Origin of the sequence: Kitasatospora sp. NPDC051984 (genome assembly GCF_044593455.1) — a bacterium.
Lineage (GTDB): Bacteria > Actinomycetota > Actinomycetes > Streptomycetales > Streptomycetaceae > Kitasatospora.
The window spans coordinates 418741-475237 of record NZ_JBIUCB010000005.1; the positions used below are offsets into that span (position 1 = coordinate 418741).

Below are 56497 nucleotides of genomic sequence, written 5' to 3' on the forward strand. Positions count from 1 at the left end.
GCGGCGGTCACCGGTGCGCAGCAGCCGCAGGACCAGCACGCCGATGCCCGTCCAGGCGAACAGGTCGAAGCTCGCCGTGGACAGCATGTGGCCGAGCGCCAGCACTATCGCCGAAACCGCCGCGCCTGCCGCCGCCAGCACCTGGCCGCCCCGGCGCGCCCCCAACTCCCGTGCGGCCAGAGCCGTCAGGACGATCGTGGCGGCGGCCAGCAGCACCGCGACCACCCGCAGACCCGCCGGGCTCTCGCCGAACAGCGCCGTCGACAGCCGGGCCAACAGCGGTGTCAGCGGCGGCTGGTCGACATAGCCCCAGGCCAAGTGCCGCCCGGCGGCCAGGAAGTAGAGCTCGTCCCGGTGGAAGCCGTACCGCCCCGTCAATGCCAGTTCGAGCGCCGCGACACCCGCCGCGACGGCGAGCACCGGCCCGAACGCGAATCGCGACAGCCTCGTGGGCGTGGCGACGCTGGTGGATCCATCCCCCCGAATGTCCATGCCGGGGAGTGTGACAGATGCGGCGGGCCGTGCCGCTTCATGAACGGTAAAAACCTGAACGATTGTTCGGCCACGGCCGTCCGGTTAGGCTCGGGCGCTGTGAACGGCACCCCGCACCCCAGTGACCCGCCCATCTCGTCCAGCGCGGACCTCAACCGGCCTGTTGCCGCGGACCTGGCCGCGCTCGCCGGGCTGGCCACCGAGACCCGGCGGCCCGAGCACGCGGGGATCGACCTGCTGCCGACGCTGGAGATCGCCCGGCTGATGAACGCCGAGGACCGCACCGTCCCGGACGCGGTCGCCGCCGAGCTGCCCGCGATCGCGGCCGCCATCGACGCGATCGCCGAACGGATGGGCCGCGGCGGCCGGTTGATCCACGCCGGCGCCGGAACGGCCGGCCGGCTCGGCGTTCTCGACGCCGCGGAATGCCCGCCGACCTTCAACACCGCGCCCGGCGAGATCGTCGCGCTGATCGCCGGCGGCCCCGCCGCCTTCACCGCCGCCGTCGAGAACGCCGAGGACGACCGCGCCGCCGCCGTCGCCGACCTCGACGCCCTGCAACTCACCGCCGCCGACACCGTGGTCGGCATCTCCGCCTCCGGCCGCACCCCGTACGCCGTCGCCGCCGTCGAGCACGCCCGCAGCCTCGGCGCGCTCACCGTCGGCCTCTCCGGCAACCGCGATTCCGCGCTGGGCACCGCCGCCGAGCACGGCATCGAGGTCGTCACCGGCCCCGAACTGCTCACCGGATCCACCCGGTTGAAGGCCGGCACGGCGCAGAAGCTGGTGCTCAACATGATCTCGACGATCACCATGATCCGGCTCGGCAAGACCTACGGAAACCTGATGGTCGACCTCCGCGCCACCAACGAGAAACTCCGCGACCGCAGCCGCCGCATCGTCGCCCTCGCCACCGACGCCGAAACGGCCGCCGTCGCCGCCGCACTGGACGCCACCGGCGGCAAGGTGAAGGACGCCATCCTGCTGCTGCTCGCGGATGTCGACGCCACCACCGCGGCCGCGCTGCTCACCGCGCACGGCGGACGCCTGCGCGAGGCCGTGCAGGCCGCCCTCAAGAACTGACGGGATCAGAGCTGCTGTTCGGCCCAGATGGTCTTGCCGCGCGGCGTGTGCCGGGTACCCCAGTTCCGGCACAGCTGCGCGACCAGCAGCAGACCGCGGCCGCCCTCGTCGTAGGTGCGGGCCCGGCGCAGGTGCGGGGCCGTGCTGCTGGCGTCCGACACCTCGCAGATCAGGGTCCCGCCGTCCCGGATCAGCCGCAGGCCGATCGGCGGCAGGCCGTAGCGGACCGCGTTGGTGACCAGCTCGCTGACCACCAACTCGGTGACGAACGCGGCCTCTTCGAGCCCCCAGTCGGTGAGCGTCATGGTGGCCAGTTTGCGGGCCCGCGCCACCTCCGCCGGGTCGCGCCGCAACTCCCAACCGGCGACGTCCTGTTCGTGCAGTGCCCGGGTGCGGGCCAGCAGCAGTGCGACGTCGTCGCTGGGCGCGGCCGAGCCCAGCGTCGCGTCCAGCACCCGGTTGCACAGCGCCTCCAGCGAACCTGTGGGCTCGGCGAGCGCCGACGCCAGCCCGTCCAGGCCCAGCGCCGGATCGCCGTGCAACTCCGAGGCCCGCAGCAGGCCGTCCGTGTACAGCGCCAGTACGCTGCCCTCCGGTACGGCCAACTCCATTGACTCGAACGGCAGTCCGCCGAGGCCGAGCGGCGGTCCCGGCGGCAGCTCCGGGAACGTCACCGCGCCGTCCGGGTCGACCAGTACCGGACCGGGATGGCCCGCCCGGGCCATCGTGAACGTCCGCCCCACCGGGTCGTACACCGCGTACAGGCAGGTCGCGCCCACGCTGCCGCCCGCCCAGGTGGTGGCGCTGTCCGGCAGTTCCTCCAGATCGATCCGCAGCACCAAGTCGTCGAGGTGGGTGAGGAGTTCGTCCGGCGGCATGTCGATGTCGGCGAGCGTCCGGACCGCCATCCGGAGCCGGCCCATCGCCGCCGACGCGGGCACCCCGTGCCCCACCACGTCACCCACCACCAGCGCCACCCGGGCGCCCGACAGCGCGATCACGTCGAACCAGTCGCCGCCCACGCCGTCCCGGCTGTTCACCGGCAGATAGTGGAACGCCACCTCCACCGCCGCCTGCCGGGGCGTCCGGGCGGGCAGCAGCGAACGCTGCAACGCGAGCGCGGTGTCCCGCTGCTGGGTGTATTGGCGGGCATTGTCCACGGACAGCGCGGCTCGCGCCGTCAACTCCGTGGCCAGCACCAGATCGTCGTCGTCGAACGCCTCCTGCGTACGGTGCCGCAGGAAGATCGCCACGCCCAGCGTCACCCCGCGTGCCGTCATCGGCACCAGCAGCGAGGAATGGATCCCGAACCTCTCCACCGACCGCAGCCGCCGCGGCTCCTGCTGCATCCACGCCTGCATCTTCTGATCCCGCATGTCCGTCCGCACCGGCCGGCCCGCGGACAGCACCTGCGCCATCGGCGACTCCGTGAGGATCACGTCGCGCGCCCCCATGGCCACCGCCGACTCCGGGCAGCCCGGTAGCACCGACTGCTGCGCCACCCGGTAGAACACCAGGCCCGCGCTGGACGGCGGACCGCTGCCGAACACCGTCTCCAGCAGGTCCACGCCGACGAAGTCTGCGAAGTCCTCCGTGCCGACATCCGCCAACTCCTGGGCGGTGCGCTGAACTTCGAGGGTCGAACCGATCCGCAGACCGGCCTCGCCGAGCAGTGCCAGGCGACGCCGGGCCAGATCCTCCGGGCCGGCCTTCCGCTCGGACACCTCGGTGATCGCGGCCGGCGGATCCGCCCCCAGCGGCTGCAACGGCTGCGCGGACACCACCCAGCTCTGCTCGCCGCTCGCGGTCAGCACCGGGACGATCGCCAGCTCCACCGCCACCGGATCGCGCTCCGCGCGGGTCAACCGGACCATGCCGGTGAACGGTTGGCGGCGAACCACCGCGCGCAGGACGGCGATCGGCGCGTCACCGGCGAGCAGATCGAACGCGGAACGCCCCAGTACCCGGTCGGCCGAGAACCCCGACATGCGCTCGGCCGCCGCCGACCATCCCGTGATCGAGCCGTCGCCGTCCACCGTCGCAGTAGCCGCACGGCCCGGTACCCGTGTCGCCATGTCCGCACATTCCCCTTCGGTGCAGCAACCCCCAGGCCATGCCTTCAGCATCGCCCCGCGACACAGACGCCTCAAACCGCCACGCCGAGCCGGAGCCGGGGCCGCGTGCTGTTGCGGGAGCTCGAACGCGGTGGTAGCGCCCGGCTTCGCAGGCCGGATGTGCGGCGTTGATCGGACGGTGTGATCAGCGGATCGGTCGGATGTGTGGACCCGGTACGCTGCCGCGCATGAACGGCGGTGGCGGAAGCGAACGGGAGGCCGAGGTGCTGGCCGCGCTCGCCGAACTGGACCGGATCGAACGCGCACGGAACCACCGGATCGGAATGCTGGACGCCCGGCGCACCCTCCGGGCCGTCGCCGAACGGGCCCGCACCGAGCACGGCTTCGAACTCGGCCTCGGCGGCCTGGTGGAGGGCCGCGACCTGGTGCTGCGGGCCTGGTCGGGGACGCTCCACACCACCCTGCACGACCTGCGGATCCCGCTCGGACTCGGCGTCGGCGGCCGGGTGGCGGCCGTCGGCAGCGCCGTCGTGGTCCGCGACTACTACCGCTCCAGCCGGATCACCCACGACTTCGACCAGCAGGTCGGCAGCGAAGCCGTCACCGGCATGATCGGCCTCCCGATCGGCACCGGCCCCGCCCGCGGCGTCCTCTACGGCGCCATCCGCGGCAGCGGCCAGATCGGCGACAGCGCCATCGACGGACTGACCCGACTCGCCCACCTCGCCACCCTCGCCGTGGACGTCGCCGACGGCGCCGCCACCCTCGCCGACGCCGCCGTCACCGGCGAACGCCGCCGGATCGCCGCCGAACTGCACGACGGCGTCGGCGCCATGCTGTTCGGCCTCGGCAGCTCCGTCCGCGACCTGCGCGCCGACACCGCCCAGCACCCCGAACTCGCCGACCGCCTGCGCCGCCTCGAACGCGAACTCGGCGACGCCGCCGCCACCCTGCGCGCCTCCGTCGCCCGCCTCCACCACGACCGGCCCGCCGGCCCCGACAGCACAGCCTCCGACGGCGACCGGCTTGCGGCGGACCTCGCCGAGACACTCCGCGACTTCGAACGACGCACCGGCACCCCCGCCACCTTCGTGCCCATCGGACCCGCCCCGCGCCTGGACGCCGCACGCGCCGCCCTGCTGCGCCGCACCGTCGCCGAGGGCCTGCTGAACGTCGAGAAACACGCCCGGGCCGACTCGGTCGCCGTCACCCTCACCCACGACCGCAACCGACTCGGCCTCGCCGTCATCGACGACGGACCCGGCCCGGAACCCAACGGGAAACCGCTTTCCCGCTGGGGTTCGGCCCCGCACGCACCCGCCACCGGCGCAGGCCTGCCCGCCCTGCGGGCCCAGTACGAACGCCTCGGCGGCACTGTCCACCTGCACAGCGACGAGGACGGCACCACCCTGCGCGGCGAACTCCCGCTCCCCGCCCCGCCGGCCTGATGGCGCGGCCCGACCGCCTGCCCCGCCGGCCTGACGGCCGGGCCTGATTGGACGCCCCGGCCGTTCCGGTCAGAGCAGCTGCTCCTGCTGCGCCCGCCGGATCGCCTCGACCCGGTTGCGGGCCCCGAGCTTCTGCATCGCCGTCTGCAGATACGTCTTCACGGTGTTCCGGGCCAGCCCGAGCTCCTCGGCGATCTCCGGGTTGGTACGGCCCGTCGCGGCCGACCGGATCACCTCGTACTCGCGCCGGCTGAGCGACAGCCGGAACAGCCGGGCCTGCAACTGGGCCGGGGCCGAACCGTTCAGGCGCGGGTCCATCACCCGCCCACCCGCCGCGGCCAGCCGCAGCTGGGCGACCAGGTCGGTGTCCGTGACGTCCTTCAGCAGGCAGCCGTGCGCACCGGCCGCAAGGGCAGCGGAAAGCGCATTCCGGTCCTCGAACGCAGTGAAGATCACCACCCGCGCATCCGGTGCGGCCGCCCGCAGCAGCGGCACGGTGCGCGAACCCGGCAGGTCCGGCAGCCGCAGATCCAGCAGCACCACGTCAGGGTGCAGCGTCGCGGCCAGCGCCACGCCCTCGCGCGCCGTCCGGGCCGAGCCGACCACGGACACGTCCTCGGCCCGCCGAATCAGCGCGGACACGCCGTCGCACACCACTGGATGGTCGTCGACCACCAGGACCCGTACGGTACGACCAGTGGAGCCATCCGCCATCCGAGCGAACTCTCCTCTCCAGGTGGGGGGACCGCAGGCTTGCGACCGGCGGAAATATTGGGTGCGACGGTAACTGAACGCAGAGGGGTCAGGCCATGGGCTCAGCCGAGAACGTCGATAACAATGAGCAACTGCCGTCCCGGCCGGGCGACGGTGCAACCACCGCGGCAGGCTCCGGGGCGCGGCTCGACCGCGCCGCGTCGGTGGCCAACTTCCGGGCCGCCCGCGAGGTGCTGTGGCAGCATGCCACCGACTACGACACCGCGTACCGCACCTTCCAATGGCCCGAGTTGGGCGAGTTCAACTGGGCGCTCGACCACTTCGACCCGATGGCGCGCGGCAACGACCGGGCCGCGCTGTGGGTGGTCGAGGCGGACGGCAGCGAGCGCATCCACAGCTTCGACCAGCTCGCCCGCCGCTCCGACCAGGTCGCCAACCACCTGCGCGCGCTCGGCCTCGGGCGAGGCGACCGAGTGCTGGTGATGCTCGGCAACGTCAGCGAACTGTGGGAGGTGATGCTCGGAGCGATCAAGCTCGGCGTGGTGCTGATCCCCGCCACCCTGCTGCTGTCCGCCGAGGACCTCGCCGACCGCCTGGAACGCGGCGAGGTGCGCGCCGTGATCGCCGCCGCCGAGGTCACCGACCGCTTCGCCGGCCTCCCCGGCGCCCCGCTGCGGATCGCCGTCGGCGCGACCGGTGGTGCGACCGGCGGTGCGACCGGCAGCAGCGCGACCGTCGGCGGCGAGCCCGTCGAGGGCTGGCACGACTACGCGGAGGTCGACAACGCCGCCGAGGAGTTCACCCCCGAGGGCGTCACGCTCGCCGACGACCCGCTGCTGCTGTACTTCACCTCCGGCACCACCTCGAAGCCGAAGCTGGTCGAGCACACCCACGCCTCGTATCCGGTCGGCCACCTGTCCACCATGTACTGGATCGGGCTGCGCCCCGGCGACATCCACCTCAACATCTCCTCGCCGGGCTGGGCCAAGCACGCCTGGAGCAACCTGTTCGCGCCGTGGAACGCCGAGGCCACCGTCCTGGTCTTCAACTACGGCCGGTTCGACGCCCAGCAGTTGCTCGAGGTGATCGCCCGCTGCCGGGTCACCACGCTGTGCGCCCCGCCCACCGTCTGGCGGATGCTGATCCAGGCCGACCTGGGCGCGCACCGCACCGAACTGCGCGAACTCGTCGGCGCCGGCGAACCGTTGAACCCCGAGGTGATCGAACAGGTCCGCGCCGCCTGGGGGTTGACCATCCGGGACGGCTTCGGCCAGACCGAGACCACCTGCCAGATCGGCAACAGCCCTGGCCAGCCCGTCCGCCCCGGCTCGATGGGACGGCCGCTGCCCGGCTACCGGGTCGCCCTCCTCGACGCGGACGGAAAGCCCGGCGAGGAAGGCGAGTTGAGCCTCGACCTGGCCCACCGCCCGCTCGGCCTGATGCGCGGCTACCGGGGCGACCCGGAGCGCACCGCCGACGCCATGCGCGACGGCCACTACCGCACCGGCGACGTCGCCGCGCGGGACGCCGACGGATACATCACGTACGTGGGCCGCGCCGACGACGTGTTCAAGGCCAGCGACTACCGGATCTCCCCGTTCGAGCTGGAGAGCGTCCTGATCGAACACCCCGCCGTCGCCGAGGCCGCCGTCGTCCCCTCGCCCGACCCGCTGCGCCTGGCCGTCCCCAAGGCGTACGTGGTGCTGGTCGACGGCCGCACCCCCAGCCCCGAACTCGCCCGCGACATCCTCGCGTTCACCCGCGAGAAGCTCAGCGCCTACAAGCGCATCCGCCGCCTCGAGTTCGCCGACCTGCCGAAGACCATCTCCGGCAAGATCCGCCGCGTCGAACTGCGCACCCACGAGGCCGACCGCACCGAGAACCGCAACCCGAACGAGTACTGGGACAGCGACTTCCCGGAGCTCCGCCAGGGCTGAGCACGCCTGCTCCGCCGAACGGGAAACCGCTTTCCGCGTGCCCTCGCCGACTTGTTGGCAGGGGCGTGCGGAAAGCGGTTTCCCGTTGGGTTGGGGGCCAAAGCGGAAAGCGGTTTCCCGTTGCGTCGGGGCGGAGCGGAAAGCGCTTGCCGACCGCCCCGCGCGGACCGGTAATATCCTCCCAACCTCCCGGGCGTAGCGCAGAGGCAGGCGCGCCGCGCATTCATCGCGGACCACGCCGGTTCGAATCCGGCCCCCGGGAGGCTCGGGCGTCGGGCCCGTAGCGCAGAGGCAGACGCGCCGCTTGGCCAAAGCGGAACACGCCGGTTCGAATCCGGTCGGGCCCGGCCTCGTTGACGCACCGCCACCCGGAGGACCCCCGATGAGCACGCCCGCGCCGGACGAGACGGTTGAGACGGACGAGACGGACGAGACGGTCGACCCCCACGGCCCCACCGAGGCGGAACTCGCCGCGCTCGACCGCACCATCCGGCAGCTTCGCGCCCTCCCCGCCGACCACCCGTCGCGACTGCGCGCCGAACGCGTCGCCGAGTCCTTCGTCCGCGACGGCCGCCAGCAGCGTCGCCGCGAACGCCGCACCGAGGCCGCCCTCGCCGACACCGAACTGACCGCCGCCACCGCCACCGGCGGCGCCGCCCGCCGCGAGGACGCCCCGCTGCCCACCGCCGCCGGGCACACCCCGATCGGTGAACTCGCCCGCCCCCAGCGCTGCTACGTCTGCAAGCAGTTCTACCGGCAGGTCGACGGCTTCTACCACCGCCTCTGCCCCGACTGCGCCACCGACCACACCGCCCGCCGCAGGCTCTGCACCGACCTGGCCGGGCGGCGCGTCCTGCTCACCGGCGGACGTGTCAAGATCGGCTTCCAGCTGGCTCTGATGATGCTGCGCGACGGCGCCGAGCTCATCGTCACCAGCCGCTTCCCGCACGACACCCTTCGCCGCTTCCAGGCCGCGCCGGGCAGCGACCGCTGGCTGCACCGGCTCCGGATCGTCGGCATCGACCTGCGCGACCCGCGCCAGGTCCTCGGCCTGTGCGAGCAACTGCGCGCCGAGGGGCGGCCGTTGGACATCCTGGTGAACAACGCCGCGCAGACTCTGCGCCGCCCGCCGGAGTCGTACGCGCTGCTCGCCGCCGGGGAGCGTGGCACGGTACCCGCGCAGGTCGGGCACGCGCCCGGATTCCGCCCGATGCCCGCCCTCGTCACCGCCTGGCCCGCCGCCGAACTGGTCTCCGTGGAAAGCGCGTTGGTGCTGCCCGGGGTCACCGCCACGGCGGTGGACGAGGCCGGGCTGCTGCCCGACACCGCCCCGCAGAACTCCTGGTCGGCGACGCTCGGCGGACTCGACCCGGCGGAGGTACTGGAGACCCAACTGGTCAACGCACTCGCCCCCGCACTGCTCTGCGACCGGCTGCTGCCGCTTCTGGAGGCATCCCCGCACCCCGCCCGCTACATCGTCAACGTGACGGCGGTGGAAGGCCGTTTCGCGGTCCGCAACAAGATGCCCGGCCACCCCCACACCAACATGGCCAAGGCCGCGCTCAACATGCTCACCCGCACCAGCGCCGCCGAACTCGCCGACCGCGGCGTCTACATGTGTGCGGTCGACACCGGCTGGATCACCGACGAGAACCCGGCGCCCAAGAAGTCCCGGCTGGCCGACCACGGCTTCCGCACCCCGTTGGACATCGTGGACGGCGCGGCCCGCGTCTACGACCCGATCGTGCGAGGCGAGGCAGGCGAGCCGTTCGTGGGCGTCTTCCTGAAGGACTATCGAGTGGCGGAGTGGTGAACGCAGCCCGTACCATCGCCGCGACGGGGCCGTAGCACAGAGGCAGGTGCGCCGGTCTCCAAAACTGGAAGACGTCGGTTCGAATCCGACCGGCCCCGTCACCTCGGGGAGGGGTCGTAGCACAGCGGCAGATGCGTCGGCTTGCCAAGCCGGAGGACGCCGGTTCGAATCCGGCCGGTCCCGCACCCGGAGGCAGCGCCCCGGCGCGATGGCCCGGCGCGACGGCCCGGAACGACCGAGTGAGTACGGCAAGGAGCGGAAGTGGTGCAGGAGTTCGCCGGAGTCCCGTCGGTCGTGCCCCGCCCGGTCGGCGAACTCGCCCCGCTGCTGGCCTGGTTGCGCACCGGCGCCGGCACCGACCGGCGGATCGACTTCCCGGCCGGCACCGCCCTGCCGGACGGCCGACTCGACCTGTGCAAGCAGCAACTCGGCCCACACGGCGCACAGTTGGTCGCCGACGCCCTCGCCGAAGCAGCCGAAGCGGCCGAAGCAGCCGGCGCAGCCCGGACGGCCCCCGACGGCGGTGAGGCCCCCGTCCGGCACCTGCTGCTCGGCACCGACGGCCTCGGCGACGACGGCGCGGCCGCTTTCGCCGAACGCGCCGCCGAAATACCCGTCCGCACCCTCTACTTGGGCTGCAACGGCATCACCGCCGCCGGTGCCTGCCGGATCGCCGACCGGCTGCGCGCCTCCACCCAGACCGTCCGCGCGCTCTGGCTCAAGCGCAACCCGCTCGGCATCCGGGCCGGCCAGGCTGCCGCCGAACTGATCGCGGCCGTCGAGCAGTTGCGCACCCTGGACCTGGTGCAGACCGGCCTGGACGCGGCCGGCCTGACCGTCCTCGTCGATGCCCTGCTGGCCGGCGGTCGGCACTTCGAACGGCTCTACTTCAGCGGAAACCCGCTCGGCCCGGCCGGAGCCGAACCACTGGCCCGGCTGATCGCCGCCGGCGCCACCGACGAGCTGTACGCCGCCGCGGCCGGCCTCGGCGACGACGGCGCGCACACCCTCGCGGCCGCGCTGCGCACCGCCCCGCACGGGCGGCTGCGCCGCCTCTCGCTGGCCAGCTCAGGTCTCGGGCCGGTCGCCGCAGCCGAGTTGACGGCCGCCGCGGCCGCCGCCGGAGTGGAACTGCTCGATCTGGGCCGGGTCCCGGCCGCCCACGTGCTGGGCGCCGCCGACAACCGGATCGACCTGGCCGCCGCCGACCGGATCGGGGCCGCGCTGGCCGCCGCCCCGCACCGCCTCGACCACCTGGTGCTTACGCACACCGGCCTCCGCAGCCGCGAGGCGCACCGCCTGCTCGACCACGCCGCGGTCGCCGCGTCCCCCACCCGCTACGTGCTGGGCAAGGGCATCGCGAGCAGCATCCGCAGCCGCCTGAACACCCTCAGCGCCACCGTCCCCGCGCCCGTCCCCGCCCCGGACGTGGCGGCGGTGCACAGCGTGCACCGCACCGCCGCGCCCGGAGCGGAACAGGGCTGAGCAGGCGTCAGCGCGCGGACATCCGCAGCGCGCCGTCCATCCGGATCGTCTCGCCGTTGAGGTAGTCGTGGTCGGCGACCATGGCCACCAGGCGGGCGTACTCCTCGGGGTGGGCGAGGCGCTGCGGGAAGGTGACGGTGGCGGCCAGGCCGGATCGGATCTCGTCGGAGAAGCCCGCCATCATCGGGGTGTCGACGATGCCGGGCGCGATGGTGACGACGCGGATGCCGAACTGGGCGAGGTCGCGGGCGGCGGTGATGGTCATCCCGGCGACGCCGGCCTTGGACGCGGCGTACGCGATCTGGCCGACCTGGCCCTCGAACGCCGCGATGGACGCGGTGTTGACGACCAGGCCGCGCTGGCCGGTCTCGTCCGGCTCCTGGCCGGACATCGCCTCGGCGGCGAGCCGCATCACGTTGAAGGTGCCGATCAGGTTGACGTTCAGCACGGTGCGGAACAGGTCCAGGTCGTGCGGGCCGCGGCGGCCGACGATCCGGGCGGACGGGGCGATGCCCGCGCAGTTGACGGCCAGGCGCAGCGAGTGGCCGTCGAAGGCGATCCGGGCCAGCGCGTCGCGGACGGGCTGTTCCTCGGTGACGTCCGCGCCGAGCAGGGTCACGCCCTCGGGCTGGGCGGGGGCGGACTCGACGGCCTTGGGCAGGTCCAGGCCGTAGACGTGGGCGCCGAGGCCGGCCAGGTGGGCGGCGGTGGCCGCGCCGAGGCCGGAGGCGGCACCCGTGACCAGGGCGGCGGTACCGGTGAGCTGCATGCTGGAAAGCCTTTCCGAACGGATGGTGACGAACCGACTGGGGGAGTGGGTCAGCGAGCGAACTGGCGGCTGATCACCAGGCGCTGGATCTGGTTGGTGCCCTCGAAGATCTGCATGATCTTCGCCTCGCGCATGTACCGCTCGACCGGGAAGTCCCGGGTGTAGCCGTAGCCGCCGAGCACCTGCACCGCGTCGGTGGTCACCTTCATCGCGGCGTCGGTGGCGATCAGCTTGGCCACGCTGGCCTGGCGGCTGAACGGGCGGCCGAGGTCGCGGCGGCGGGCCGCGTCCAGGTAGGTGGCGCGGGCGGAGTCCACGGCGGCGGCCATGTCGGCGAGCAGGAAGCCCAGGCCCTGGTGGTCGACGATCTTGCGGCCGAAGGTGGTGCGCTCGTTGGCGTACGCGACGGCGGTGTCCAGCGCGGCCTGGGCGAGGCCGGTGGCGCAGGCGGCGATGCCGAGGCGGCCCGAGTCGAGGGCGGAGAACGCGATGGACAGGCCCTGCCCCTCGGTGCCGATCAGGCGCTCCGGCCCGAGCAGCGCACCGTCCCAGTAGGCGGCCGTGGTCGGCACGCCGTTGAGGCCCATCTTCTCCTCCGGCGGGCCGAAGGTCAGGCCCTCGGCCTCGCCGGGCGCCAGGAAGCAGGAGATGCCGTGCGCGCCGGGCGCGGTGCGGGCGAACAGGGCGTAGAAGTCGGCCTTGCCGCCGTGGGTGATCCACGCCTTGGTGCCGGTGATCCGGTACCCGTCCTCGACGGGTTCCGCCTTGCAGGTCAGCGCGGCCGCGTCGGAGCCCGCCTGCGGCTCGGACAGGCTGTAGCCGCCGATCAGTTCACCGGCGAGCATCCGGGGCAGCCACTGCTCCTTCTGCTCCGGCGTGCCGAACGCGTTCAGCGGGTGGCAGGCCAGGGTGTGCACGCTGGTGGCGACCGCGACGGCCGCCCAGCGCGACGCCAGCTCCTCCAGCACCTGGAGGTACACCTCGTAGGGCTGCCCGCCGCCGCCGAACTCCTCCGAGTACGGCAGGCCGAGCAGGCCGGCCTGGCCGAGCAGCGCGAACAGGCCCTCCGGGTACAGCTCCTGCTTCTCGTGGGACTCGACCTTCGGGGCGAGTTCCTTGTCGGCGAGCTCGCGGGTCAGCGCGATCAGGTCGGCGGCTTCCTCGGTGGGAAGCAGGCGGTCCACGGCCATGTTCCGGCTCCAAGCGGTACGCAAAGCGGTACGTCAGTACCGGTGAGGGTAGCGCAGCAGAGCCCGCAGCGGGGGACCCGGGAACGGTGAACAGGGAAAAGTCCGAGAAGGGACGGGGAAAACGTGGGCACGGGGGGGCGCGGGGCCGGGCCCGGGTGCGCGCGGCGGCCGGATCTGCGGCGGCGGTGAGGCCGACTGTCATACTGGCCGGGTGATCGACAGCGCCGCCGCACCTCAGACCAGTGGACGGGGCGCCGCACGCCGCAGCGCCCTCTTCGAGGAACTCGTCGCACTCTTCGTCGCCGAGGGCTTCGCCCAGTTCACGCTGGACGACCTCGCCGCCCGGCTGCACTGCTCCAAGCGCACCCTGTACGGACTGGCCGGCTCCAAGGAACAACTGGTCCGGGCGGCCGTCGTGCACTTCTTCCGGAGCGCCACCGCCCGGGTGGAGGCCGCACTGGCCGCAGAGACCGACCCGGCCGCCCGGCTGGCCGCCTACCTGCGCGCCGTCTCCGCCGAACTCGCCCCCGGCTCGGCCCGGTTCTTCGACGACCTGGCAGCCTTCGAACCCGCCGCCGAGGTCTACGGCCGCAACACCCGCGCCGCCGCCCGGCAGATCCAGCGGCTGATCGACGACGGCGTCGCGGAAGGCGCCTTCCGCGAGACCCACGTGGCGTTCGCGGCGGACGTCATCAGCTCGGTGATGGTCCGCATCCAGCGGCGCCAGGTCGCCGAGGCCACCGGCCTCGCCGACGCCGAGGCGTACGGGCACCTGGCCGAGCTGCTGCTGCACGGCCTGCTGCGCTGAGAGTCCTCCCGCTCAACTCCCGCACGGCCTGCTGCGCTGAGAGTCCTCCCGCTCAACCTCAACTCCCGCGCGGTGGCTCCGCGGCGGACTCGACCGGCCCGGAATCGCAGACCGGGCACCGCCCGCCCTCCCGCACCTTGCCGCACTCCTCGCAGACCAGATTCAGCCAGCAGGCGGGCTCGCCGCCCTCGCTCTCGACGCGCTCCACGGGGTCCATGACCTCCAGTGTGCCGCCGACGTCCGGCAGGTGGGAGAACGAGGTTCGCGGGCGGCCGCGAAACTCCGTGCAGGGCAAGAGCGTTGGCCTCTATCTTTGGCGGATGATCGACAAGGAACTCGCTGTTCCACCTCCCACCGTCTTCATGCCCCGGCGCGGCAGGGTCTGGCGTCAGCCGGCCGCCGCTGCAGCCGTCTTCGTAGTGGCCGCGCTGGTCGTCGCGGCGCAGCTGACCCCGATCCTGGTACTCCTGGGGGCGATCGCCCTTCCGGTATCCGGGCTGCTCGCGGTGATCGGCCTGAACACCCTGATCCGACGGACGCCCCAACTGGTCATGGACGCCGACGGGTTGACGGTCCCGCAGCTGGGACGGATCCACTGGGACGAGATCGCGGGAGTCCGCCCCTCGACGGCAGGCACCCACGAGGTGATCCTGCTGACCGGCCACCCCGGCGCACCCTTCCCGCCCCGCCCCCCGATGCTCGGACGCCTGGCCGTCCGCACCAACCGCCGGACGGGCACGCGCGAGGCCGTCTTCACCGTTGCCGCGCTGCCGATGGACGCGAAGGCGCTCATCGCGGACATGCGCCGGTACCACCCCGGCCTGACGGTCCTGCCGTCCGAGGACTGACGGCGCCGCCGTCGCGATGGGCGAGCAGGCGGGCGGTCAGGCAGGGGAGCTGCGGGGATTGCCAAGATTTGGGCACGGAAGACCTCGCGGCCCGGGAGCCCGATCGCTAGGTTGTGCGCGTGATCGACAAGGAACCCGCTGTTCCACCCCCCACCGTCCACCTCCCCCGGCGAGGGAGGCTCGGGCGTCAACTGGTGCTTTTCGCCGCCATCTTCGTGGTGGCCGCACTGGTGGTCGTCGCCGCGCGGCCGACCCCGATCCTGGTGATGCTGGGGGTGATCACCCTTCTGCTCTCCGGGCTGCTCGTGGTGGTCGGGCTGAACGCGATGATCCGGCGGACGCCGCTACTGGTGCTGGACGCCGACGGGTTGGAGCCCCCGCAGCTGGGACGGATCCACTGGGACGAGATCGCGGCGGTGCGGGCCGCGATGCTCGGCAGGAACGAGGTGATCCTGCTGATCGGCCATCCCGGCGCACCCTTCCCGCCCCGCCCCTCGATGCTCGGACGCCTGGGCCTCCGCACCAACCGCTGGATGGGCCTGCGCGTGACCTTCTTCGTGGTCACCTCCCTGCCGATGGACGCGAAGGCGCTCATCGCGGACATGCGCCGGTACCACCCCGGCCTGACGGTCCTGCCGTCCGAGGACTGACGGCGCAGCCGTCGCGGTGGGCGAGCAGGCGGGCGGTCAGGCAGGGGAGCTGCGCGGATTGCCAAGATTTGGGGACGGAAGCCCTCGTGGCCCGAGGGCCCGATCGCTAGCTTGTGCGCATGATCAACGACGTACCGGCGGTCCTGCCACCCACCGTCCACCGTCTCCCGCCCGCCAGGCGCACCCTGGTCCTGTGTGCGCTGTTCGTCGCGGCGGGCCTGGTGCTCGTGGTGTCGGGCGAGTCGGTGACGGCCGGTGTGGTCAGCATTCTGTTCTTCGGGCTCGGCGGCGCGGCGATGCTGGCGGTGCGGATCCAGTGGGGCCCGGAACTGGTGCTGGACGCCGACGGGTTGGAGGGCCGCCAGCTGGGCCGGATCCACTGGGCGGAGATCCGGACGGCGCGGTGCAGGGTCGCGGGCAACAAGTGGATGGTCGAACTCACTGGCCACCCCGGTGCGCTCTTCCCGCCCCGGCCGTCGAAGTTCGGCGCCTGGGTGACCCGCGCCAACCGCAAGGCGGAGTTCGGCACGGTCCAGATCCACCAGGACGTCCTGCCCGTCAACGTGGCAGAGGTCCTCGGCCAAATGCTCCTGTACCACCCGGACTTGACGCCCCTGCCACTCGCGGAGAGGACGATCGAGACCGCTCTGCGCACCCGCGTCGCCAAACCTCGAAACCGCCCCGAGAAGGACCGGCCCGAACCCATGCCGCCCACCCCGCCGCCCCCGGCCGAACCCGCGGAACCGGCCGAACCTGCGGAACCGGCCGAACCGGCCGACGCCGACCGCCTGGTCGCGGCCTTCCCGCCCCAACTGGCCGACGACGTCCGCGCGGCGCTGGTCGTCCTGCCGCCCGCCGGGCACCTGACGTCCCACGGGTTCACCGTCCAGGTCTCCGGCCGGCCGGTGGCCGTCCCCGTCCGGATCTACCACGACGAGCCGTCCGCCGAGGCGGTGAACGCGCTGACCCCGCGGCAGCGGCAACTCCTGCACTGCCTCTACACCCGGCACCACGACGGCCGGATCCGCCAGCGCCACCTGGAACGGATCGTCGGCTCGACCGACCCGTGGGTCGCCCCGTTCGTCCTCCAACTGGCTGGCGAATACGTGCTGGTGATCCTGCGCCTGATCCACGACCACCTCACCGAACTCGCCGCGCCCGGCACCGAGGGCCGCCGCGTCTACGGGCGGTTCGTCGCCGACAACCCGGCGTACTTCGCGCTCACCGGGCAGCGCGTACTGAGCTACTGGAACGCCTACCACCGCGACGCGTACCCGGACTTCCGGACCTACCCGGGCAGCGCCCTCCTTGACCTGCTCCGCGCCGCCGCCGATGACGCCGCAGATGACGCCGCCGATGACGAGGAGCCGCCACGAGTGAACCGGGTGCACCAATGAGGCGCCGGGAAACCACCGTTACCGAATCTTGATCTTGATGGCGCGACGAACGGCCCGGATGCGGCGTGTATTCAGCACGTCGACGAACACCTTTCCATCCGGGGGACCACATGACCGAGGGACTCGGCTTCGACGAGTTCGCGGCCAGTCGGGCACGTCGCCTGTTCCATCTCGCGTACCTGATGTGCGGGGACTGGCACCAGGCACAGGATCTCGTGCAGACCGCACTGTCCAAGATGTACCCGGTCTGGGGGAGGCTGCGGCGCGCCGACGGGGACGCCGGAGTCGACGCCTACGCGCGGAAGGTGCTGCTGCGCTGCTACCTGTCGCACCGCCGGCTGCGCCGCTCCACCGAACTCGCCGTCGCGGAGTTCCCCGAGGAGCCGGTGGTCGGCGCCCGGGAGGGCAGTTCGGCCGCCCTGCGGATCACCCTGGTGGCCGCGCTGCGCCAACTGCCGCCCAGAAACCGGGCCGCAGTGGTCCTCCGGTACCTGGAGGACTACAGCCTGGAGGAGACGGCGGAGGCGATGGGCATCACCGTCAGCGCCGTGAAGAGCCTCAACTCCCGTTCGATGACCCGCCTGCGCGCGATTCTCGGCCCGGACCGCGCCCTGCTGCTCCAGGACTGACCCGGGGCCGACGCCCCACCCCTCGGCAACCACCTCCCGCCACTTCTGTGACATACACCTGCCAGACCGGAAGGCATCGGACATTGGACCTGGACCTGGAGCTCTCCCGGATGATGGAGACGAGCGTCAAGGAACTGAGCGTCCCGGTTGCCGTGATCGTCGCCGAGAGCAACCGCCGGGGCCGCCGGCGCAGACTGGCCCGGCGGCTGCGGGTGGCGGGCGCCGCGCTCACCGTCGTCGCGCTGGCCGCGGTCGGCGCGAACGTCGGACTGTCCACCGTGGCCTCGAACCTGCCCGCCCACAGCACCGGCCCGGCCGGCGTGGGCATGCCCTCGCCCACCACCTCGCCGAGCCCGTCCGACGTCGCCGCGGCGAGTTCCGGGACCGAGTCCGGGACCGAGTCCGGGACCGAGTCGGGTCCGATGCTGGAGATGCCCCCGGCGTCCACGCTCGGTCGGCCGCCGAGCAGCGGCACCTCGGCCCCCAAGAGTCTGCAGACGTTCACGCCCGAGGCGGTGTTCGAGGCGCTCGGCGCCATGCTTCCCACGGACTACCGGTTCCTCAAGGACGCCGTCGTCCACCCCGGCCCGCTTCCCAGCGGCACCGCCGGGGTGGTGATGAAGTTCGTCGACGGCACCGGCCGACCCGCCACCCTGGAAATGACGATGCGCCAGTCGCGGCTGGTCTTCCCGAAGAACGGGCACGCGCCCACCGACCCCGGCGACCTGCCGTTCCAGTGCGCGGAGAGCGTCCTGGGCAACGGAGCCCGCACCGTCATGGGCTGCGAGTACGGCTTCCTGCCCGACGGCACCTGGGAGATGGTGGAGAGCAACGACGCGGTGGCGCCGACCCTGTACAACTACCGGGTCCGGCTGTGGCGGATCGACGGCACCGTCCTCGAGTTCACCGAATACAGCGGGACCCGCGACTTCACCGGCGACGGGGAGACCTTCGCCCGCGGCGACCAGCCGATGAACGCCCGCACCACGCCGCCGATCCCGATGCCCATCTGGCGCGGCGTCGCCGAGAGCCAGGACTGGCGCTGGTTCACCCTCCCCAAGGACTGACACCCCGCCCCGGTTGCGGCGTCTCCCGGTCAGGGCCCGTGCCACCGCGTAGGGTTGGCGCGTGACCGAACAGACGCGCAACGTGGTGGGCGACCACGCCCGGGTGGACACCGTGGTGCAGGCGCAGCACGTCAGCACGGTGAACATCCACCAGGCGGCCGCCGTCGTCCACGCCCCGGCCTTCGAACTGCCGCCGGAGCGCGCCCACTTCGTCGACCGCACCGAGGAACAGGCCCGCATCGCCGAGCTCCCCGAGCCGGACGGCACCAACCAGGGCACCCCGCAGGTGGTGACGATCAGCGGCCTGGGCGGCATCGGCAAGACCGCCCTGTGCCTGCGCGTCGGCCACCGCCTCGCCGAGCGCCACCCGGACGGCGCGCACTACGTCGACCTGGACGAGTACCGCCGCGACGGCGCGGTCGACCTGGCCGCCGTCCTCGCCGACCTGCTCTCCGGCCTCGGCGTCGAACGCGCCTGGCTGGCAACGGACTTCCGCTCGCTGGCCCGCCAGTACTGGGCCCGCACCCGCGGCGGCCGCCGACTCCTGGTGATCGACAACGCCCGCACCGGCGCCGAGGTCCAGCCGCTGCTCCCCGCCTCCGTCGCCAGCCTGGTACTGGTCACCAGCCACGGCCCGCTGTACGACCTCGGCGACACCGCCCCGCTGGAGCTCGCCCTCGCGCCGCTCTCCACCGACCACACCGCCGAACTGCTGCGCCTGCTGTTCGGCGACAAGCGCTGGGCCGCCGCCGACCCCGCCACCGTGCACACCCTGGCCACCGCCTGCGCCGGACTCCCCAAGGCCGCCGAGGTGGCCGGCGAACTCGCCCGCCGCGTCCCGCACCGCACCCTCGCCGCGCTCGCCGAACGCCTCACCGCCGAACTCCACCAGCAGGGAAGCAGGCCCGTGGAAGCCGTCTGGGACGCCGCCTACGCCGAACTCGGCGACGACGCCGCCCAGTTGTACCGCACCCTGGCCGAGTGCCCCGGCCCGTTCGCCACCGAGTACACCGCCGCCGCGCTGCTCGGCCAGGGCCTGGCGGCCGCCGAGGACGCCCTCGCCGAACTCGTCGCCGCCGGACTGCTCGACTACCGGGCCGGCGGTTACCGCCGACACGCCCTGGTCCGCGGCCACGCCGACCGCCGGGCCCGGCAGGCCGACCCGGACGGCACCGAACGTGCCGACGCCCGCCGCCGCGTCCTGCACTGGCTGCGCCGCCAGAGCGCCCGCGCCGACCTGGTGATGGCCGGCGCCCGCCTCACCGTCGAAGCGGAGGTGCCGCCGCTGCCGGGCGTCCCCGACGCCGACCTCGGCACCGTCAAGTCCCAGGCGCTGCACTGGATGGAGGCCAACCGGCAGGCCCTGTACGGCGCCGTCGCGCTCGCCCACGACAGCGGCCGCGACCAGGACGCCGTGGCACTCGCCGAATCGCTGTGGACGCACTTCCTCGACCACCCCCGGCACGCCGACGCCATCGAGGCCTTCGCCGCGGCCGTGGCCGCCGCCGACCGCGCCGACCGGCTGCCCGCCCGGATCCGCACCCGCTGCCTGCTCGCCCGGCCGCTGTGGGAGACCGCCCGCTTCGAGGAGGCCGCCACCGCCCTCGACCGAGCCCGCGCCCTCGCCGACCTGCTCGGCGACGCCTCCGCCGACCGCCGACTCGCCGCCTCCGCCATCGACTTCCACGGCCAACTCGCCCTCGCCGAAGGCCAATGGGCCACCGAACACCGCGACGCCGACACCGCCCGCGCGCACTTCGCCACCGCCCGCGCCGACTTCGACGCGGCCCGCGCCATCCACCAGGAGATCGGCAACGCGTACGGCGCCGCGCTGCAGACCTACCAGTGCGCCAAGGCCGCTGCCGCCGCCGACCAGCCGGACGCCGCCGACCTGTTCGCCCGGGCGTACCAGGCGTTCACCGGCATGCCGGGCCGTCAACGCATCTCCGCCCGTGCCCGCTTCGGCCTCGGCCAGGCCCTGCTGCGGGCGGGCCAATTCCTCGACGCAGAGCCCCACTTGACCGCCGCACTCGCCGACGCCGAAGCCCGCCGCTCCACCTTCGACGAGGCCCGCATCCGCACCGACCTCGCCACCCTCGCCGAGCGCACCGGCCACCCCCAGGACGCCGCCCGCCACCGCGCCAGGGCCGCCGAACTGCGCGCCGCGCACGGCGGTGTACCGGACAGCGAGTAGGCCGCGGACCGGACCGCGATCGATCTGCGGGTTCTGCCCCCGCAGCGGGTCCCGGTCCGGTGGATCGTTCTGCGCGGCGTGAGTTCAACTGGCGGATTTGGAGCGGGAGTTCGTCAAGCCGTCGCTTGACGTGTGCGTGGCGCACTGGCTGGTCTCCGGCAGTCCGATTGGGCGAAGGCCCGTGGCGGACGGCAGCCCCGGCCGCGTCACCGCTCGAACGGATGCCCCGAAGTGCGGGCGCCGCCATGGCTTCTTACGTTTTGTTGAGGAGTCCCCATGCCCATCCGTACCCTCCGCGTGGCCGCCGCGTTCGCTGCCGCCTCCGTCCTGCCCATGGCCCTGAGCCTCGGTGCCCAGGGCGCCCCCGCACGCCCGCTGCCCGCCGACGGCCAGGGCGCCCCCGCACGCCCGCTGCCCGCCAAGGGCCAGGGCGCCCCCGCGAGCCCGCTGCCCGCCAAGGGCCAGAGCGTCTCCGTGAGCCCGCTGCCCGCCAAAGGCCAGACCGTCACCAGCTCGCCAACGCCCGGTATCGCCTCGAAGGGATACGGAACCGCGTTCACCCCGACCGTCAAGAACCCCGCGACGGCCACCCAGGCCGAACTCGCCGCAGCCGGCGTCGCGAAACCCCAGGGCCTCTCCGCCGGAGCTGCCGCTTCCTCGGTCAATGGCGCGATCACCCGCGACGAGGTCATCGCCCGCGCCCAGTCCTGGGTCGACCAGGGCGTCCCGTACAGCCAGACCAGCTACTGGACGGACTCCAACGGCACCTACCGCCAGGACTGTTCCGGATTCATCTCGATGGCCTGGCACCTCTCGACGGCCGGCACCAACTACGGCGACACGACCTGGACGCTGCCCAACTACGCTACACAGCTCGGAAGTTACGACGACCTGAAGCCCGGCGACATGCTGGACAACATCGACACCCACGTCGTGCTCTTCAAGGAATGGGCCGACTCGGGCCACACCGTCGCCACCGTGATGGAGGAAGCCCACAGCGGCACCAACGCGCGCATCTCCACCCGGACCCGCAGCGATCTCACCTCGGGCAACTTCAGGCCCTACCGCTACGACAACATCCTGGACAGCGCCCCTGCCCCCACGTCCCTGTCGCACTCCTCCTCGACGGTGGTGGACCAGAACGGCACGGTGCGGGTCTACCGTCGCGGGGCGGACAGCCACATCTACGAGAACCACCTGGACAAGGGCGGCCCGTGGTCGGGCTGGTGGGACATGGGCGGCAACGTGGCCGGTCAGCCGGCCGCGACGGTGGCCAAGGACGGGACGATCATCGTTGTCGGCGTGGGTGCCGACCACGTCCTCTACGAGGCCGACCTGCGTCCGTTCCAGGGCTGGAACAAGTGGATGAACCTCGGTGGCAGCAACCTGGACAACAACCCCGCCGCGGTCACCGACAACAACGGCACCGTCCGGGTGTACGCGCACGGTACCAACGGCCACCTGTACGAGAAGACCGTCGTCCCGGGTGAGCCGTGGTCGGTGACGTGGGACATGGGCGGCGACAACTACCTGACCGGCTCTCCCTCCGCCACTGTCGCGAAGGACAACACCGTCATCGTGGTCGCCGTCGGCGCCGACCACAGGCTCCACGAGAACGACCTCCGCCCGAACCAGAAGTGGAACGTCGGCATGGACCTCGGCGGCAGCAACCTGGACCACAACCCCGCCGCGATCACCGACAACAACGGCACCGTCCGGGTGTACGCGCACGGCACCAACGGTCACCTGTACGAGAAGACCGTCGTCCCGGGTGAGCCGTGGTCGGTGACGTGGGACATGGGTGGCAACTACAACCTGGTCGGCTCGCCCTCCGTCGCCATCGGCCAGGACAACACCGTCATCGTGGTCGCCCACGGTGCCGACCGAAAGCTCTACGAGAACGACCTCCGTCCGAACCAGCCCTGGAACATCGGCATGGACCTCGGCGGCGAAATCCTCGCCGGTTCGCCCTCCACGGTCACCGACACCGACGGCACGGTCCGGGTCTACTCCGGCGCCACCAACGGTAACGTCTTCGAGAAGTCCGTCGTCCCCGGCCAGCCCTGGTCCGTGATGTGGAGCCTGGGAGGCAGCTTCCCCGCCTGATCGCCGGTCACAGCTCCGCGTCGAGCTCCTCCGCGCGGGCCGGGCGGACGGTGAGGCGGGCGGTGAACGGGCCCAGCACGCAGTCGAGTTCGAAAGGGCCGTCGGCTGTCGGGTGGGCGCCGAGCCAGGCGTGGACGGCGGAGACGGCGGCGGTCGGGTCGATGCGGTGGATGCGCCCACCGGACCGGCCCGGGGCGAGCTGCACGGTGAACGGGCCGCGGTGGCGGTGCCGCAGCACGAAACGGTCGGCGGACAGGACGGCCGCGGCGGTCAGGCAGGCGGGGAGTTCGGCGAGCACGTGGGCGGTCCAGCCGGCCACCGTCCAGCGGCCGGAGCCCGGGCGCCGCCACAGCACGGCGGCGCTGCGCACCTGGGCCAGCGCGGCCACCGGGTGCTCGGCGGACAGGTGGTGGATCGGCAGCTCGGTCGCGGCCGGGAAGCGCTCCACCCGCACCCGCTGCCCGTCCACCTCGGCGCGCACCGCGAGCGCCGGCGCGGCCGACCGCGGCACCGACGGCAGGGGCAACGGCTGGGCCAGCACCGGCTGCCGCGGGGGCGTCAGGTCGAGCAGCCGGTACAGCTCGGTGCGCAGCAGGCCCAGCGCCTGCCCGGGTCGGTCGAACGCGTCGGCGGCCGGGCCGGGGGGAGCGGCGGCCGGGGTGAGGTCGCGGACGGTGTCCAGCCCGGTGAAGCGTGGTGCGGCGGCCAGCAGCCGGGCCATCGGGGTGCCGGCGATCAACTCCCGGCCGCCGTCGTAGGCGTTCAGCACCGGACGGCCGAGCGCGGCGGCGTACAGCGCGGTGGAGCCGTGGTCGGTGATCACCGCGTCGGCGGCGACCAGGACCGCCGCCCAGTCCTGGTGCGGGGACGGCAGCAGCAGACCGGCCCGCAGCTCGGGACGGAACTGCTCGGCGAGATCGAGCCGACTGCGCTCGCCGACCTCGTTGGGGTGCACCAGCAGCGCGACCCGGTACCGGTCCACCGGCAGGCCGAGCACCAACTCTCCCGGCAGATCAGGGCGTTGGACCAGCAGACTCTCCGGCCCCCAGGTGGAGAGCACCGCCAGCAAGGTCCGGTCGCCGAGGTCGAGCGCGGCCCGGTACGCCTCGCGGCGGGGGTCGGACTCCAGCATCCGGTCCAGCGTCGGATCGCCGACGACGACCGCGCGGGTGGCCGCCGGCGGGCAGAACTCGGCCAGCCGGGACAGCTGTTCGGCATGACCGAGACCGTGCAGATCGGCCCACGGCGCGCCGTCGGAGAGCAGGAACGCCGGGTCGAGGCCGGACGGCAGCTCGGGCGAACCCTCCTCGCGCAGCGCCTTGTTGAAGCCCGCGCCGTGCGGCAGCAGCGCCCGGGCCCGAGCGGACAGGCTGGCCAGCGCGCCCTTCGGGCTGGTGGTCAGGACCAGGTCGAACGGCCGGGCGGTGGCCTGCTCGAAGTCGATCACCCGGGCGCCGGAACGGTCCAGCGCTGCCAGCGCCTCCAGATCGAACCGGGAACCCGGCACCAGCGTGAACCAGCGGGAGATCCGCCCGTCGCCCTCGAACACCGGCAGTACGTCCAGCAGTCGGTGCAGTGCCACCGCCGAGCGGAACGCCAGCAGCACGGAGCGCCGCTGGTCCCCGCCGGTGTCACGCATGGGCCGATGGTATCCGTGCGCCCGCCGGGACGCCCTCCGGGACACGGCCGCTGATAGCCGGTCGGGCAGCGCGAGGCCCGGCCTGATCCGCCGTCGGAAAGGCTCGGGCCGGGACGGCGAAACGCCTGCCGCCGGTGCCCGATTGACGAGACATCGGGTACCGGCGGCGGGTGTTGTGAATGGTCAGACCGTGTTGGCGACCTGCAGGGCGGCCTCCACGCCGGAGGCGATCGCGCCGGCGATCCACGCGTGGTAGCGCGGCTGGCAGTGGTCGCCGGCGAAGAACAGCTTCCCTTCGACGGGCGTCGCCACGTGCGGGCCGAGGCTGAGCAGCTGCCCGGGCGTCTCGATGACGGCCTCGCCCAGCGCCCAGCGGTTGCGCAGCCAGGACTGCGAGACGTGCCGGTCGGTGACGTAGCGCCGGATCCGCTCGCCGTACAGGCCGGTCAGGTGCTCCAGCGCCTCGGTGTGCCGGTCGGCGGGGGTGAGGGCGTCGAAGCGCAGCGCGTCCTCCGCCCAGTTGTAGGCGGCCAGCACGACACCGCCGGGCGCGCCGCCGTCGCTGGGGTGGGAGGGGAAGTAGATGAACCGGCTGGCCTCGTCGGAGATGCAGCCGCCGCCGACCGCGGCCACCGCCGCGCCGTGCGGGGCGGGCTTGTAGTCGTTGCCGAGCTTGCTCTTCCAGGTGTTCTCGTCCCACTCCCACCAGCGCTCGGTGAACTCCAGCAGCACCTTGTGCGCGGTGTCGTGCTTGAGTTCGTTGATCGCGCGGCGCTTGCCGTAGGGGAGCAGCGGCTCGAAGTCGACGTGCCGCAGCGCCGCGAACGGCACCGCCAGCACCACCATGTCCGCCCGGTAGTCGGTGGACTTGCCGCCGATCGCGCCGTCGCAGGCCTCGTCCTCCGGGCCGCTCTCGGGCTCGGCCGTCACCGTCACGCCGTGCTCGTCGGTGCGGACCCGGGTGGCCACCTGGCCGCGCGCGATCGTCAGGCCCTTGGAGAGTGCCTCGGTGAGGGCGTCGGTGCCCGCGTTGAACTCGAAGTAGGTGACGGACGGGTTGATGTCGCCCGCGTCGAACACGGAGTGCAGGAAGCCGTAGGACAGCCGACTGGTCAGGTTCTCCAGCGTGCCGACCGCCTGGATCTGGGCGTCGCCCCAGCCCTCGCCCTCCTGCAGGTAGCGCAGCAGCGAGTAGCCGTCCATGTCGTACAGCAGCTCGGCCATGCCGGTGACGCGCTCGGCGATCGGCTTGTCCGTCCAGGTGCCGTCCTTGTTCTTGTCCATGGTGTAGCCGCGGGCGGTGTCGAGTGCCTTGTCGAAGGCCTTCGAGGTGGTCTGGTTGCTGTCCCAGCCGAAGCTCTTGTTGATCGGCGCCGGGTCCTGCGCGTACTGCTGCTTGGTGACGGTCTGCCCGTTGACGTGCAGGAAGCGGCTGCCGAGGCCCTTCGGCGCGACGTACGCGGGCGCTTCGCCGCTGGCGAACTCCTCGCCCGTCCACGACTTGTAGACCACCTTGGCGTCGTGCGAGACCTCGTCCGGCACCGGCGGGAGGTCCACCAGGTCGAACGGGCGGCGCGGCACCTTCAGGTGGTCGGCCAGCGCGAGGGTGAGCACGTGGCTGGACGGGATGCGCATCGCGCCGGCCTCCGCGTGCAGCCGGGAGTCCTGCCACACCTCGCCGCGGAAGGTCTTCACCCGGCCGCCCACCCGGCTGCGGTTCGCCTCCAGCACCCGCACCTTGTGGCCCGCCGCCTGCAACAGCCGGGCGCACACCATGCCGGCCACGCCCGCGCCGACCACCAGGACGTCGCGCGTCTCGGTCTTCTTCACGCGCTGACGGCCGGTCAGCAGCTTCAGGTACTCGAGCGTCAGGTCATTGTGGTCGGCGTCGGTCAGCAGGATCCGGCGCGCCATGACGAGCGCCGCCGCCTTCCGCGCCGGGTCGGACGGAGCCGCGTCCGCCGCACGAGAGGTGTCGGCCCCGGGGCCGGCCAGGGCGGCGGCCGTCACCGCGCCGCCGGAGGCAAAGAGGAGTCCGCGTCGAGAGATCATCGGCCCAGCGTGGCAGCGCGCCGCGCCCCGGAACGCGCGCTCCGCCCATCGAGTCCCTTTCACCACTCGCACGGGGGGCGTTCGTCGCACCCGCTCAGCGCGCCCCTCCCGATATGTGCGCCGGGCGCTCGTTCAGCACACCCAGTCGGCGGGGTACGCCTCCCGGAACGCCGTCAACTCCTCGGCGGTGCGCGCGTGGACGTGCAGCCAGCACAGGTCCTCGCCGCCGTCGTGCCGGACCAGCAGGCCCGGGGCCGCGTACCAGCGCAGCGGCGACTCGTCGGGGCCGGTCCACATCGGATGGTCCGGCAGCGGGAGCCGGTGGACGTGGCGGAACAGCGCGGGGAAGTGCGCGGCGGGCAGTTCGCAGGAGTCGGCGTGGGCGCCGTCCGCCAGCAGCGACTCGATCAGCACCAGCTCCACCCAGGCGAGCGAGACGCGCTCCAGGAACGGCACCCACCCGTCCCGGGACTCGACCAGCACCGGCGGGTCCGCCTCGGACAGCCGGTCGAGCGGGATGCCCCAGGCCGCCGCGCTCTGGTTCTCCACCCGGAACACCAGCACGCGGTCCGCGGTGTCCGTCGCCTCCGACGTGAACAGCCCGGACGGCGGGAGCAGCGGGTCCTGCGCCGAGGTCAGGTCCGTCCGGCGGCCGAGCAGGCGGTATCCGGCGCGCAGCGCGGCAGGCAGTTCGAGCTCCAATTCCCGTCCTGTTGACGCCAGTTCTTCCTCCGGGCAGCCGTCCTCGGGGCGCAGCGGCCGCCCCAACCAGGTGTCGGCGTACCAGCGCAGGAACGCCCATGCGGCGTGCTGGTCGGGCAGGCCGCCGCGGAGGGCGAGCGCGGCGTCGGGGGAGTCCTGGGCGTCGGGGCGAGTGTGCACGGGCGGGGACGGTAGCAGTGCGGTCGGACGCGGTCTGCCGGGAGGGGCGGCCGATATGGTATTCCACAGAACCATGGAGAATCGAGGAACGTCCGTGACCAGTACCACCGCGCCGCCACCCGCCGAACTCGCCGCCGACCCCGCCGTTCAGCGGCACATCCTGCGGGTCCTGGTCACCTCCCAGATCCTCAGCGGAGCCGGACTGGCCGCCGGCATCACCGTCGGGGCGCTGCTCGCCCAGGACATGCTCGGCAGCACCGGGCTGGCCGGGCTGCCCAGCGCGCTGTTCACCGCCGGCAGCGCGCTCGCCGCGATCGTGGTCAGCCGAATATCCGCCGCCCGCGGCCGTCGCCCCGGACTCGCCCTCGGGTACGCCACCGGCGCCGTCGGCAGCGTCGGCGTGATCGCCGCCGCCGCGCTCCACAGCCCCGTCCTGCTGTTCCTCGCGCTGTTCGTCTACGGCGCCGGAACCGCCACCAACCTCCAGGCCCGGTACGCCGGAGCCGACCTCGCCGCACCCGGGCACAGGGCCCGGGCGATCTCCACCGTGCTGGTCGCCACCACCCTCGGCGGTGTCCTCGGCCCCAACCTGGCCGACCCCACCGGCGCCCTCGCCGAGGCCCTGCACCTGCCCCGCCTCGCCGGACCGTTCCTGCTGGGAGGCGTCGCCTACGCCGCCGCCGCGATCGTCCTCGCCACCCGGCTGCGCCCCGACCCGCTGCTGCTCGCCCGCGCCGCCGCCGCGGCCACCCCGACCGCCGAGGCCGACACCTCCGCCGCCACCGACGCCACGTCAACCGCCCGCGTTCGCAACCGCGTCCTGCTCGGAGCGCAGGTCATGGTGGTCACCCAGCTCGTCATGGTCGGCGTGATGACCATGACGCCCGTCCACATGCACGACGCCGGACAGAGCACCGCCGCCGCCGGATTCGTCATCTCCCTGCACGTCGCCGCGATGTACCTGCCCTCCCCGCTCACCGGACGGCTCGTCGACCGGTACGGCCCGCTCGCCATCGGCGCCGCCGCCGGACTCACCCTGCTCGCGGCCGGCACGCTCGCCGCCGTCGCCCCCGCGGACTCCGCCCCACTGCTCGCCCTCGCGCTCGTTCTGCTCGGCCTCGGCTGGAACTTCGGCCTGGTCTCCGGCACCGCGATCCTCACCGACGCCGTCCCGCTCGCCACCCGCGCCAAGACCCAGGGCAGCATCGACGTCGCCATCGCCATCTCCGGCGCCACCGGCGGCCTCGCCTCCGGCACCGTCGTCGACCTGGCCGGCTACCCCGTCCTCGCCTTCGGCGGCGGCCTGCTCGCCCTGCTGATCCTCCCCGCCCTCGCCACCGCCGCCACCCGGGCCAAGCGATGACCGACCACCAGACGCCCCAACTCACCGTCGACGGACGCGGATTGCTCTGCGTCACCCTCCTGCTGCGCCTGCGCGCCGCCATCACCGACGCCCCCGCCGGCACCATCGTCCACGTCCACGCCACCGACCCCGCCGCCCCCCTCGACCTCCCCGCCTGGTGCCACCTCACCGGCCACCACTACCTCGGCCCCATCTCCGCCGAGACCTACGCCCTCCGCCTGACCGCCACCCCCACCCCCACCCGCCCCGACGCCCCATGGCACCGCCAAGCGGACTGACGCCCCTCCGGGCGGACGCCGGGTGGTCCCGCCGCTGCCGAGCCCTGCGCGCCGCGCCCGACCCGCGCCGACGCCCCGTGGCGCCCCCGGCGGACTGATGCCTTTGGGGTGGAGCGCCTCGCGGTCGTGTTGCTGCCGGGTTCGTTTGTGCTGCGCCTGGTGGACTGCCGCCACTCCACGCGGAGCGCCCTGCGGTCGCGTCGCTGCCGAGCCGTTCGCGCTGCGCCTGGCAGCCGATCCGCCCCCCGACCCGTGCCGCGTGGACTGACGTCACTCCACGCGGAGCGCCCTGCGGTCGCGTCGCTGCCGAGCCGTTCGCGCTGCGCCCGGCAGCCGATCCGCCCCCCCGACCCGTGCCGACGTCCCGTGACACCGCCCGGCGGACGTACACCCCTCCGAGCGGGCGCAGGGCAGGGCGCCTCGCGTGACCTCCCCGCCCGTCACGGCTACTTCGTTCCCGTCGCCGTCGAGGCCTTCGCGCCTATCCATCGACCCGCCCTCACCCGCCCCGACGCCTGCGCCCTCACCCGCCCCGACGCCTGCGCCGACGCCCGCGCCGATGCCCGCCCCGACGCCCGTGACATCGCCCGGCGGACCCGGTCCCGTCGCCGTCGAGGCCTTCGCGCTGCGCCGGCCGCCGGTCCGACCCTCACCCGCCCGACGCCTCGTGGCTGCCCGGCGAACCGACCCCCTCGGGGGCGTGACCTTCTCACCGGTCGCCCCCGTCCCGCCGGCCGCCGCCGAAACCTCGCGTCGGATCATCGACCCGCCCCCACCCGCCCCGACGCCCCGCGGGCCGACAGCTCCCCGGCCTCCCGGCCGGAGGGCGGACTGAGCACCTCGGATGGGGATATAGGCTGGTCGGGCAGCGGTTCGCCCCCGTCCGAGCCAGGGCTGGAGCGTCGCAAGAGGGAACCTGGTGCGAGTCCAGGACTGCCTCGCAGCGGTGAGCGGGAACGACCGCCGTCACATGCACTGGGCCCGACCGGTCCGGGAAGCGACGGCCAGTAGACAGGCCCTCCTGGGGAGATGCCCGCGAGTCCGAAGACCTGCCGCCGCCCGCGGTGCCCACCGGCGCCGCGGATCGTCCAGCCGTGACTCGCGAAGGAGAGTTGACGTGGCAGATCAGACCGTCGCACCTGTGGTGTCCGCCGCAAAGCCCGCACAGGCGTCCGAGGTGACGCTCGCGCACATCATGAGTGAGCACGACACCAACCTCTACGGCACCATCCACGGCGGCGTGGTGATGAAGCTCATCGACGACGCCGCCGGCGCGGCCGCCGCCCGGCACGCCGAAGGCCCGGCGGTCACCGCCGCCGTGGACAGCATGACGTTCCTGGCCCCGGTCCGGGCCGGCGACCTGCTCACCGCGCACGCCGAGCTGGAGCGGGCGGGGCGTACCTCGATGACCGTCCATGTCACCGTCACGGCCGAGCGCTGGAACGCCACGGGGCCGGTCACCCGGGTCGCCACCGGTCGGCTCACGTTCGTCGCCATCGACGCCGACAGCCACCCGCGTCCCGTCCCGGCCCTGCTGGAACCCGCGGCTGCCTGACGCGGCGCCACCGTCCGTGAGCCCGGAATGCCGTCCCACCTGGCGTTCCGGGCTCATGACTGTCGCCGCCGCAAGGTGATCACCCTCACGTAGGGACAAACCGCACCATTGCGGACGGCGTGTGATCGACATGTTCCGTTCAAGCTCCGATTACCCCACCATGGCAGCGTGTGCCCGCCTACGCGCGTAGCGCACCGCACCACACCCCATGGTTCCTGTGGTCCTAGGAGATTGACAGATGATCAGAACGTGGAAGGCCGCCCGCCCGCTGGCCCTCGCCGCCGCCGCACTGGTGGTCGCCGCCGGCGCGAGCGCCGTCCCGCAGCACGCCACCGCGGCCACCCCCAAGAACGCCGCCGCGGCCGCCACCGGCACCCCGAAGCGGGTGCTGTTCGACAACACCAAGGCGGAGACCGCGGGCAACGCGGACTGGATCATCTCCACCAGCCAGCCCGACCCGCTGGCGCAGAACGCCAACCCGACCAGCGAGACCAGCTGGACCGGCGCCATCTCGGCCTGGGGCGTGGCGCTGCAGAAGACCGGCAACTACAGCCTGAAGACGCTGCCCGCCGGCAACACCATCACCTACGGCACCGGCGGCGCGCTCGACCTCGCCAACTTCGACGAGTTCGTGATCCCCGAGCCCAACATCCGCCTCAGCGCGGCCGAGAAGACCGCCGTGATGACGTTCGTGCAGAACGGCGGCGGCCTGTTCCTGATCTCGGACCACACCCAGAGCGACCGCAACAACGACGGCTGGGACTCCCCGGCCATCATCAACGACCTGCTGACCAGCAACGGCGTCAACAACAACGACCCGTTCGGCTTCTCCGTCGACCTGCTGAACATCACCACCGACAATCCGCGGGCGATCTCCTCCGCCACCGACCCGGTGATCAACGGGCCGTTCGGGACCGTCACCGGCTCGATCATCCGCAACGGCACCACCTTCACCCTGAAGCCCGCCGACAACCCGAACGTCAAGGGCCTGGTCTACCGCACCGGTTACAGCGGCAACACCGGTGCGGCGTTCGTCACTTCGACGTTCGGCAAGGGCCGGGTGGCGATCTGGGGCGACTCCTCGCCGATCGACGACGGCACCGGCCAGCCCGGCAACACCCTCTACAACGGGTGGAACGACCCGGCCGGCACCGACGCCGCGCTCGCCCTCAACGCCACCGACTGGCTAGCCCAGGGCGGCGGCTCCGGCGGCAACACCGGCTCGGTCTCGCTGACCAACCCGGGCGCCCGCACCGCCACCGTCGGCACCGCGACCAGCCTCCAGCTGTCCGCCACCGACACCGCCGGCGGCACCCTGTCCTACGCGGCCACCGGCCTGCCCGCCGGACTGACCGTCAACCCGGCCACCGGCCTGATCAGCGGCACGCCCACCACCGCCGGCACCAGCACGGTGACCGCCACCGCCACCGACTCCACCGGGCCGTCCGCCACCGCCACCTTCACCTGGACGGTCGCCGCGAGCGGCGGCACCACCTGCACCCCCGCCCAGCTGATCACCAACCCGGGCTTCGAGACCGGCAGCACCTCCGGCTGGACCGAGACCAACAGCGGCGGCGCCAGCACCATCAACAGCAGCACCAGCGAGCCCGCCCACTCCGGCACCTACGACGTCTGGCTGGACGGCTACGGCGCCGCCAACACCGACACCCTCGCCCAGACCGTCACCCTGCCGACCGGCTGCGCCAACTACAACCTCAGCTTCTGGCTGCACATCGACACCGCGTCGTCCCCGACCACCGTCTTCGACACCCTCACCGTCACGGCCAACGGCACCACCCTGGCCACCTACTCCAACGTCAACGCCGCCGCCGGCTACCAGCAGCGCACCTTCAACCTCGCCGCCTACGCCGGCCAGAGCGTCACGCTGAAGTTCACCGGCGCCGAGGACTACACCAAGCAGACCTCGTTCGTCCTCGACGACATCACGCTGAACGTCTCCTGACGCACCGTCAGCGCACTCATCGCCCCGGGCCGGGCAGCCCCATCCGGTCCGGGGCTTTGCCGTTCGCTTACCTCGGCATCGAAATCCGAACTGCTTTGTGAAGGTCTTGCCATGAGGATCTTCACCTTCCTAGACTGCGGCAATCCATACCAGGCGCGTCCATGTCACGGATTTGGGGGTGGGCCGAGGTGAAGCGTTTCCGCTTACTCGTCGCGGGCAACGCGGTTTCCGCGTACGGCAGTTATCTGAACATGGTGGCGCTCAACGTCTTCGTCTACCACCTGACGGGCAGCGCGCTGACGGCCGGTCTGTACATGGCGGTGCGGCTGCTGACGAGCGTGGCGTCCGGGGTCGTCGCGGGCGCTCTCGCGTCGCGGATCCCGCGCAAGCGGCTCATGGTGGGGGCGGATCTCACCCAGGCCACCGCGTTGGTCCTGCTGCTGCTGGCGCCGTCGGGCGCCCGGGTCGCGCTGCTGTTCGGGCTGGCCGTCATCGCCGGCGCCTGCTCGACGGTGTCGGGGGTGTCGCTGCGCAGCGCGGTGCCCGAGATCGTCGGGGCGGAACTGCGGACCAGGGCCAACAGCCTTCTGGCGACCGGCCGTTCGCTCGCGATGGTGGCCGGTTTCGGCTCCGCGAGCATCATCGTCTCCCAACTCGGCTACCGCTGGGCCTTCGCCTTCGACGCGCTGTCGTTCGTCGTCTCGGCGAGCGTGCTGCTGTCGCTGCCGATCCGGACCGAGGCCGCGCGGGAGAAGGAGACCCCGGCCGCCGCGAAGGCCGAGCCGGCGGGCGGCGGCGGACGGTGGGCCACGCTGGTGCTGCTGCGGTCGATGCCCGTGGTGGCCGTGATGGTCCTGGTCCGGGCGGTGGACGGCCTGGGCTCCTCGTCCCACAACGTGGCCCTGCCGATCTACTCCGATGCGCTCGACCACGCCCATCCGGCCGCGTTCATCGGCCAGTTCTGGGCGACCTGGGCGATCGGCAACATCGCCATGCAGCAGATCCTGTCCCGCTGGACCTCCCGTACGGGCCGCAGCCCGGGTGAGCGGATCTTCGCGCTGGGCGCCTGCGTGATGTCGGCCGCGTTCATTCTCGTCTTCAGCGGGCTGCCGACCGCCCTCGCGGTCGTGGTGTCCCTGGTGGCGGGCATGGCGGACGGCCTGACCGAGGTCGCCTACGTCTCGCGGCTCCAGACCACCCCGGACGCGCAGCGGGCCCGGCTGTTCGGCCTGTCGGCGTCGGTGGAGAACCTGGGCTTCGGCCTCGGCATGATCCTCAGCGGCGCGTTACTGGAGCACTTCTCGCCGCTGCAGGTGGTGGGCGGCCTGCACGGGCTGGCGATCCTGCTCTGCGTCGGGTTCCTGCTGCTGCTGGTGCGCGGCGCGGTAGCGGGACGGGCCACCCCGGCGCGTGAGCGGAAGACGGAGGAAGCGGTCGACGACCGGGTCCCCGCGTCCGAAGGAGGACGGACATGACCGCTCCCGACGACCGCCGGGTCGCCGTCATCGGGCTCGCGCTCCGCCTTCCCGGCGCCAATACCGCAGACGACTTCTGGCGGCTGATACGCGAGGGCGAGGACCGCGTCCGGCATTTCACGGAAGAAGAACTCGCCGCCGCCGGAATCCCGCCCGAGAAGTACCGGGCACCGGATTTCGTGGGCGCCAGCGCCGTCCTGGACGACATCTCGCATTTCGACGCACCGTTCTTCGGCATGAGCGGCCGAGAGGCCTCCTACACCGATCCGCAGCACCGCCTGTTCCTCGAAGTCGCCTATCACGCACTCGAGAACGCCGGTTACCCGCAGGAGCGCCCGGGTGCGCGCATCGGTGTCTGGGCCAGCACCGGGTACCAGCTGTATCCGATGCAGACCTACCTGCTCAACAACGTGTTCCAGGGAGCGCTCGCGGACGACTGGCTCTCCCGCCTGCAGGTGGTGATCGGCAACTCTCCCGACTTCACCGCCACCCGCACCTCCTTCCGGCTGGACCTGACCGGCCCGTCCGTCAACATCCAGACGGGGTGCTCCAGTTCGCTCGTCGCGGTGAAGACCGCCGCGCAGGCGGTGCTGGACGGCGAGACCGACATCGCGCTGGTCGGGGCCACGGCCGTGCACACGCCGCAGGTGCTGGGCTACGAGTACGTCAAGGGCTCGATCCTGTCGAGGACGGGCCGGGTGCGGGCGTTCGACGGGTCGGCGGACGGCACGGTCGGCGGCAACGCCGTGGCCGCGATCGTCCTCAAGCGGCTCGACCGGGCCGTCGCCGACCGGGACACCGTCCACGGCGTCATCAGCGGCTGGGGCGTCAACAACGACGGCGCCGCCAAACACACCTTCAGCGCGCCCAGCGCGGTCGGCCAACAGGGCGCGATCCGGCGGGCGTTGGAGACGGCCGGGGTCGGCGCGGACGAGATCGGCCTGCTGGAGACCCACGGCACCGGCACGCTCAAGGGCGACCCGATCGAGTTCGACGGCGCCACCGCGGCGTACCGCGTCGACACCGACCGCACCGGCTACTGCGCACTCGGGTCGACCAAGGCCAACATCGGCCACCTGGACGTCGCTTCGGGCCTGGTGGGCCTGATCAAGGCGATGCTCGCGGTACAGCACGGGGTGATCCCGCCGATGGCCAACTTCGAGCACCCCAACCCGGCGCTCGACCTCGACACCAGCCCCTTCTACATCCCCCGCGAAGCCTGGCCGTGGCCGCAGGACGGCCGCCCGCGCCGGGCCGGGGTCACCTCGCTGGGCATGGGCGGCACCAACGCCCACGTCCTGTTGGAGGAGCCGCCGCCCGCGTCCCCCCGGCCGGCGGACGACATCCACCCCACGCCCGGCGTCCTGCTGGTCTCCGGACGCGACCCGCAGGCGCTCACCGCGAACGCCCGCGCCCTCCGCACCCACCTGCGCCGGCACCCGGACACCGCCCTGCCCGACCTGGTCACCACCGCCGCCCTCGGCCGCACCCACGGACGGCACCGGCTCGCCGTGCGCGGCGACAGCCCTGCGGCACTCGCCGCCGCGCTCGACCGCTGGCTGACCGGCCCGGCCCCCGCGGGCGGCGGGCGCGGTCCGGTGTGGACCGGCCTCGCCCCGCGCGAGGGCGCGACCCCCGTCGGCTTCCTGTTCGCGGGCCAGGGCAGCCCCTCCCGGGGCATGGCCGCCGCCCACGACGGCAGGTTCCGGGAGGTCGCGGACGTCCTCGACGCCTGCGAGGCCCAGTACCGCCGGGAGTACGGCACACCGCTGCTGGACGCGTTCCGCAGCGGCACCGAAACCGCCGAGCACCAGACCTGGCCGACCGGCACCGCGCAGCCCGCACTGTTCGCCCTCCAGGCGGCACTCACCCGGATGTGGGACCGGGCCGGCGTACGGCCCGCGATCGTCGCCGGGCACAGCGCCGGCGAGTACGCGGCGCTCGCCGCCGCCGGGGCACTCACCGTGGCGGACGGCCTGCGGCTCACCGCCGAACGCGGCCGACTCATGCAAGGCTGCCCGCCCGGCGCGATGGTCGCCGTCGCCGCCGACCGGACCACCGCCGAACAACTGGCCGCCGAGATCCCCGGACTCGAGATCGCCGTCGCCAACGGCGAACGCTCGCACGTCCTGGGCGGACCGGTCGAAGCGGCCGAGAAGCTTCTCGCGCTGCTCGCCGAACGCGGCATCCCCGGCGAGCAGCTCCCGGTCGACCGCGCCTTCCACACCGCGCTGACCGAACCGGCCCTCGGAGCGTTCCGCACGGTCCTGGAAGGCATCGACTTCCGGCCGCTGACCATCCCCTTCGTGAGCGGGCTGGACGGCAAGCTCCGCCCTGCGGGCTGGGTACCGGACGCGGACTACTTCCTGCGGCACACCCGGGAAGAGGTGCGGTTCGACGCCGTACTCGCGACGCTCGGAGCGGGCGATCCCGTGCTGCTCGACATCGGCCCGCACCACACCCTCGGCGGCCTGGCCCGACGCGCCCTGCCCACCGCCACCGTGGCCTCGGCGATGCGCCGCGGCGCGGGCACCGACCCCCTGTGGTCCGCAGCCGCCGCCCTGCACTGCGCGGGCGCGCCCGTGGACTGGCACCACCTGCTGGAAGGCACCGGCGGCGGCCGCACCCCGCTGCCCGCCTACCGCTTCCAGCGCCGGCACTACTGGACAGGCCCCGAACCGGCGATCAGCGCATTCGGTGAACCAACGGAAGACGAGGACGCAGTGGAACTGAGCAACGCAGGCACGATCACCGCCGACGACGTGTGCCGTCACATCGTCGAAGTGACGGTCGGTCAGCTGGGGGCGGAACCCGGGGCGGTGAACGACGACACCTCGTTCTTCGATCTGGGCGCCGACTCGTTGCAGCTGATCCACATGCTGCGGCTCATCGAGCAGGAACACCAGGTCAAGATCGCCATGCGCGAGCTGTTCGAGGAGGCCGGCACGCCTCGGCTGCTGGCAGAGCTGATCGTGGGCCGGATCCCGGGCGCCCCGGCACCCGCCCCTGCTGCGCCCGCCGCTCCTGCCCCCGCTCCCGCTCCCGCCCCCGCTCCCGTCCCCGCTCCTGCCCCCGCGCCCGTCCCCGTCCCCGCTCCTGCGCCGGTCGTCCCCACGCAGGTCGCCCCCGCGGTTCAGCCCGCCGCCCCGGTGTACGCGACACGTCAGGAGTTCGAAGACCTGGCCCGCCAGATCCAGCAACTCACCCAGATCCAGCTCCAGATGATGACGCAGCTCTCCGAACTGGTGACCCGTCAGCTCGCCTCCCTGCCCGGCGGCGCGTCCACCCCGGCCGGTGGACGATGAGCGCCCGGCAGCACCAGGACGGCATCGCGGCCGTCACCGCCGCGGCCGACAGCGACCTCTCCGCGATGGCGGAACTCTCGCGACGGATCGCCGAGCAGCTGGCCGGCGCAGCCCCGACCGCATCCTTGACCGCCGCTGCGCCGTCCGCGCCGTCCGAGCCGACCGCGCCCGTGCCGTCCGGCGCCGCACCGAAGATGCACGGCCCGCGGGTCGCCGTCGACCGCGCCTCCGGCATGGCCAGCGGCACCGGGCCGGAGAGCCGCAAGCGGCACCTGGACGAGCTCGTCCGCCGGTACACCGCGAAGACGCCGACGTCGAAGGAGCTGGCGCAGCGCCACCGCCGGGTGCTGGCCGACAGCCGGGCCGTGGTCGGCTTCCGCTCCAGCACCAAGGAGATGCTGTACCCGATCGCGGCGCGCGGCGCTTCCGGCGTGTCGATCACCGACATCGACGGCAACAGCTACACCGACATCACCATGGGCTTCGGTGTGCTGATGTTCGGCCACGAGCCGCCGTTCGTCCGCGAGGCCGTACGCGAACACCTGTCTCGCGGTGTGCAGTTGGGGCCGCGCAACGCCGAGACGGGCGAGGCGGCCGAGCTGCTCGCCGAGATCACCGGCATGGAGCGGGTGGCGTTCGCCAACTCCGGAACGGAGGCCAACTCGGCCGCGATCCGGCTCGCCCGCGCCGCCACCGGACGCCGGAAGATCGTGACGTTCCACGGTTCGTACCACGGGCACGCGGACAACGTCCTCGGCCGCGCGGCGGGGACGGGCGAGGAGCACGCGACCGCGCCCGTGTCGATCGGCATCCCGGACAGCGCGGTCGCCGACCTGCTCGTCCTCGACTACGGCGATCCGGCGTCGCTGCGCGTCATCGAAGAGCAGGCGCCGTTCATTGCCGCCTGCATCATCGAACCGGTGCAGAGCCGCCACCCGTCCCTGCAACCGGTCGAGTTCGTCCGGGAGTTGCGCGAACTCACGCAGCGCCACGGCATCATCCTCATGTTCGACGAAATGCTGACCGGCTTCCGCCCGGCGCTGCGCGGCGCGCAGGAGCTGTACGGGGTGACGCCGGACCTTGCCACCTACGGAAAGCTGCTCGGCGGCGGCTTCCCGATCGGCGCGATCGCCGGACGGGCCGACATCATGGACGGCGTCGACGGCGGCTACTGGAGCTACGGCGACGCCAGCTACCCGCCCGGCGAGACGACCTTCTTCGGCGGCACCTACATCCAGCACCCGGTGTCGATGGTCGCCGCCCGCGCCGTCCTCACCCACCTCAAGACGCAGGGGCCGTCGCTCCAGCATCGCCTCAACGACCGGACGGACCGGTTCGCGGCCGGGCTCAACGGCTTCTTCGAGGCCGAGGAATTCCCGCTGCGGCTCGCCCACTTCGGCTCGATGTTCCGCTTCGAGCACCGTGCCGACATGGAACTGCTCTACCACCACCTGCTGCTGCGCGGGGTGTTCGTCTGGGAGTGGCGGAACTTCTTCCTGTCCACCGCGCACACGGACGAGGACCTCGCCGTCGTCACGGACGCCGTGCAGGGCTCGCTGCGCGAGCTGCGCGCCGCCGGGTTCTTCCCGGGCGCCCGCCCGCTGACCCGGCCGGCCGCCGCGCCGGTCGCCGCACCGGCTGCCGCACCGGCTGCCGCACCGGCTGCCGCGCCGGTCGCCGCCGCGCCGGTCGCCGCGCCGGTCGCCGCCGCGCCGGTCGCCGCGCCGGTTGCCGTACCGGCTGCCGCGCCGGTCGCCGCCGCGCCGGTTGCCGTACCGGCTGCCGCCGTACCGGCTGCCGCGCCGGTCGCCGCCGCGCCGGTCGCCGCCGTACCGGCTGCCGCGCCGGTCGCCGCCGCGCCGGTTGCCGTACCGGCTGCCGCCGCACCGGCTGCCGCGCCGGTCGCCGCGCTGGTCGTCCCCGCTCCGGTGGCCCAGGCGCCCGTCGCGCCGCAGGCGCCGGCACCGGTCGCGCCGATGCCCCTCTCCGGTCCGGCCCGCGACCGCACCCCGGCCCCGGCCCCGGCCCCGGCCCCGGCCCCCGTCCCGGCCCCCGCCACGGCCTCGGCCACCGTCCCGGCCACGGTCCCGGCCGCCGCTATGGCCTCGGCCGCCGTCCCGGTCCCGGCCCCGGCCACGGTCCCGGCCGCCGCTCTGGCCTCGGCCGCCGTCCCGGTCCCGGCCCCGGCCACGGTCCCGGCCCCGGCCACGGTTCCGGCCGCCGCTCTGGCCTCGGCCACCGTCCCGGTCCCGGCCCCCGCCACGGCCTCGGCCACCGTCCCGGCCGCCGCTATGGCCTCGGCCACCGTTCCGGCCCCGGCCCCCGCCACGGTCCCGGCCGCCGCTATGGCCTCGGCCACCGTTCCGGCCCCGGCCCCCGCCACGGTCCCGGCCGCCGCTATGGCCTCGGCCACCGTCCCGGTCCCGGCCGCCGTCCCGGTCCCGGCCGCCGTCCCGGCCCCGGCCGCCGTCCCGGCCCCGGCCGCCGTCCCGGCCCCGGCCACCGTCCCGGCCCCGGCCGCCGTCCCGGCCCCGGCCACCGTCCCGGCCCCCGCCCCCGCCACGGTGTCCGTCCAGCCCCGCACCGCCGGTCCCGGCCCCGACTTCAGCATCTACTTCTTCGGCGACTACCCCCAGGAGGACGCCCCCCGCCTGGACAAGTACGCCATGATCCTGGAGACCGCCCGGTACGCCGACACCCACGGTTTCCACTCCCTCTGGATGCCCGAACGGCACTTCCACTCCTTCGGCGGCCTGTTCCCCAACCCCGCCGTGCTCGGGGCGGCCCTCGCCCGGGAGACGGAACGCGTCCGCATCAACGCGGGCTCGGTCGTCCTGCCGCTCCACGACCCGATCCGGGTCGCCGAGGAGTGGTCGATGGTGGACAACCTCTCCGGCGGACGGATCGGCATCGGCTGCGCGAGCGGCTGGAACGCCAACGACTTCGTCTTCTTCCCGGAACGGTTCGGCCGTCACCGGGAGTCGATGTTCGACCAGCTCGCCGAGGTCCGGAAGCTGTGGCGCGGCGAGGCCCTCACCCGCACCGTCGGCGACGGGAGCGAGACCGAGCTGCGGCTGTTCCCGCAGCCGGTCCAGGACATGCCGCCGATGTTCACGGCGGTCGTCGGCAACCCGGCCTCCTACGAGTCGGCGGCCCGCCACGACCTCGGCATCGTCACCAACCTGATGTCGCAGAGCATCGACCAGCTGCGCGAGAACATCGCCCTCTACCGCCGTGCCCGCGCCGCCCACGGCCTCGACCCGGCCACCGGGCGGGTCGCCATCCTGCTGCACACCCTGCTCGGCGCCGACCACGACCAGGCGCGCGAGGCGGCGTTCGAGCCGCTCTCGCGGTACATGCGGGCCTCGCTCTCGCTGTTCGGCGGGGTGGCGAACAGCCTCGGGTACAAGGTCGACATGTCGTCGCTGAGCCAGGACGACCAGGACGTGCTGTTCGAACGCGCCTACCGGCGGTACTGCGACGACCGGGCACTGATCGGCACGGCCGACAGCGTGCGGCCCGTCGTGGACGCCGTCAGGGCGGCCGGCGTCGACGAGATCGTCGCGCTGGTGGACTTCGGCGTCCCGGCGGCCACCCTGCGGGCCGGACTGCCCCACCTCGACTCGCTGCGCCGCGCCTACGCCCGGCCCACCGCCGCGCAGCCCGGACGTCCCGTGGTGGCCGCGGCGCCGGAGCCGGAAGCGCAGCAGCACCCGCTCTCCTTCGGCCAGCAGCGCATCTGGATGCAGGAGCAGATCCTGCCGGGCCGCACCGCCTACAACGAGTCCAAGGCCCTGCTCCTGGACGGCCCGCTGGACGTCCCCGCGCTCCGGTCCGCCGTGCGTGCGCTGGTGGCCCGTCACGAGAGCCTGCGGACCGTCTTCCGCGACGCCGGCTCGGGCGAGCCCGTGCAGGTGGTGCTGCCGCCGCACGAGCCGGACTTCGAGGTGATCGACCGCTCGGCCGAGACCCCGGCGGGGGCCGACCCGCACGCCGCCGTCCAGGACGTGCTCGACGCGGAGAGCGCCCGCCGCTTCGACCTGGCGAACGGGCCCCTCTTCGTCACCCGGCTGGTGAAGCTCGCCGAGCAGCGGCACGTCCTGGTGCTGTCGCTGCACCACATCGTGGTGGACGCGGCGTCGGCGGCCGTCATGACCCGCGACCTCTCCGCCTTCTACCGGGCCGAGACGGCAGGCCGGACCGTCCCGGACGGCGAGCTGCCCGCACTCACCTGGTCGTACACCGACCACGCCCGTGCGCAGCGGGACGCCGCCCTGAGCCCCGGGGCGTCGGCGGACCTCGCGTACTGGCGGGAGACCCTCGGCGGCGACCTGCCGGTGCTGGACCTGCCCACCGACCGTCCCCGCCCGGCGGTGATGAGCTCCGAGGGCAAGGCCGTCTTCCGCGCCCTGACGCCCGAACTCTCCGACGGGCTGCGGGCGTTGAGCCGGGGCCGGCGGGCCACCCTGTTCATGACGCTGATCGCGGGCTACGCGGCGCTGCTGCACCGCCTCACCGGCGACCAGGACGTGGTGATCGGCACGCCGATCTCCGACCGCCCCGAGGGTTCGGAGGACCTGGTCGGCTTCTTCATCAACACCCTGGCGCTGCGCGTCGATCTGTCCGGCGACCCCGACTTCGGCACCCTGCTCGACCGGGTCCGGCGCACCGCGCTGGACGCCTACGACCACGCCGACGTGCCGTTCGAGTCGGTCGTGCGGGAGCTGGCGCCGAGCCGCGCCACCGACCGCACACCGGTCTTCCAGGTGCTCGCCGAGTTCGAGCGGGACGAGCCGTTCCGCCTCGACCTGCCCGGCGTGCGGGCCACCGCGCTGGACGCCGGGGCCGACAAGTCCCTCGCCGACCTGTGCGTGTACTTCACCGACGGCGGCCCGTCGGAGGGCATCCGCTGCCACCTGGAGTTCAACACCGACCTGTTCGACCTCGCCACGATCGACGGCTGGTTCACGGCGTTCTCCGGCATCCTGACGCAGGCCGTGGCCGACGCTTCGACGCCGCTTTCGCAGTTGGGCGCGAGCACCGCCGACGGCTGGCTCCGCGGCCCGGTGCGCGAGGTGCCCGACACGACCGTGCACGCCTGGATCGCCCGGCAGGCGGCCCGCCACCCGGGGCGCCCGGCCGTCGTGGACGGCGAAACCGTCCTGACGTACGGCGAGTTGGAGCGCCGGGCGACCCGGCTCGCCGCCGTCGTCCGGGACCGGATCGGCGCGCCGGTGCCCGGCGCGCACCGGCCCGTCCCGGTGTGGCTGAACCGCTCGCCCGAGCTGATCGTCGCGCTGCTCGCCGTCCTCAAGGCCGGCCACGGCTTCGCGCCCATCGACCCGGACCTCGGGCTCGCCCGCGCCAAGGCCGTGCTGGCCGACTGCGCCTCGCCGCTGCTGCTGACCACGGGCGACGCGGCGGCCGCCCTCGACCTGCCCGCCGACGTCACCGTGCTCGACGTCACCGTGCTCGACGTCAACGACCCCGGCACCGCCCCCGCCGCGGCCGACGACCCGGCGACGTCCTCCTCGCTGTGCTACGCGCTGCACACCTCGGGGACGACCGGCCGGCCCAAGGGCGTCGCCGTCCCGCACAGCAGCCTGGTGTCGTTCTGCCAGTGGCACCACCAGCACTTCGCGACGACGTCCGAGGACCGCACGGCCCTGGTGTCCAGCGTCAGCTTCGACGGCTCGCTGATGGAGATCTGGCCGACCCTGACGGCGGGCGCCACGCTCGTCGTCGCCGACGCCGAGACCCGCAAGGACCCGCTGGCGCTGGCCCGTTGGTACACCGTGCACGGCATCACCTTCGCCTTCCTCACCACGGCCTTCGCCGAGTCGCTGCTCGGCCTCGACGAACGCCGCCAGCCGCCGCTGCGCCATCTCGCCGTCGGCGGCGACGTACTGAGGGTGCGGCCGCACGCGTCGGCGGCGTACCGGGTCACCAACGTGTACGGGCCGACGGAGGCCACCATCCTGTGCACGGTGGCGACCGTCGCCCCCAAGGGCGCCCAGGCCGGCCCGATCCCGATCGGCCTGCCTGTCGACAACGTCCGGATCCGGCTGGTGGACGCCGACGGCAGGCCGGTGCCCGACGGGACGCCCGGCGAGCTGTACGTCGCCGGAGCCGGAGTCGCGCACGGCTACCTGGACCGGCCGGACGAGACCGCCGCACGGTTCCTGCCCGACCCCGAGGGCCCGATGTACCGCACCGGCGACCTGGTGCGGCGCAACCCCGCCACCGGGGAGCTGGAGTTTTGCGGGCGCGCCGACGACCAGGTGAAGATCCGCGGGTTCCGGGTCGAACCGGGCGAGGCGACCGAGCAGTTGCGTCAGGTATGGGGCGTGCGGGAAGCCGCCGTCCTCGCCCGCCGCGACGCCCGCGGGGACGCCCATCTGGTCGGCTACCTCGTCCCGGCCGAACCACTGGGCGGCGACGACGCGACGGCCGCCGCACAGCGCACGGCCTTCGCGACCCTGGCCGCCGGGGCGCTCGCACGCCGGGTGCCGGACTACCTGGTGCCGCGGGCCTGGGCGGTCCTCCCGGCGCTGCCGCTCAACGGCATCGGCAAGCTGGACCGTTCCGCCCTGCCCGAGCCGGACATCACCGTCCCGACGACGCCCGCCCCGCCGACGGCGCCCGCACCGGCCCCCGCCCCGTCGCCGACCCTCCAGCGGGTGCGCCGACTGTGGGCGGCCGAGTTCGGCATCGACGCGACCGCGGTCGACCCGCAGACGTCGTTCTTCGAGCTGGGCGGGCACTCGATCACCGCGATCCGGCTGGTGAACCGGGTGCGCGAGGCACTCCAGGTCGACGTGCCGGTGACCCGCCTCTTCCAGCAGCCGACCCCGGCGGCGATGGCCGCCTTCGTGGACGCGTTCCGCCCGTCGGTGGACGAAGCCTCCGCTCCGGCCGCCTCGCCCGACCGCCCCCCGCTCACCGCGACCCAGGAGAGGTTCGCGGACCGCATCGGCAAGCTCCCCGTGCCCGAGGTGTTCAACGTCGCGATGCGGCTCCTCATCACCGGCCCGCTGGACGTCGCCGCCCTCCACACCGCCCTCACCGGCCTGATCGAGCGCCACGAGTCGCTGCGCACCAGGTGCGTCCGCGACGACCGGACCGGGCAATGGTGGCAGGACGTCCTGCCCGCCGTCCCGGTCGAGCCCCCCGTGGAGGACCTGCGCGGTCTGCCGGAGAGCGAACGCGAGGCCGAGCTGTCCCGGATCAGCACCGAGGCCGCCAGGCACCCGTTCGACCTCGAAGCGGGCGTCCGTCCGGCCGTCCGGCTGGTGCGCACCGGCGAGGAGTCCTGGGCGCTGGTGTTCGTCATGCACCACTCGATGTGCGACGGCTGGGGCGTCAGCGTCCTGTTCAAGGACCTCGAGACCCTGTACCGGGCCGCCCTGACCGGCGAGCCGCACAGCCTGCCGCCGGCGACCCAGCAGACCGACTACGCCCGCTACGAGCGGAGCCTCGACGAGGCCGACCGCGAGGACGACATCGCCTACTGGGAAAGCCAGTTGAAGGACGCGACGTTCACCCACGACTTCCCGCTGGACCACCCGCGACCCGAGCAGCTCAGCGGCCAGGGCCAGGTGGCACAGTTCACCGTGTCACCCGAAGCACGAGGCCGCATCGAGGAGTTGGCCAAGCGACTGGGCACCACCCCGTTTGCCGTCACCGTCACCGCCCTGGGCCGCTTCATGGAAACCCTCAACGGCCGCGCCGACAACCTCCTCCAGGTCGCCTACGCCAACCGCGCGCGCCGCGAGGACGAAACACTGCTCGCCTGCACCGTCTCCTCACTGCTGCTGCGCCTGCGCACCGACACCTCGACCCCGTTCGCCGACCAGGTCCGCGCGACCGCCCGCTCCGCCCACGAGGCGCTGGAACACCTGATGCCGCTCTCCCGCTCCGGCCCCCAGCTCCGCGAACGCGGCTACCCGGACGTCCCCGACCGGCTCGCCCACGGCTTCCAGTACCAGAACTCCCTGGAGACCGCCATCGACCTCCCCGGCCTCACCATCCAGGTCGAGGACCTGATGATCCCGGCCGCCCGCGGCGAATTCAACCTCGGCATCGTCCCGGCCGGCGACACCCTCGCCGGCTACCTCGAGTACACGACCGACCTCTGGAACCCCGAAACCATCACCACCTGGACCACCCGCTACACCACCCTCCTGGACAACCTCGTCACCCAGGCCCTGACCGAAACCCCCGAAGGCAGCTAGCCCCACCGAAAGGCGAAAGACCCCCAGGAGAACCTGGGGGTCTTTTCACGCGATGTACCGCTTCGCCATCGTGTCCGAGACGGGTGCCCGGGGGCGGCGACCTTCGTCCGCGAGGCCTATCCCGTACTTCCCCGCATGGACGGACCGACGTCCCGTAGCCTCTTGGGCACGGACGAGGGGCCTGGACAGGGTGGGGACATGGAACGACAGGGCGGGGAACAGCGGCTCGGCTACTGGCGAGTGGAGAACGGCTCGGCCGTGGCTGTCGGCTACGCGGAAGCCCTGGCCGCGTGGCGTGCGGCGGCGTATCCGGTTCTGGTCCAGGTCGCGGGGAGGTATCGCGCGGTCATCACCTACCGGGAACTCGGCGAAGCCGTGCAGGAGGCATCCGGTGTTCGCACCAGGGCGCTCCTGCACAACTGGATCGGGCGGGTACTCGGCGGAGTCGTCCACGAGGCGCACCGCCGTCAGGACCCGCCCCTGACAGCGCTGGTGGTCCACAGTGCTGACGGCATGGTTGGGGAGGGCTACAACGAGGTTCTGCAGGTCGCCGGCCTGCCTGCCGCGGCGGACGCGCACGACCGCGAGGTCCACGCCGCCACCTCCCGGCTGGCGTGCTACCGCGCGTACTGCACCGCACTGCCGGCCGACGGCGGGAGCCCGGCGCTGGCACCCCGCTATCAGGACACCGTCGCCCGCCGACGCACAGCTGCCGCTCTCCGCGCCCCGGTGCCGGTATGCCCGTCCTGCCACGTCCAGCTTCCTGCCACCGGTATCTGCGACAACTGCGACTGAGGCCGGCCGCGGGGCGCATTTCTCGTTCACACGGCTCTGATCCACGGTCGGTCACGTGGTTGGTCACGCCACTGCCCGGAAACGCGAAAGACCCCCAGGAGAACCTGGAGGTCTTTCATTCGGTGTCCGAGGGGGGACTTGAACCCCCACGCCCGATAAAGGGCACTAGCACCTCAAGCTAGCGCGTCTGCCATTCCGCCACCCGGACTAGGTGTTGTCTTCGCGGGGTGTTCCCCGCGGCGACATGGACAACAGTAGCAAAGATCGCCTGGTAGACCCAAAACCGGGGGCGGTGGGGTGGGCCGGGCTTCGAAAGCGTGGGGTGGAGGGGGCCGCACCCTTGGGGTGGGGCGGGTGCTGGGGGAGGATGGCGGGATGGCGCCCGCGGCTCCCGGCCGGGCCGGGGCGGTGCGGGCCGCAGCCGCGCCGGGCGGGCCGAGGTTAGGTGGGAGCGATGAGTGTGGGCAGCGAGCGCGCGGTGACGGCCGAGTCGGAGGTCGCCGAGATCTGCCGTGACCTGATCCGTATCGACACCAGCAATTACGGCGACGGCTCGGGCCCGGGGGAGCGGAAGGCGGCCGAGTACGTCGCCGAGCAGCTCGCCGAGTTCGGGCTGGAACCGCAGATCTTCGAATCGGCGAAGGGCCGCGCCTCCACCGTGGTGCGGATCGAGGGCGAGGACCGCTCCCGTCCCGGGCTGCTGATCCACGGCCACACCGACGTGGTGCCCGCCAACGCCGCCGACTGGACGGTCCACCCGTTCTCCGGCGAGATCACCGACGGCTGCGTGTGGGGCCGCGGCGCGGTCGACATGAAGGACATGGACGCGATGACCCTCGCGGTGGTCCGCGACCGGCTGCGCACCGGCCGCAAGCCCCCGCGCGACCTGGTGCTGGCGTTCCTCGCCGACGAGGAGGCCGGCGGCACCTACGGCGCCCGCTTCCTGGTGGACCGTCACCCCGAGCTGTTCGAGGGCGTCACCGAGGCGATCGGCGAGGTCGGCGGCTTCTCCTTCACCGTGAACGACCAGGCCCGGCTGTACCTGATCGAGACGGCGGAGAAGGGCATGCACTGGATGCGCCTGACCGTCGAGGGCCGCGCCGGGCACGGCTCGATGGAGAACGACGACAACGCCATCACCGAACTGTGCGAGGCGGTGGCCCGGCTCGGCCGGCACCAGTTCCCGCTGCGCATCACCAAGACCGTCCGGGCATTCCTGGACGAGCTCTCCGACGCGCTCGGCGTCCGGCTCGACCCGGACGACATGGACGAGACGCTCCGGGTGCTCGGCGGCATCTCCAAGATGATCGGCACCACCCTGCGCAACACCGCCCAGCCCACCATGCTCGGCGCCGGTTACAAGGTGAACGTGATCCCCGGCCAGGCCACCGCTCACGTGGACGGCCGCTTCCTGCCCGGCTACGAGGAGGAGTTCCTGGCCGAGCTGGACAGCGTGCTCGGCCCGCGCGTCAAGCGGGAGAGCCTGCACTACGACAAGGCGCTGGAGACCAGCTTCGACGGCGCCCTGGTCGAGGCCATGCAGACCGCGCTGCGCGCCGAGGACCCGATCGCCCGGGCCGTCCCGTACTGCCTGTCGGGCGGCACCGACGCCAAGTCCTTCCAGGACCTGGGCATCCGCTGCTTCGGCTTCGCCCCGCTCCAGCTCCCGCCGGACCTGGACTTCGCCGGCATGTTCCACGGCGTGGACGAGCGGGTGCCGGTGGACGGCCTGAAGTTCGGCGTCCGGGTGCTGGACCGCTTCATCGACCTGGCCTGACGGCACGCGACGGCACGCGACGGCACGCGACGGCACGCAACGGCACGTGAGGGCACGTGAGGGCGCCGGAAATCCCGGAAAATATGAGAAGCAGTCGAGCGTGAGAAATGCCGATCAGCTGTTCGCTTGATCACTTCAACGGGTGAATGTCGGCCCGGCCCCGCATCCCGGGTGCCGGGCCTTCGTTCTTCCGTGTGCAGCCCGGGGGAACGGGCTGGAAACGACCAGGAGGAACAGTCAGATGAAGGTCAAGAAGATCGCTGCCGTCGCCGCCGCCACCGGTGGTCTGGTGCTCGCCGGCGCGGGTGTCGCCTCGGCGCACGGCGGGGCGCACGCGGAAGGCTCCGCGGTCGGCTCCCCGGGCGTGCTCTCCGGCAACCTGATCCAGATCCCGGTGCACGTCCCCGTCAACGTCTGCGGCAACACGATCAACGTGATCGGCCTGCTCAACCCGGCGTTCGGCAACGGCTGCGCGAACTTCTGAAGGGATTGCTGACGGCGTTCCGTCGACGAACGACGGGGCGGCCGACGCCCTGAACTCCCGCCCCCGTACGGCTTCTGCGCCGTCCGGGGGCGGACGCGTGTCCGGGGTTGTTCGGGGGCTCCCCGTGCGGGTGAACGTCGCGGTTCCCGGAATACCGGAGACCTCACTCGATCGGATGAACCGACTGCAACTGGCTCAACCTTCACCACCGAGGGTCGTTGAACGTAGTGCTGCCGCAATTGCGGCACGGAATTCCGACTATCGGATCGATGAGTGGTCCCGGCTGACGGAATGCCGAAGTCATCGGAAGTCGGTTCAGCAATCCACCGGCATCAGTCCACCGGACAGAGAAAACAAGGGGAGTCAATGCGACAGGTCGCCAGGAAAGGCCTCCTCACGGCCATGGCCACCGGCAGCGTGCTGGCCTCGACCGCGGGCTACGCCCACGCCACTGCCGACGCCCACGGCGTGGCCGCGAACTCGCCGGGCGTCGGCTCGGGGAACGCGGTGCAGGTCCCTGTGGAGCTCCCCGTGAACGCGTGCGGAAACACCCTCAACGTGATCGGCCTGCTCAACCCGGCCTACGGCAACAACTGCGCGAACCACAGCGGCTCCGGCACGGCCGGCACCGGCTCCACCGGCTCGAACAACGGCGGTTCGGGATCCACCGGCGGTTCGGGATCCACCGGCGGCTCGGGGACGTCCGGGACGGGCGCCTCGGCCGGCGGGACGGCCACGAACTCGCCGGGCGTCGGCTCGGGGAACCAGGCGCAGGTGCCGGTCGACGTGCCGGTCAACGCGTGCGGCAACACGATCGACGTGGTGGGCCTCGGCAACCCGGCGTTCGGCAACAACTGCGGCAACCAGGTCGCGCCGCCCGTTGTGCCCCCCACCCCGGTCGTCGAGACGCCGCCGCCGGGCTGCACCCCGCCGAGCGGCGAGTGCACGCCACCGGTCACCCCGCCCGTCACCCCGCCCGTGACCCCGCCCGTGACCCCGCCCGTGACCCCGCCCGTGACCCCGCCCGTGACGGAGCGCACCACCCCGCCGGCCACCCACCACGCGGGCGGCGAGGTCCGGGCCGCCGCGGACAACACCGGCCAGCAGCTTGCCTCCACGGGCGCCTCCGGCCTGGAGATCCTGGCCCCGGCCGGCATCCTGCTGCTGCTCGGCGGCGGCGTGCTGTACCGCCGCTCCCGGGTCCTCGCTCGCCGCTAGAACAAACCCGCCCGGCCCCGGCGGTCGAGGCCGGAACACCCGCGCCCGGGTCGCCCCGTCGCACGATTCGACGGGGCGGCCCGGGCGCGGGCATGCGCGCTACCAGGTGGAGCGGACCTGCCGGATGATGCGCCGCTTCAGTCGGACCGTCCGGCTGCCGTCGGGATACAGCCGGAGCCGGTCGAGCTCCCACTGCCCGTACTCGGCGTGGTCGGTGAGCAGTTGACGCGCGGCGTTGCGGGACGTGCCGCGCGGCAGACGAAGCGACTGGTACTCGTACTCCGGAAGCCGGACCGGTTTGGTAGGGATCAAGACTTTTCCTCCGCTGCTGTGCTGCCTGCAAGCCTACGGCGCGCCGCCGGCCGGTGGCCGGTTCGGGTCCTTACCGCCCCGGGCGGCAGGACGAGCCTTGCCCGGGCCGGAGCTGACCGTCAATCAGTTTTCCCCTCCGGTAGGGATACCCGCCCCGGGCCGCGCTGATGCGCGGCCGAGGAGTCCCCAACAGGGCCGGAGCGCCCCCGTGAAGCGCGGTGACAGAAAGGGGCGGAACGGACATCCAGGGTGAACTTGCCTGATTTTCAGGGCCGTAGGTGACAACCGCTGTGCGTGTCGTCGCCAGGTGGATATAGCGTCTGCACCATGTCTGATGCCGCGCAGCTGACCATCACCGAGGTACGGGCCGCCGCAGAGGCGGTCAAGGCCGCTATCGACCGCCACCTGCAGGCCGTCTCCAGCTCCACCGAGCCCGGGGATCCGGTCGTCGTGCACGCCTACGAGGAGCTCGCGGCGGCCGCCATTGCCTACGACCAGATCCTTTACGAGGTCTACGACGAGGTCACCCCCTTCGAGATCCCGGGCGACGAGTCCGGGACGGGTTACCAGGGCCCCGAACAGCCCGAGGCGATCAGCGTGCTGATCCGCCGCGACTACCTGATCACCGACCCGAAGCGCCTGCGTGCCCAGGCCGAACGGGTCGACGAGGCGCTCACCCCCGGCGGGGGCAGCGAGGCCGAGGTGACCGCGGCGATCGGCGTGCTGTTCGGCGAGTACGAGCCGGACGAGATCGCCGCCCGGGCCGAGGAGTTCGGCCTGGAGGAGGGCGACTCCACGCTGTGGGTGTCGGCCACCGACCCCGCCGAGCCCGGCGAGTGGCTCCCCGAGCCGTTCGACGGCGCCGACCCGGAGCTGCTGATCTGCCGCTTCGACGTCAGCGAGGTCTACGACGACGAGCTGGACGACTGACGGACCACCCGCCCGACCCGGGAACTCCGAGGGCGAAGGGCCCGGGACGCATCGGCGGCCCGGGCCCTTCGCCGTCCACCCGGCGGCTTCCTGCAGCGGCTTCCTACTGGTCGGTGAGGACCGACCGCAGGCGGGTGGTGCGGTCGGCGGCGGGGCGGTCGGCGACCGCCTGGGCGAGCGCCGGGCCCGCCGCGTGGACCACCGACAGGTGCCGCTCGGCCCGGCCGAACGCCGTGTACACCCACTGCCTGGTCAGCTGCCCGGCCGCGTCCTCCGGCAGTACCACGACCACCGCCGGCCAGCGCCGGCCGACCGCCTGATGGGCCGTCATCGCCCAGCCGTGGCGAAGCTTCGCGGCCTGCTGCGGGGAGAGCGTCAGTCGCCCGCCGTCAGCCAGTTCCAGGTGCAGGCCGGCGGCGTCGCCGTCCAGCACCCGCCCGGGCAGGTTGACGCCCAGCGCGGGGGAGTGCACCACCCGGTCGCCCGGGTCGAAGCCGCCGAACCGGCCCGGGCCGGGGTTCAATCTGGCCTTCGCGGCGGCGTTCAGCGCCCGGGTGCCGGCCGGGCCGCCGTGGCCAGGCGTCAGCAGCACCGTCTGCTCGGACGGGATCGACAGGGCGCGCGGAATGGAGTCGGTGAGCAGCTGCACAGCGCGGTGCACGGCCTCGCCGCCGTCCTTGGCGGTGAGGATCACCACCTCCTTGTCGGGGGCGTCCACCGGCTGGAGCTCGCCGATGCCGATGCCCGAGACCAGCTCGCCGATCGGCCCGAAGTCCGGCGTGCGGGAGGCCACCGCCGGGCACGCCTTGGCGGCCAGCAGGTCGGCGAAGAACCGGCCCGGGCCGGCCGACCACAGGCCGCCCGGGTCGCCGGACAGCACCAGCCGGGTGCCGTCCGCGAGCGCCTCCAGCAGCGTGGCGGCGGTCTCCACGTCGAGCAGCGGGGCGTCCAGCACCACCAGCACGTCCAGCGGCAGGGTGCCGTCCACCGCGCGCGGGAGCCGCTCGCCGTACAGCAGTTCGGCCAGGGTGCCGATCCGGTCGGCGGCGGGGGAGCCCTCGGGGAGCAGCGCGGCCAGCGCGTCCCGGCCCTGACCCGTCCAGGTCGCCGCCCAGGCCCGCAGGCCGAGCCCGGCGGCGGCGTGCAGCAGCGCGGCCGGTTCGGCGCGGGCCGACTCGCCGCCGGTGTGCAGCACCAGACCGGACCCGGCGGCGGTGCGCACCAGCTCCTGCGCCGACCGGGACGGCGCGGCCTCGGCCGCCGCCTCCCACGCGGCCGGGCCGGGCTGCTGCACACGGGCTTCCGCAGCCGCGCCCTCCTCGACGGTCTCCTCGGCAGCGTCCTCGACCGGCTCCTCGTCCGGCGCGAACTCGTTCGTGTCCTCGTCCGGCGCGAAGGTGGACAGCAGCCGGACCAGGCCCTCGCCGAGGCTCTCCTCCGCCAGCGCCAGGCGCTCCAGGGCGAGCAGGGTGCGGACGGGCGGCTCCTCGTCCTCGTCGTGGCTGCCGGGCGGCATCGGCAGCTCCTCCTGGAACGGCATCACCCGCCCGTCCTCCAGCACCGCCTGGAGCGCGCCCGCCGGGTCGGGGACGTGCTGGGCGCGCAGCGCCTCGGAGACCTCGCCGAGCTCCTGCGCGGAGTGCCCGCGCAGCGCGGCCTGCTCCAGCAGCCAGGCCACCAGCGCCTGGGCGCGCCGCGGGTCGCCGGGCTGCGCCTTCGGGCCGAGCAGCCCGCGGGCGAAGCCGTCGGCGTGCTCGGGGCGGACGCCGGGCAGCGAGAGCACCGCCCACGGGTCCTCGCGCAGCTGCTCGGCCGCGTCCTCACCGAGCGCGACGACCGCGGCGGGGGCGAGCTGCGCGGGCGCGCCGCCGGCCGCCAGCACCTCGGCGACGGCCGTCAGCGCGGCCTGCCGCTGGGCGTCGGCGGTCGGGCCGTCGGCGCGCGGCGCGGCGGACGAGCCGGGGGCGGGCGGCTCGTCAGGGCTGCCCGAGCCGCTCCGGCCGACGGCCCGGATCGCTTCGGCGAGGGCGGCGACGGTACCGGCGTGCTGCTCGGCGGCCGGGGCCGGGCTCTCCTCGGGGGTGGTCATGCGGAAGGCTCCTTCAGCGGGCCGGACGGCTACAGCTCCGTCCAGCCCTGGTCCGGGTAGCGGTGCACCGGGGCCGACACGTCGTCCAGGGCAGCGCGGATCTCACTCGGAAGCGTAAGGGCCTCCACCGACAGTGAGGACTGCAGCTGGGCGGCGGTGCGGGCCCCCAGCAGGGCGGCCGACACGCCGGGGCGGTCGCGGACCCAGGCGAGCGCGACCTTCAGCGGCGTGGAGGCCAGACCGTCGGCGGCGGTCGCCAGTGCGTCGACGATCCGGCGGGACGTCTCGCCCAGGTACGGCTTGACCGGCCCGGCGGGGTGCTGGCCGGCGCCGCGCGACTCCGCCGGCACACCGTGCCGGTACTTGCCGGTGAGCACGCCCCGGCCGAGCGGCGAGCCGGCCAGCAGGCCCACCCCGGCGTCCAGCGCGGCGGGCAGCGCCTCGCGTTCGATACCGCGCTGGAGCAGCGAGTACTCGAGCTGGACGGCGGCCAGCGGGGCGCTGCCGGGCGAAGCGCGCTGCCAGGCCGCGGACTTGGCGAGCTGCCAGCCGCTGTACTGGCACACCCCGGCGTACCGGGCCCGGCCGGAGGAGACCGCCAGGTCGAGCGCGTGCAGGGTCTCCTCGGTGGGCGTCGCCGGGTCGTACGCGTGCACCTGCCACAGGTCGACGTGGTCGGTGCCGAGGCGGCGCAGCGAGGCGTCCAGGGCGTTCAGCAGGTGGCCGCGGGAGCTGTTGTGGCGCCCGGAGCCGGGCAGCAGGCCGGCCTTGGTGGCGATCACCAGCTCGGAGCGCGGGACGAGGCCGTCGGTCAGCCGGGACAGCAGGTACTCGGCGCCGCCGTCGGCGTAGACGTCGGCGGTGTCCACCAGGGTGCCGCCGGCGTCCACGAAGGCCTTCAACTGCTCGGCGGCCTCCTGCTCGTCGGTGTCCCGGCCCCAGGTGAGGGTGCCCAGGCCGAGCCGGGAGACCCGCAGACCGGTGCGCCCGAGCTGTCGCTGTTGCATCGCGTCCCTCCGTCAACCCTGCTGCGCCACCCGCGACGGCGCAGGTCGGGGGCGGTGCCCCCACGTGCGTGAGAGTAGCGGCGAAACCGGTTGCCGCCCGGGACGACCCGCCCGGCCGACAGGCTCAGCAGTACGTCTCGACGAACAGCAGGACGCGGCCGTGGTCGTCGGTGAACTCGTACGTTTCGTGGATGGGCAGCTCGGCGGCATCGAACCGGGCCCGCGCCGCCAGCCAGGCGGCCGGGCGCTCGTCCGCCGGGAGGAAGCGGGGGAGCCACTGCCCGGTCCGGTCGTCGCAGGCCACGTCCATCGCCATCCGGTCGGCGGTGACGGCGAGCCGCTTGGCCCGGCGGGGGTCCAACGGCCCGCCCGGGTGAGACGCCAGTGGCAGCCGTCGGCGACGGGCATCGGGTGGCAGGAGACCTCGGGCTGCTCCTCCGGCGGTGCGGGCATGGCCGCCACCAGGGCGGCGAAGGTCGGGGCGGGTGGTCGCTTCTTGGGCATCCGGGCAGCAGTTCAGGGCGGTGTGGGGGACAACGTGGCTACCGGCCAGTAGTGTGACCGCCGACACGGGGGCTACTCTCACCGCACCACCTGGACCGGAAGGCAGTGGGCACATGCGACTCGGGATCAACCTCGGCTACTGGGGACTCGGCCTGGACGCCGACAACATCGCCGTCGCCCAGGAGGCGGACCGCCTCGGCTACGCGGTCTGCTGGGCCGCAGAGGCGTACGGCTCGGACGCCGCCACCGTGCTGTCCTACGTCGCCGCGAAGACCGAACGGATCGACGTCGGCTCCGCGATCTTCCAGATCCCGGCCCGCACCCCCGCGATGACCGCGATGACCGCCGCCACCCTCGACACCCTCTCCGGCGGCCGCTTCCGGCTCGGCCTCGGCGTCTCCGGCCCGCAGGTCTCCGAGGGCTGGTACGGCGTCAGGTTCGACAAGCCGCTGGCCCGCACCCGCGAGTACGTGGAGATCATCCGCAAGGCGATGTCCCGCGAGCGGCTCGTCCACGACGGCGCCAACTGGACGCTGCCGCTGCCCGGCGGGCCCGGCAAGGCGCTCAAGCTCACCGTCCACCCGGTGCGCGAGCACATTCCCCTCTACATCGCCTCGATGGGCCCGAAGAACCTCGAACTCACCGGCGAGATCGCCGACGGCTGGCTCGGCCTGTTCTTCTCCCCCGAACACGCCGCGCTCTCCGTCGACGCCCTCGCCGCCGGCCGCGCCAAGGCCGGCCTCGGTCTGGACGGCTTCGACCTCTGCCCCACCGTCAACATCGCGGTCGGCGACGACATCCACGCCGCCGCCGACACCCTGCGCGACTACACCGCCCTCTACCTCGGCGGCATGGGCAGCAAGGAGAAGAACTTCTACAGCCAACTCGCCCGCCGCATGGGCTTCGAGCAGGCCGCCGACGAAGTCCAGACCCGCTACCTCGCCCACGACAAGCCCGGCGCCGCGGCCGCCGTCCCGCACGACTTCATCGACGCCACCGCCCTCCTCGGTGACACCGCCCGCATCGCCGACCGCATGCAGGCCTACGCCGCCGCCGGCGTCACCACCTTGACCCTTGCTCCCGCAGGCTGGACGCTCGACGAGCGGATCGCCGCCCTGCGCACGGGAGTTGACGCCCTGGAGCGGGCCGGCCTCGCCTGACGCAGCCGATGGTGCTGTCAGGTGGTGTCCCCGTTCGGGTGCGGAGGGCTGCTGGTGGGTCCGCTCGGATCGCCTGAGCTGCCCTGGCCGCGCGATTCGAGCCAGCGGCGGTACCGTTCAGCCGGATCGGGCCGATTTTTCCACTCGGTGATCGGGCCGTGCGATGTGTTCGGAGGGGTAATCGAGGGAGGAAAAGGAGGCATGGGGCTTTTGTAGTATTTGCAGGTAATGCTGTGTTCAACGGTAAGCGTACTCATTCTTGCGGGGTCGGTGGTGCTGGTGCTGCCGGTGGGGCCCTGGTAGCTGCCGCTGCCGGAGAGGGTGCTGGGCTTGCCGAATTTCGGTGGGCGGTCCTGGTTTCCGTCCCCGCCGGCACGGGTGAGGTCGGCCGGGCCGGAATGCGGGCCGCCGCCGGGTTCGGGCGGGGCGCTGTGGTGCTTGGCCGAGGCGGCGCCGGCGTGCAGGCCGGCGCCCGCGCCGCCGGAGAGGCCGGAGCCGAGCAGGCTGGAGGTGTCGACCTTGCCGGTGGTCAGGTACTGGGTGGCGGCGTCGGCGCCGACCCCGGTGGCCGCGCCGATCGCGGCCTTCCCGGGCAGCGACCGCGCGGCACTGCCCAGGCCGAGCCGGCCGGCCGCGCCGCCCAGCCCCTTGCCGACCAGGTGACCGGAGGCACCGCCGATCGCGCCGGCGAGGGCGTTCTGGCCCAGCTCCTTCAGGTCGATGTTCCGGCGGTGCCCCTCGGCGAGCTCGATGCCCTGGGCGAGCAGGTC

Annotated in this window: 39 protein-coding genes, 5 tRNA genes, 1 pseudogene and 1 riboswitch (1 of these 46 cut by a window edge); of the genes and pseudogenes, 30 read left to right on the forward strand and 15 right to left on the reverse strand. The window is 73.2% G+C overall.

The genetic code is table 11. The annotated features are described in order from the left end of the window. Positions 1 to 492: the start of an ArnT family glycosyltransferase gene (locus ACIHEI_RS13375; RefSeq protein WP_396606719.1), read on the reverse strand. Its footprint begins 1026 nt before the window's first position; only the first 492 of its 1518 coding nucleotides appear in the window; the start codon lies at positions 490 to 492; its stop codon lies off the left edge, out of view. A 99-nt stretch (positions 493 to 591) separates the two neighbouring features. On the opposite strand from ACIHEI_RS13375, the gene murQ reads away from it, so the two are divergent. Continuing rightward, positions 592 to 1575 carry an N-acetylmuramic acid 6-phosphate etherase gene (gene murQ, locus ACIHEI_RS13380; RefSeq protein ID WP_396606720.1) on the forward strand — a complete coding sequence of 328 codons (984 nt, stop codon included), beginning with the start codon at positions 592 to 594 and terminating at the stop codon, positions 1573 to 1575. Positions 1576 to 1580: 5 nt separating this feature from the next. Here the strand turns inward: murQ and ACIHEI_RS13385 are convergent, their stop codons facing one another. Further along, positions 1581 to 3650 (reverse strand): SpoIIE family protein phosphatase, encoded by a 2070-nt coding sequence (locus ACIHEI_RS13385; RefSeq protein WP_396606721.1) that lies wholly within the window; start codon positions 3648 to 3650, stop codon positions 1581 to 1583. A 227-nt stretch (positions 3651 to 3877) separates the two neighbouring features. Here ACIHEI_RS13385 and ACIHEI_RS13390 point away from each other — a divergent pair, with 227 nt between their 5' ends. Then, positions 3878 to 5098 carry a sensor histidine kinase gene (locus ACIHEI_RS13390; protein ID WP_396606722.1) on the forward strand — a complete coding sequence of 407 codons (1221 nt, stop codon included), beginning with the start codon at positions 3878 to 3880 and terminating at the stop codon, positions 5096 to 5098. Positions 5099 to 5167: 69 nt separating this feature from the next. On the opposite strand, the gene ACIHEI_RS13395 is transcribed toward ACIHEI_RS13390, so the two are convergent. After that, entirely contained in the window at positions 5168 to 5812 is a 645-nt protein-coding gene (locus ACIHEI_RS13395) for a response regulator (protein WP_396606723.1), read from the reverse strand. 95 nt (positions 5813 to 5907) lie between these two features. Here ACIHEI_RS13395 and ACIHEI_RS13400 point away from each other — a divergent pair, with 95 nt between their 5' ends. The 7 genes from ACIHEI_RS13400 to ACIHEI_RS13430 all read left to right on the forward strand — a co-directional run bounded on the left by ACIHEI_RS13400 (position 5908) and on the right by ACIHEI_RS13430 (position 11047). After that, on the forward strand, positions 5908 to 7749 hold the full coding sequence (locus tag ACIHEI_RS13400) for an AMP-binding protein (protein ID WP_396606724.1): 1842 nt from the start codon (positions 5908 to 5910) through the stop codon (positions 7747 to 7749). 188 nt (positions 7750 to 7937) lie between these two features. Then, positions 7938 to 8011 (forward strand) — tRNA-Glu (locus ACIHEI_RS13405). Positions 8012 to 8023: 12 nt separating this feature from the next. Further along, positions 8024 to 8096 (forward strand) — tRNA-Gly (locus ACIHEI_RS13410). A 35-nt stretch (positions 8097 to 8131) separates the two neighbouring features. After that, positions 8132 to 9562, forward strand: coding sequence for an SDR family NAD(P)-dependent oxidoreductase (locus ACIHEI_RS13415; protein WP_396606725.1), 1431 nt, complete (start codon positions 8132 to 8134; stop codon positions 9560 to 9562). 25 nt (positions 9563 to 9587) lie between these two features. Then, positions 9588 to 9660 (forward strand) — tRNA-Trp (locus ACIHEI_RS13420). A 12-nt stretch (positions 9661 to 9672) separates the two neighbouring features. Beyond that, positions 9673 to 9745 (forward strand) — tRNA-Gly (locus ACIHEI_RS13425). A gap of 78 nt (positions 9746 to 9823) precedes the next feature. After that, on the forward strand, positions 9824 to 11047 hold the full coding sequence (locus ACIHEI_RS13430; RefSeq protein ID WP_396606726.1) for a ribonuclease inhibitor: 1224 nt from the start codon (positions 9824 to 9826) through the stop codon (positions 11045 to 11047). A 7-nt stretch (positions 11048 to 11054) separates the two neighbouring features. Here the strand turns inward: ACIHEI_RS13430 and ACIHEI_RS13435 are convergent, their stop codons facing one another. Beyond that, positions 11055 to 11816, reverse strand: coding sequence for an SDR family NAD(P)-dependent oxidoreductase (locus tag ACIHEI_RS13435; RefSeq protein ID WP_387634126.1), 762 nt, complete (start codon positions 11814 to 11816; stop codon positions 11055 to 11057). Positions 11817 to 11866: 50 nt separating this feature from the next. Continuing rightward, positions 11867 to 13006 (reverse strand): acyl-CoA dehydrogenase family protein, encoded by a 1140-nt coding sequence (locus ACIHEI_RS13440; protein WP_396606727.1) that lies wholly within the window; start codon positions 13004 to 13006, stop codon positions 11867 to 11869. A 211-nt stretch (positions 13007 to 13217) separates the two neighbouring features. On the opposite strand from ACIHEI_RS13440, the gene ACIHEI_RS13445 reads away from it, so the two are divergent. Further along, a complete protein-coding gene (locus ACIHEI_RS13445) occupies positions 13218 to 13814 on the forward strand; it encodes a TetR/AcrR family transcriptional regulator (protein WP_387634122.1) in 597 nt (198 codons plus the stop codon). Between the two features lie 58 nt (positions 13815 to 13872). Here the strand turns inward: ACIHEI_RS13445 and ACIHEI_RS13450 are convergent, their stop codons facing one another. Next, positions 13873 to 14031 carry a hypothetical protein gene (locus ACIHEI_RS13450; protein ID WP_392944078.1) on the reverse strand — a complete coding sequence of 53 codons (159 nt, stop codon included), beginning with the start codon at positions 14029 to 14031 and terminating at the stop codon, positions 13873 to 13875. A 103-nt stretch (positions 14032 to 14134) separates the two neighbouring features. Here ACIHEI_RS13450 and ACIHEI_RS13455 point away from each other — a divergent pair, with 103 nt between their 5' ends. The 7 genes from ACIHEI_RS13455 to ACIHEI_RS13485 all read left to right on the forward strand — a co-directional run bounded on the left by ACIHEI_RS13455 (position 14135) and on the right by ACIHEI_RS13485 (position 22705). Next, entirely contained in the window at positions 14135 to 14662 is a 528-nt protein-coding gene (locus ACIHEI_RS13455; protein WP_396606728.1) for an STM3941 family protein, read from the forward strand. A gap of 119 nt (positions 14663 to 14781) precedes the next feature. Further along, entirely contained in the window at positions 14782 to 15312 is a 531-nt protein-coding gene (locus ACIHEI_RS13460) for an STM3941 family protein (protein WP_396606729.1), read from the forward strand. A gap of 119 nt (positions 15313 to 15431) precedes the next feature. Then, positions 15432 to 16709: an STM3941 family protein gene (locus ACIHEI_RS13465; RefSeq protein ID WP_396606730.1), complete on the forward strand. Its 1278-nt coding sequence runs from the start codon at positions 15432 to 15434 to the stop codon at positions 16707 to 16709. 110 nt (positions 16710 to 16819) lie between these two features. After that, on the forward strand, positions 16820 to 17338 hold the full coding sequence (locus ACIHEI_RS13470) for a SigE family RNA polymerase sigma factor (RefSeq protein ID WP_387634113.1): 519 nt from the start codon (positions 16820 to 16822) through the stop codon (positions 17336 to 17338). Between the two features lie 83 nt (positions 17339 to 17421). Beyond that, on the forward strand, positions 17422 to 18405 hold the full coding sequence (locus tag ACIHEI_RS13475) for a hypothetical protein (RefSeq protein ID WP_396606731.1): 984 nt from the start codon (positions 17422 to 17424) through the stop codon (positions 18403 to 18405). 61 nt (positions 18406 to 18466) lie between these two features. After that, positions 18467 to 20599 carry an AAA family ATPase gene (locus ACIHEI_RS13480; protein ID WP_396606732.1) on the forward strand — a complete coding sequence of 711 codons (2133 nt, stop codon included), beginning with the start codon at positions 18467 to 18469 and terminating at the stop codon, positions 20597 to 20599. Between the two features lie 276 nt (positions 20600 to 20875). Beyond that, the gene (locus ACIHEI_RS13485) at positions 20876 to 22705 is read left to right on the forward strand and encodes a hypothetical protein (protein WP_396606733.1); all 1830 of its coding nucleotides are present in this window, start codon (positions 20876 to 20878) and stop codon (positions 22703 to 22705) included. 7 nt (positions 22706 to 22712) lie between these two features. Here the strand turns inward: ACIHEI_RS13485 and ACIHEI_RS13490 are convergent, their stop codons facing one another. The 3 genes from ACIHEI_RS13490 to ACIHEI_RS13500 form a co-directional block, all read right to left on the reverse strand. Beyond that, positions 22713 to 24344 carry a translation initiation factor 2 gene (locus ACIHEI_RS13490; protein ID WP_396606734.1) on the reverse strand — a complete coding sequence of 544 codons (1632 nt, stop codon included), beginning with the start codon at positions 24342 to 24344 and terminating at the stop codon, positions 22713 to 22715. A 183-nt stretch (positions 24345 to 24527) separates the two neighbouring features. Next, positions 24528 to 26396 carry a flavin monoamine oxidase family protein gene (locus tag ACIHEI_RS13495; protein ID WP_396606735.1) on the reverse strand — a complete coding sequence of 623 codons (1869 nt, stop codon included), beginning with the start codon at positions 26394 to 26396 and terminating at the stop codon, positions 24528 to 24530. A 132-nt stretch (positions 26397 to 26528) separates the two neighbouring features. Continuing rightward, positions 26529 to 27278, reverse strand: a complete 750-nt coding sequence (locus ACIHEI_RS13500; RefSeq protein ID WP_396606736.1) for an SMI1/KNR4 family protein — start codon at positions 27276 to 27278, stop codon at positions 26529 to 26531. Positions 27279 to 27372: 94 nt separating this feature from the next. Here ACIHEI_RS13500 and ACIHEI_RS13505 point away from each other — a divergent pair, with 94 nt between their 5' ends. The 8 genes from ACIHEI_RS13505 (at position 27373) to ACIHEI_RS13540 (ending at position 46246) form a co-directional block, all read left to right on the forward strand. Next, positions 27373 to 28641 carry an MFS transporter gene (locus tag ACIHEI_RS13505; RefSeq protein WP_396606737.1) on the forward strand — a complete coding sequence of 423 codons (1269 nt, stop codon included), beginning with the start codon at positions 27373 to 27375 and terminating at the stop codon, positions 28639 to 28641. Further along, positions 28638 to 28919, forward strand: coding sequence for a sulfurtransferase TusA family protein (locus tag ACIHEI_RS13510; protein ID WP_396606738.1), 282 nt, complete (start codon positions 28638 to 28640; stop codon positions 28917 to 28919). Before ACIHEI_RS13505 ends, ACIHEI_RS13510 begins: the two co-directional genes overlap by 4 nt. A 906-nt stretch (positions 28920 to 29825) precedes the next feature. Next, positions 29826 to 29970, forward strand: a riboswitch (cobalamin riboswitch). Positions 29971 to 30036: 66 nt separating this feature from the next. Next, complete coding sequence (locus ACIHEI_RS13515; RefSeq protein ID WP_396606739.1) at positions 30037 to 30474, forward strand: acyl-CoA thioesterase; 438 nt, start codon at positions 30037 to 30039, stop codon at positions 30472 to 30474. Positions 30475 to 30712: 238 nt separating this feature from the next. After that, positions 30713 to 32437: a putative Ig domain-containing protein gene (locus ACIHEI_RS13520; protein WP_396606740.1), complete on the forward strand. Its 1725-nt coding sequence runs from the start codon at positions 30713 to 30715 to the stop codon at positions 32435 to 32437. A 188-nt stretch (positions 32438 to 32625) separates the two neighbouring features. Beyond that, a complete protein-coding gene (locus ACIHEI_RS13525; RefSeq protein ID WP_396606741.1) occupies positions 32626 to 33912 on the forward strand; it encodes an MFS transporter in 1287 nt (428 codons plus the stop codon). After that, positions 33909 to 37217 (forward strand): type I polyketide synthase, encoded by a 3309-nt coding sequence (locus ACIHEI_RS13530; protein ID WP_396606742.1) that lies wholly within the window; start codon positions 33909 to 33911, stop codon positions 37215 to 37217. Before ACIHEI_RS13525 ends, ACIHEI_RS13530 begins: the two co-directional genes overlap by 4 nt. Next, positions 37214 to 45451, forward strand: a complete 8238-nt coding sequence (locus tag ACIHEI_RS13535; protein ID WP_396606743.1) for a MupA/Atu3671 family FMN-dependent luciferase-like monooxygenase — start codon at positions 37214 to 37216, stop codon at positions 45449 to 45451. The genes ACIHEI_RS13530 and ACIHEI_RS13535 overlap by 4 nt, the downstream gene beginning before the upstream one ends. A gap of 198 nt (positions 45452 to 45649) precedes the next feature. Further along, the gene (locus tag ACIHEI_RS13540) at positions 45650 to 46246 is read left to right on the forward strand and encodes a hypothetical protein (RefSeq protein ID WP_396606744.1); all 597 of its coding nucleotides are present in this window, start codon (positions 45650 to 45652) and stop codon (positions 46244 to 46246) included. Positions 46247 to 46369: 123 nt separating this feature from the next. Here ACIHEI_RS13540 and ACIHEI_RS13545 read toward each other — a convergent pair. After that, positions 46370 to 46454 (reverse strand) — tRNA-Leu (locus ACIHEI_RS13545). A 246-nt stretch (positions 46455 to 46700) separates the two neighbouring features. On the opposite strand from ACIHEI_RS13545, the gene ACIHEI_RS13550 reads away from it, so the two are divergent. The 3 genes from ACIHEI_RS13550 to ACIHEI_RS13560 all read left to right on the forward strand — a co-directional run bounded on the left by ACIHEI_RS13550 (position 46701) and on the right by ACIHEI_RS13560 (position 49725). Then, complete coding sequence (locus tag ACIHEI_RS13550; RefSeq protein WP_387634082.1) at positions 46701 to 48023, forward strand: M20/M25/M40 family metallo-hydrolase; 1323 nt, start codon at positions 46701 to 46703, stop codon at positions 48021 to 48023. 241 nt (positions 48024 to 48264) lie between these two features. Next, positions 48265 to 48507, forward strand: a complete 243-nt coding sequence (locus ACIHEI_RS13555; RefSeq protein ID WP_387634080.1) for a chaplin — start codon at positions 48265 to 48267, stop codon at positions 48505 to 48507. Between the two features lie 366 nt (positions 48508 to 48873). Then, positions 48874 to 49725 (forward strand): chaplin, encoded by an 852-nt coding sequence (locus ACIHEI_RS13560; protein ID WP_396606745.1) that lies wholly within the window; start codon positions 48874 to 48876, stop codon positions 49723 to 49725. A 99-nt stretch (positions 49726 to 49824) separates the two neighbouring features. Here the strand turns inward: ACIHEI_RS13560 and ACIHEI_RS13565 are convergent, their stop codons facing one another. After that, the gene (locus ACIHEI_RS13565; protein WP_043912690.1) at positions 49825 to 50034 is read right to left on the reverse strand and encodes a DUF5703 family protein; all 210 of its coding nucleotides are present in this window, start codon (positions 50032 to 50034) and stop codon (positions 49825 to 49827) included. Positions 50035 to 50364: 330 nt separating this feature from the next. Here ACIHEI_RS13565 and ACIHEI_RS13570 point away from each other — a divergent pair, with 330 nt between their 5' ends. Continuing rightward, a complete protein-coding gene (locus tag ACIHEI_RS13570) occupies positions 50365 to 50967 on the forward strand; it encodes a hypothetical protein (RefSeq protein ID WP_387634076.1) in 603 nt (200 codons plus the stop codon). A 103-nt stretch (positions 50968 to 51070) separates the two neighbouring features. Here ACIHEI_RS13570 and ACIHEI_RS13575 read toward each other — a convergent pair whose 3' ends face one another. The 3 genes from ACIHEI_RS13575 to ACIHEI_RS13585 form a co-directional block, all read right to left on the reverse strand. After that, entirely contained in the window at positions 51071 to 53056 is a 1986-nt protein-coding gene (locus ACIHEI_RS13575) for an ATP-binding domain-containing protein (protein WP_396606746.1), read from the reverse strand. 29 nt (positions 53057 to 53085) lie between these two features. Next, positions 53086 to 54063, reverse strand: a complete 978-nt coding sequence (locus ACIHEI_RS13580; protein ID WP_396606747.1) for an aldo/keto reductase — start codon at positions 54061 to 54063, stop codon at positions 53086 to 53088. A 124-nt stretch (positions 54064 to 54187) separates the two neighbouring features. Then, positions 54188 to 54424 (reverse strand): hypothetical protein, encoded by a 237-nt coding sequence (locus ACIHEI_RS13585; protein ID WP_396606748.1) that lies wholly within the window; start codon positions 54422 to 54424, stop codon positions 54188 to 54190. Positions 54425 to 54680: 256 nt separating this feature from the next. Between ACIHEI_RS13585 and ACIHEI_RS13590 the strand changes: the two genes are divergently transcribed. Then, positions 54681 to 55727 carry an LLM class F420-dependent oxidoreductase gene (locus ACIHEI_RS13590; RefSeq protein WP_392944019.1) on the forward strand — a complete coding sequence of 349 codons (1047 nt, stop codon included), beginning with the start codon at positions 54681 to 54683 and terminating at the stop codon, positions 55725 to 55727. 17 nt (positions 55728 to 55744) lie between these two features. On the opposite strand, the pseudogene ACIHEI_RS13595 reads toward ACIHEI_RS13590, so the two are convergent. Continuing rightward, positions 55745 to 56497: pseudogene (locus tag ACIHEI_RS13595) on the reverse strand (hypothetical protein); the annotation flags it as partial.

Excerpts from the sequence above, each read along its gene's own strand:
- ACIHEI_RS13440 (WP_396606727.1), bottom strand. The coding sequence starts at position 13,006 with ATGGCCGTGGACCGCCTGCTTCCCACCGAGGAAGCCGCCGACCTGATC.
- ACIHEI_RS13415 (WP_396606725.1), top strand. The coding sequence starts at position 8,132 with ATGAGCACGCCCGCGCCGGACGAGACGGTTGAGACGGACGAGACGGAC.
- ACIHEI_RS13400 (WP_396606724.1), top strand. The coding sequence starts at position 5,908 with ATGGGCTCAGCCGAGAACGTCGATAACAATGAGCAACTGCCGTCCCGG.
- ACIHEI_RS13485 (WP_396606733.1), top strand. The coding sequence starts at position 20,876 with ATGCCCATCCGTACCCTCCGCGTGGCCGCCGCGTTCGCTGCCGCCTCC.
- ACIHEI_RS13395 (WP_396606723.1), bottom strand. The coding sequence starts at position 5,812 with ATGGCGGATGGCTCCACTGGTCGTACCGTACGGGTCCTGGTGGTCGAC.
- ACIHEI_RS13560 (WP_396606745.1), top strand. The coding sequence starts at position 48,874 with ATGCGACAGGTCGCCAGGAAAGGCCTCCTCACGGCCATGGCCACCGGC.
- ACIHEI_RS13550 (WP_387634082.1), top strand. The coding sequence starts at position 46,701 with ATGAGTGTGGGCAGCGAGCGCGCGGTGACGGCCGAGTCGGAGGTCGCC.
- ACIHEI_RS13520 (WP_396606740.1), top strand. The coding sequence starts at position 30,713 with ATGATCAGAACGTGGAAGGCCGCCCGCCCGCTGGCCCTCGCCGCCGCC.
- ACIHEI_RS13490 (WP_396606734.1), bottom strand. The coding sequence starts at position 24,344 with ATGCGTGACACCGGCGGGGACCAGCGGCGCTCCGTGCTGCTGGCGTTC.
- ACIHEI_RS13530 (WP_396606742.1), top strand. The coding sequence starts at position 33,909 with ATGACCGCTCCCGACGACCGCCGGGTCGCCGTCATCGGGCTCGCGCTC.
- ACIHEI_RS13495 (WP_396606735.1), bottom strand. The coding sequence starts at position 26,396 with ATGATCTCTCGACGCGGACTCCTCTTTGCCTCCGGCGGCGCGGTGACG.
- ACIHEI_RS13575 (WP_396606746.1), bottom strand. The coding sequence starts at position 53,056 with ATGACCACCCCCGAGGAGAGCCCGGCCCCGGCCGCCGAGCAGCACGCC.
- ACIHEI_RS13590 (WP_392944019.1), top strand. The coding sequence starts at position 54,681 with ATGCGACTCGGGATCAACCTCGGCTACTGGGGACTCGGCCTGGACGCC.
- ACIHEI_RS13385 (WP_396606721.1), bottom strand. The coding sequence starts at position 3,650 with ATGGCGACACGGGTACCGGGCCGTGCGGCTACTGCGACGGTGGACGGC.
- ACIHEI_RS13555 (WP_387634080.1), top strand. The coding sequence starts at position 48,265 with ATGAAGGTCAAGAAGATCGCTGCCGTCGCCGCCGCCACCGGTGGTCTG.
- ACIHEI_RS13435 (WP_387634126.1), bottom strand. The coding sequence starts at position 11,816 with ATGCAGCTCACCGGTACCGCCGCCCTGGTCACGGGTGCCGCCTCCGGC.
- ACIHEI_RS13390 (WP_396606722.1), top strand. The coding sequence starts at position 3,878 with ATGAACGGCGGTGGCGGAAGCGAACGGGAGGCCGAGGTGCTGGCCGCG.
- ACIHEI_RS13570 (WP_387634076.1), top strand. The coding sequence starts at position 50,365 with ATGTCTGATGCCGCGCAGCTGACCATCACCGAGGTACGGGCCGCCGCA.
- ACIHEI_RS13535 (WP_396606743.1), top strand. The coding sequence starts at position 37,214 with ATGAGCGCCCGGCAGCACCAGGACGGCATCGCGGCCGTCACCGCCGCG.
- ACIHEI_RS13510 (WP_396606738.1), top strand. The coding sequence starts at position 28,638 with ATGACCGACCACCAGACGCCCCAACTCACCGTCGACGGACGCGGATTG.
- ACIHEI_RS13465 (WP_396606730.1), top strand. The coding sequence starts at position 15,432 with ATGATCAACGACGTACCGGCGGTCCTGCCACCCACCGTCCACCGTCTC.
- ACIHEI_RS13450 (WP_392944078.1), bottom strand. The coding sequence starts at position 14,031 with ATGGACCCCGTGGAGCGCGTCGAGAGCGAGGGCGGCGAGCCCGCCTGC.
- ACIHEI_RS13470 (WP_387634113.1), top strand. The coding sequence starts at position 16,820 with ATGACCGAGGGACTCGGCTTCGACGAGTTCGCGGCCAGTCGGGCACGT.
- ACIHEI_RS13455 (WP_396606728.1), top strand. The coding sequence starts at position 14,135 with ATGATCGACAAGGAACTCGCTGTTCCACCTCCCACCGTCTTCATGCCC.
- ACIHEI_RS13540 (WP_396606744.1), top strand. The coding sequence starts at position 45,650 with ATGGAACGACAGGGCGGGGAACAGCGGCTCGGCTACTGGCGAGTGGAG.
- ACIHEI_RS13580 (WP_396606747.1), bottom strand. The coding sequence starts at position 54,063 with ATGCAACAGCGACAGCTCGGGCGCACCGGTCTGCGGGTCTCCCGGCTC.